General features: G+C 64.7%; 45 protein-coding genes and 1 rRNA gene (1 of these 46 cut by a window edge). 27 read left to right on the top strand and 19 right to left on the bottom strand.

Annotation, left to right across the window (positions count from 1 at the left end; all coding sequences use genetic code 11):
- The first annotated feature begins 154 nt into the window (after window positions 1-154).
- Window positions 155-269, top strand: a 5S ribosomal RNA gene (rrf, locus tag AB5Y72_RS17620).
- A gap of 79 nt (window positions 270-348) precedes the next feature.
- On the opposite strand, the gene AB5Y72_RS17615 is transcribed toward rrf, so the two are convergent.
- From AB5Y72_RS17615 to ilvY, 3 genes are all read right to left on the bottom strand, one after another.
- Window positions 349-2,928: a bifunctional acetate--CoA ligase family protein/GNAT family N-acetyltransferase gene (locus AB5Y72_RS17615; protein ID WP_325782713.1), complete on the bottom strand. Its 2,580-nt coding sequence runs from the start codon at window positions 2,926-2,928 to the stop codon at window positions 349-351.
- 90 nt (window positions 2,929-3,018) lie between these two features.
- Window positions 3,019-3,210 (bottom strand): hypothetical protein, encoded by a 192-nt coding sequence (locus AB5Y72_RS17610; RefSeq protein WP_209794471.1) that lies wholly within the window; start codon window positions 3,208-3,210, stop codon window positions 3,019-3,021.
- Between the two features lie 95 nt (window positions 3,211-3,305).
- Entirely contained in the window at window positions 3,306-4,199 is an 894-nt protein-coding gene (gene ilvY, locus AB5Y72_RS17605) for an HTH-type transcriptional activator IlvY (RefSeq protein WP_209794469.1), read from the bottom strand.
- Between the two features lie 213 nt (window positions 4,200-4,412).
- Between ilvY and ilvC the strand changes: the two genes are divergently transcribed.
- Window positions 4,413-5,894, top strand: coding sequence for a ketol-acid reductoisomerase (ilvC, locus tag AB5Y72_RS17600; RefSeq protein WP_216991406.1), 1,482 nt, complete (start codon window positions 4,413-4,415; stop codon window positions 5,892-5,894).
- Between the two features lie 257 nt (window positions 5,895-6,151).
- On the opposite strand, the gene pgi is transcribed toward ilvC, so the two are convergent.
- Window positions 6,152-7,801, bottom strand: a complete 1,650-nt coding sequence (gene pgi, locus AB5Y72_RS17595) for a glucose-6-phosphate isomerase (protein ID WP_042078232.1) — start codon at window positions 7,799-7,801, stop codon at window positions 6,152-6,154.
- 413 nt (window positions 7,802-8,214) lie between these two features.
- Between pgi and AB5Y72_RS17590 the strand changes: the two genes are divergently transcribed.
- Window positions 8,215-8,403 carry a holin gene (locus AB5Y72_RS17590; RefSeq protein ID WP_209794463.1) on the top strand — a complete coding sequence of 63 codons (189 nt, stop codon included), beginning with the start codon at window positions 8,215-8,217 and terminating at the stop codon, window positions 8,401-8,403.
- Window positions 8,404-8,526: 123 nt separating this feature from the next.
- Here AB5Y72_RS17590 and AB5Y72_RS17585 read toward each other — a convergent pair whose 3' ends face one another.
- The 4 genes from AB5Y72_RS17585 to coaBC all read right to left on the bottom strand — a co-directional run bounded on the left by AB5Y72_RS17585 (window position 8,527) and on the right by coaBC (window position 12,057).
- Window positions 8,527-9,360 carry a mechanosensitive ion channel domain-containing protein gene (locus AB5Y72_RS17585; RefSeq protein ID WP_209794460.1) on the bottom strand — a complete coding sequence of 278 codons (834 nt, stop codon included), beginning with the start codon at window positions 9,358-9,360 and terminating at the stop codon, window positions 8,527-8,529.
- 279 nt (window positions 9,361-9,639) lie between these two features.
- Entirely contained in the window at window positions 9,640-10,236 is a 597-nt protein-coding gene (slmA, locus tag AB5Y72_RS17580) for a nucleoid occlusion factor SlmA (RefSeq protein WP_042078227.1), read from the bottom strand.
- A 69-nt stretch (window positions 10,237-10,305) separates the two neighbouring features.
- The gene (gene dut / locus AB5Y72_RS17575) at window positions 10,306-10,764 is read right to left on the bottom strand and encodes a dUTP diphosphatase (protein WP_010676116.1); all 459 of its coding nucleotides are present in this window, start codon (window positions 10,762-10,764) and stop codon (window positions 10,306-10,308) included.
- Between the two features lie 90 nt (window positions 10,765-10,854).
- Window positions 10,855-12,057, bottom strand: coding sequence for a bifunctional phosphopantothenoylcysteine decarboxylase/phosphopantothenate--cysteine ligase CoaBC (gene coaBC / locus AB5Y72_RS17570; protein WP_368199335.1), 1,203 nt, complete (start codon window positions 12,055-12,057; stop codon window positions 10,855-10,857).
- A 147-nt stretch (window positions 12,058-12,204) separates the two neighbouring features.
- Here coaBC and radC point away from each other — a divergent pair, with 147 nt between their 5' ends.
- The 6 genes from radC (at window position 12,205) to AB5Y72_RS17540 (ending at window position 15,867) form a co-directional block, all read left to right on the top strand.
- Entirely contained in the window at window positions 12,205-12,879 is a 675-nt protein-coding gene (gene radC, locus AB5Y72_RS17565) for a DNA repair protein RadC (protein WP_042078226.1), read from the top strand.
- Window positions 12,880-13,015: 136 nt separating this feature from the next.
- Window positions 13,016-13,252, top strand: a complete 237-nt coding sequence (rpmB, locus tag AB5Y72_RS17560; RefSeq protein WP_005307492.1) for a 50S ribosomal protein L28 — start codon at window positions 13,016-13,018, stop codon at window positions 13,250-13,252.
- An 11-nt stretch (window positions 13,253-13,263) separates the two neighbouring features.
- The gene (gene rpmG / locus AB5Y72_RS17555) at window positions 13,264-13,431 is read left to right on the top strand and encodes a 50S ribosomal protein L33 (protein ID WP_005323752.1); all 168 of its coding nucleotides are present in this window, start codon (window positions 13,264-13,266) and stop codon (window positions 13,429-13,431) included.
- 90 nt (window positions 13,432-13,521) lie between these two features.
- The gene (locus AB5Y72_RS17550; RefSeq protein ID WP_042078225.1) at window positions 13,522-13,977 is read left to right on the top strand and encodes a hypothetical protein; all 456 of its coding nucleotides are present in this window, start codon (window positions 13,522-13,524) and stop codon (window positions 13,975-13,977) included.
- 27 nt (window positions 13,978-14,004) lie between these two features.
- Window positions 14,005-14,817: a bifunctional DNA-formamidopyrimidine glycosylase/DNA-(apurinic or apyrimidinic site) lyase gene (gene mutM / locus AB5Y72_RS17545; RefSeq protein ID WP_042078224.1), complete on the top strand. Its 813-nt coding sequence runs from the start codon at window positions 14,005-14,007 to the stop codon at window positions 14,815-14,817.
- 177 nt (window positions 14,818-14,994) lie between these two features.
- Window positions 14,995-15,867 carry a VirK/YbjX family protein gene (locus AB5Y72_RS17540; RefSeq protein ID WP_368199338.1) on the top strand — a complete coding sequence of 291 codons (873 nt, stop codon included), beginning with the start codon at window positions 14,995-14,997 and terminating at the stop codon, window positions 15,865-15,867.
- Window positions 15,868-15,960: 93 nt separating this feature from the next.
- Here AB5Y72_RS17540 and coaD read toward each other — a convergent pair whose 3' ends face one another.
- A complete protein-coding gene (gene coaD / locus AB5Y72_RS17535; protein ID WP_042078222.1) occupies window positions 15,961-16,443 on the bottom strand; it encodes a pantetheine-phosphate adenylyltransferase in 483 nt (160 codons plus the stop codon).
- A gap of 220 nt (window positions 16,444-16,663) precedes the next feature.
- Between coaD and AB5Y72_RS17530 the strand changes: the two genes are divergently transcribed.
- Complete coding sequence (locus tag AB5Y72_RS17530; RefSeq protein ID WP_216991412.1) at window positions 16,664-17,707, top strand: glycosyltransferase family 9 protein; 1,044 nt, start codon at window positions 16,664-16,666, stop codon at window positions 17,705-17,707.
- A gap of 88 nt (window positions 17,708-17,795) precedes the next feature.
- Here the strand turns inward: AB5Y72_RS17530 and AB5Y72_RS17525 are convergent, their stop codons facing one another.
- Window positions 17,796-18,584: a glycosyltransferase family 2 protein gene (locus AB5Y72_RS17525; RefSeq protein ID WP_042078240.1), complete on the bottom strand. Its 789-nt coding sequence runs from the start codon at window positions 18,582-18,584 to the stop codon at window positions 17,796-17,798.
- Window positions 18,585-18,901: 317 nt separating this feature from the next.
- Here AB5Y72_RS17525 and waaF point away from each other — a divergent pair, with 317 nt between their 5' ends.
- The 3 genes from waaF (at window position 18,902) to AB5Y72_RS17510 (ending at window position 22,259) form a co-directional block, all read left to right on the top strand.
- Entirely contained in the window at window positions 18,902-19,999 is a 1,098-nt protein-coding gene (gene waaF / locus AB5Y72_RS17520) for a lipopolysaccharide heptosyltransferase II (protein WP_042078220.1), read from the top strand.
- A 1-nt stretch (window position 20,000) separates the two neighbouring features.
- On the top strand, window positions 20,001-21,269 hold the full coding sequence (gene waaA / locus AB5Y72_RS17515; protein ID WP_042078219.1) for a lipid IV(A) 3-deoxy-D-manno-octulosonic acid transferase: 1,269 nt from the start codon (window positions 20,001-20,003) through the stop codon (window positions 21,267-21,269).
- 111 nt (window positions 21,270-21,380) lie between these two features.
- The gene (locus AB5Y72_RS17510; RefSeq protein WP_042078218.1) at window positions 21,381-22,259 is read left to right on the top strand and encodes a DMT family transporter; all 879 of its coding nucleotides are present in this window, start codon (window positions 21,381-21,383) and stop codon (window positions 22,257-22,259) included.
- A gap of 176 nt (window positions 22,260-22,435) precedes the next feature.
- Here the strand turns inward: AB5Y72_RS17510 and AB5Y72_RS17505 are convergent, their stop codons facing one another.
- Window positions 22,436-23,299 carry a YicC/YloC family endoribonuclease gene (locus AB5Y72_RS17505; RefSeq protein WP_042078217.1) on the bottom strand — a complete coding sequence of 288 codons (864 nt, stop codon included), beginning with the start codon at window positions 23,297-23,299 and terminating at the stop codon, window positions 22,436-22,438.
- A 146-nt stretch (window positions 23,300-23,445) separates the two neighbouring features.
- Between AB5Y72_RS17505 and rph the strand changes: the two genes are divergently transcribed.
- The 9 genes from rph (at window position 23,446) to AB5Y72_RS17460 (ending at window position 33,202) form a co-directional block, all read left to right on the top strand.
- Window positions 23,446-24,162: a ribonuclease PH gene (gene rph, locus AB5Y72_RS17500; RefSeq protein ID WP_216991417.1), complete on the top strand. Its 717-nt coding sequence runs from the start codon at window positions 23,446-23,448 to the stop codon at window positions 24,160-24,162.
- 341 nt (window positions 24,163-24,503) lie between these two features.
- Window positions 24,504-25,157 carry an orotate phosphoribosyltransferase gene (gene pyrE / locus AB5Y72_RS17495; RefSeq protein ID WP_042078213.1) on the top strand — a complete coding sequence of 218 codons (654 nt, stop codon included), beginning with the start codon at window positions 24,504-24,506 and terminating at the stop codon, window positions 25,155-25,157.
- Window positions 25,158-25,318: 161 nt separating this feature from the next.
- Window positions 25,319-27,742, top strand: coding sequence for a heavy metal translocating P-type ATPase (locus AB5Y72_RS17490; protein ID WP_325782733.1), 2,424 nt, complete (start codon window positions 25,319-25,321; stop codon window positions 27,740-27,742).
- A gap of 10 nt (window positions 27,743-27,752) precedes the next feature.
- Entirely contained in the window at window positions 27,753-28,142 is a 390-nt protein-coding gene (gene cueR / locus AB5Y72_RS17485; protein ID WP_042078211.1) for a Cu(I)-responsive transcriptional regulator, read from the top strand.
- 105 nt (window positions 28,143-28,247) lie between these two features.
- A complete protein-coding gene (locus AB5Y72_RS17480; protein ID WP_318162373.1) occupies window positions 28,248-29,402 on the top strand; it encodes a diguanylate cyclase in 1,155 nt (384 codons plus the stop codon).
- Window positions 29,403-29,433: 31 nt separating this feature from the next.
- On the top strand, window positions 29,434-29,697 hold the full coding sequence (locus AB5Y72_RS17475; protein WP_198505615.1) for a YihD family protein: 264 nt from the start codon (window positions 29,434-29,436) through the stop codon (window positions 29,695-29,697).
- A gap of 197 nt (window positions 29,698-29,894) precedes the next feature.
- Window positions 29,895-31,343: a cytochrome c oxidase accessory protein CcoG gene (ccoG, locus tag AB5Y72_RS17470; protein WP_368199329.1), complete on the top strand. Its 1,449-nt coding sequence runs from the start codon at window positions 29,895-29,897 to the stop codon at window positions 31,341-31,343.
- A 126-nt stretch (window positions 31,344-31,469) separates the two neighbouring features.
- Window positions 31,470-32,459, top strand: coding sequence for a serine/threonine protein kinase (locus AB5Y72_RS17465; protein WP_368199328.1), 990 nt, complete (start codon window positions 31,470-31,472; stop codon window positions 32,457-32,459).
- Window positions 32,460-32,593: 134 nt separating this feature from the next.
- Complete coding sequence (locus tag AB5Y72_RS17460) at window positions 32,594-33,202, top strand: thiol:disulfide interchange protein DsbA/DsbL (RefSeq protein ID WP_042078204.1); 609 nt, start codon at window positions 32,594-32,596, stop codon at window positions 33,200-33,202.
- A gap of 82 nt (window positions 33,203-33,284) precedes the next feature.
- Here AB5Y72_RS17460 and AB5Y72_RS17455 read toward each other — a convergent pair whose 3' ends face one another.
- The 5 genes from AB5Y72_RS17455 to AB5Y72_RS17435 form a co-directional block, all read right to left on the bottom strand.
- Window positions 33,285-34,832: an ABC transporter permease subunit gene (locus AB5Y72_RS17455; RefSeq protein ID WP_325782735.1), complete on the bottom strand. Its 1,548-nt coding sequence runs from the start codon at window positions 34,830-34,832 to the stop codon at window positions 33,285-33,287.
- Window positions 34,820-35,581: an ATP-binding cassette domain-containing protein gene (locus tag AB5Y72_RS17450; RefSeq protein WP_325782736.1), complete on the bottom strand. Its 762-nt coding sequence runs from the start codon at window positions 35,579-35,581 to the stop codon at window positions 34,820-34,822. Before AB5Y72_RS17450 ends, AB5Y72_RS17455 begins: the two co-directional genes overlap by 13 nt.
- Entirely contained in the window at window positions 35,578-36,423 is an 846-nt protein-coding gene (locus tag AB5Y72_RS17445; RefSeq protein ID WP_325782737.1) for a putative selenate ABC transporter substrate-binding protein, read from the bottom strand. Before AB5Y72_RS17445 ends, AB5Y72_RS17450 begins: the two co-directional genes overlap by 4 nt.
- A gap of 124 nt (window positions 36,424-36,547) precedes the next feature.
- Entirely contained in the window at window positions 36,548-37,726 is a 1,179-nt protein-coding gene (gene pncB / locus AB5Y72_RS17440; RefSeq protein WP_325782738.1) for a nicotinate phosphoribosyltransferase, read from the bottom strand.
- A 101-nt stretch (window positions 37,727-37,827) separates the two neighbouring features.
- Window positions 37,828-38,463 (bottom strand): nicotinamidase, encoded by a 636-nt coding sequence (locus AB5Y72_RS17435; protein ID WP_325782739.1) that lies wholly within the window; start codon window positions 38,461-38,463, stop codon window positions 37,828-37,830.
- Window positions 38,464-38,537: 74 nt separating this feature from the next.
- On the opposite strand from AB5Y72_RS17435, the gene AB5Y72_RS17430 reads away from it, so the two are divergent.
- Both AB5Y72_RS17430 and AB5Y72_RS17425 read left to right on the top strand, forming a co-directional pair.
- Window positions 38,538-39,188, top strand: a complete 651-nt coding sequence (locus AB5Y72_RS17430) for a DNA mismatch repair protein MutT (protein WP_042078198.1) — start codon at window positions 38,538-38,540, stop codon at window positions 39,186-39,188.
- Window positions 39,185-39,673, top strand: a complete 489-nt coding sequence (locus tag AB5Y72_RS17425; protein WP_209794421.1) for a DUF523 domain-containing protein — start codon at window positions 39,185-39,187, stop codon at window positions 39,671-39,673. The genes AB5Y72_RS17430 and AB5Y72_RS17425 overlap by 4 nt, the downstream gene beginning before the upstream one ends.
- Here the strand turns inward: AB5Y72_RS17425 and AB5Y72_RS17420 are convergent.
- From AB5Y72_RS17420 to AB5Y72_RS17410, 3 genes are all read right to left on the bottom strand, one after another.
- Window positions 39,616-40,563, bottom strand: a complete 948-nt coding sequence (locus AB5Y72_RS17420) for an acyltransferase (RefSeq protein ID WP_368199325.1) — start codon at window positions 40,561-40,563, stop codon at window positions 39,616-39,618. The genes AB5Y72_RS17425 and AB5Y72_RS17420 overlap by 58 nt on opposite strands.
- 7 nt (window positions 40,564-40,570) lie before the next feature.
- Window positions 40,571-41,470: an acyltransferase gene (locus AB5Y72_RS17415; RefSeq protein WP_325782741.1), complete on the bottom strand. Its 900-nt coding sequence runs from the start codon at window positions 41,468-41,470 to the stop codon at window positions 40,571-40,573.
- A gap of 132 nt (window positions 41,471-41,602) precedes the next feature.
- Window positions 41,603-43,120 carry a YifB family Mg chelatase-like AAA ATPase gene (locus tag AB5Y72_RS17410; RefSeq protein WP_325782742.1) on the bottom strand — a complete coding sequence of 506 codons (1,518 nt, stop codon included), beginning with the start codon at window positions 43,118-43,120 and terminating at the stop codon, window positions 41,603-41,605.
- A 384-nt stretch (window positions 43,121-43,504) separates the two neighbouring features.
- On the opposite strand from AB5Y72_RS17410, the gene ilvG reads away from it, so the two are divergent.
- The 3 genes in view from ilvG to AB5Y72_RS17395 are tightly spaced (at most 12 nt apart) and all read left to right on the top strand, a layout consistent with a single transcriptional unit that may run on beyond the window.
- Entirely contained in the window at window positions 43,505-45,151 is a 1,647-nt protein-coding gene (gene ilvG, locus AB5Y72_RS17405) for an acetolactate synthase 2 catalytic subunit (protein WP_325782743.1), read from the top strand.
- A complete protein-coding gene (gene ilvM / locus AB5Y72_RS17400; protein ID WP_042078191.1) occupies window positions 45,148-45,411 on the top strand; it encodes an acetolactate synthase 2 small subunit in 264 nt (87 codons plus the stop codon). The genes ilvG and ilvM overlap by 4 nt, the downstream gene beginning before the upstream one ends.
- A gap of 12 nt (window positions 45,412-45,423) precedes the next feature.
- Window positions 45,424-45,944, top strand: partial view of a branched-chain amino acid transaminase gene (locus tag AB5Y72_RS17395; RefSeq protein WP_325782744.1) — the 5' portion only. The gene runs 412 nt beyond the window's last position; only the first 521 of its 933 coding nucleotides appear in the window; the start codon lies at window positions 45,424-45,426; the stop codon falls past the right edge of the window.

Raw genomic sequence — 45,944 nt, 5'->3', positions numbered from 1 at the left:
GATAGGTGGGGTGTGTAAGCGCGGCGACGTGTTGAGCTAACCCATACTAATTACCCGTGAGGCTTAACCATACAACACCCAAGAAGTGTTCGAAGGCTTGTAGCAGATACCGAGAACGAATAATTAAATCAGCTTTTTCAGATTGAAGATTTTGCCTGGCGGCAATAGCGCAGTGGAACCACCTGACCCCATGCCGAACTCAGAAGTGAAACGCTGTAGCGCCGATGGTAGTGTGGCATTCGCCATGCGAGAGTAGGACACTGCCAGGCACCCAACACGAAAAACCCCGCTCATTTGAGCGGGGTTTTTTAATGCCTGAAATTCTTCATCCCTTCCATTTTCTGTACGTTACGCCCCTTCGACCCGCTCCGCACAGGGCAGCACCATATTGACGACGCCATCTTCCAGCTGGATATCGATCTTGAAGCCGAGTCGCCTGGCCAGGTTGATCATGCCACGGTTGCTGGGCATGGTCATGCCCGACAGCTGAACTATGCCGCGCTCTCTGGCATAGCGCACTATCTTCTCCATCATCAGCTTGCCAAGCCCCAGCCCTTTCAGGTCGGAGCGCACCAGGATGGCAAACTCGGCGTCGCTCAGATCCGGCGTCGAGATAGCGCGTACCACCCCTAAGATCTGCTCTTTCCGTTCCCCATCCTGTCCCACGGCGACAAAGGCCATCTCCCGGTCGTAATCGATCTGGGTCATACGGGCCAGCTCCTCATGGCCCAGCTCCCCTACATCGGCGAAGAAGCGCTTGTACCTGTCTTCGTCGGAGACTTGCAGCACGAACTGCTTGTGGGCCGGTTCGTCCTCCGGCCGGATCGGGCGAAGCAGCACATGGCTCTGATCCTTGAGCCAGGCGCCCTCCTCCAGCTCGGTGGGATAGGGACGAATGGCCAGCGGCAACATCGGTTGCCCCTTTTCCATCAACACCAGGCGGGCATCCAGGATCACCATCTCTTCGCCGCAGGCCTGCAGCGGGTGCAGATCCAGCTCCTGGATTTCGGGGAAGGCCAACAGCAGCTCGGATAGTTGGCACAACACCTGGCCGAGGGCGTCGATATCGAGCCGTACCGGGCTGGCCTGCTCGCGGATCTTGCCGTCCTTGAGGGCGCCGATGATCTGGTAGCGCGCCAGCGCCTGGTTGAGGGGCGGCAGGGCGGCGACCATCTCGCGGGGCTCGGCGCCGGACTCCCCTAGCAGGATGACGGGGCCGAACACGGGATCCTGCTGCAGGCGGATCCGCAGCTCCAGCCCGCCGCTGCGGCGGGCCATGCGCTGTACCAGCAGGCCCTCGATGCGGGCGCCGGGATCGTGCTGGCGTACCCTGTCCAGGATGGCGTCCGCCGCCTGGGCGACCTCCGCCGAGGTGCGCAGATTCAACATGACGCCGTGTACTTCGGACTTATGGGCGATGTCGGGGGAGCGCAACTTCACCGCCACCGGGTAGCCTATCTGCTCCGCCGTCAGGGCGGCCTCGATGGCATCGGAGACAATCCAGGTGGACAGGGTGGAGAGCCCGGCGGCCTGCAAGATGGGGTGAGCGAGGTGGGTATCCAGCACGCGCTGCTGGCGATCCAGCGCCTGCCGGAGCAGTTGCTGGCAGCGCTCGACATCGAGCCTGTCCCCGTGCAGAGAGGCCGGGGTTTCCATCAGCTGCTTCTGGTTGCGGCGGTATTCCACCATGTGCATGAAGGCGGTAACGGCACTCTCCGGAGTGCGATAGGTGGGGATCCCCGCCTCGTTGAACAGGCGACGCCCCTCCTGGGCGGAGTATTCCCCCGCCCAGTTGGTGAGGATGTTGAACCGCCTGGCCCTGGGATGCTGCCTGATAAAGGCGATCAGCTCGTGTGCCAGTGTCACACCGCGGGCGGTCAGCGATGGGGCGTGGATCAGCAGGATGGCGTCGGCGCCCTCCCCTTGCAACAGAGTTTCCAGCGCGCTCTTGTAGGCCTCGATATCGGCATCGCTGCCGATGTCGAGGGGCGGCATCGCCAGCTTGCCCCCCCGAGACAGCAGGACGTCTGCTGCCATGTTGGCGAGGCCGCGTCCATTGGAGAGGATGGCGAGCCGCTCCCCCTTGAGCGTCAGGGAGTGGCTCAGGGTCTCGACGGTGGCAAACAGCTCGTGGGTGTCCCGCACCCGCAACATGCCGGCGCGGCGGATGGCGGCGTCATAGACGTTGTCGAGGCCGTTGGCCGGGTCGTGCCGGCCGCTCTTGAGCACCAGGATGGGCTTGTTGCGGGAGGCGGCGCGGGCGGCGGAGAGAAAGTGCCTCGCATCGTGCAGCTTGTCCATGTAGATCAGGATGGCGCGGGTTGCCCCGTCGCGGGAGAGCTGATCCAGCAGTTGACCGAAGTCGATGTCGCAGTGATCCCCGAGGGAGATGAAGGCCGAGAAGCCGAGCTCGCGCTGCTTGGCCCAGTCGAGGATGGTGGTGCTGACTGCAGCGGACTGGGAGAGAAATGCCACCTGCCCCGGGGTGGCGGCGATGGGCGAGAAGCTGGCGTTGATCCCCTGGCCCGGCAGCAGCATGCCCATGCTGTTGGGGCCGAGCAGGCGGATGCCGTACTGCCGGCACAGCTCTCTGAGCCGTTGGCGCTCGTCACCGGAGAACTGGGCAGCCAGTATGATGGCGGCCCCGGTTCCCTTCTTGCCGAGCTCCTCGATAAGCGGCAACACCCGTTCGCGCCGGGTGCAGACGATGGCGAGATCCGGCGCTAGGGGCAGGCTGGCGATATCGGGATAGGCTAGTACCCCTGCGACGGCCTGGCTGTGAGGTGCAACCGGCAATACGGGGCCCTTGAACTGGCCTGCCAGCAGGTGCCTGATGACCACATGGCCGGCCTTCTGCGGATCGCCGGAGGCGCCGATGACGGCGATAGAGTGAGGTTTGAAGAGGCGATCCAGGCCGCTTGGTTTCATGGGCACTCCTCGTGGCGACCCCCGGGGCGAGGGTGACGGATGGTGCCAGTCTAATACGCTTTGCGTGCGCGATCTGTGACCGATTGCGGATCACGACCGGGCCAGGGCATTGGCGCGCAGATAAAAGCGCAGCTCGCCCTGAATGCATTGCACCGTGGCCAGGTGCCTGTCCTGCAAATAGATCTCCTGTTCCCGATCGAGTTCATGGCGCTGAACCCCGAGGCTTTGCAGATATTCTGCGAACAGGATGGCACTGCGGATTTCGACAAGATGCTGGCTCACGCTCTATCCCCTGATGGTGGCTGGATGTGGCGGCCAGTCTCTCCTCTTCTGCGCGACTTTCATACTGACACATTTGACACCGACCCGTTGCGGGCTCAGCGTGCACCGTTCTGGCCGCGCGCCGTATCCCAGAAGGCGCGGATCAGCGGCTCCTCCAGCCGTTTCTTCTGTACGGCGATGCCCACATCGAATGGCTTGAGGGCGGGTTTGGGCTCGACGATACGCACCTTGTCCCCCATGGGACTGTGATCGATCACGGCGGCGGGAACCACGCCAACGCCAAAGCCGAGCGCCACCATGGCGACTATGCCCTCGTTGCCCGCCACCTCGGCGTAGAGGTTGGGGGCTATCCCCTTGTTGCGCAGCCACTGATCGCAGCGTTTTCTGGCCAGCCCCTGCTCGGAGAGGATCAGGGGCAGCCTCTCCCAGTCCGGCTCGCCCTGCTGGAACCACTGGCTCGACTGCGGGGCGGCCCGGGGGGCGATAAAGACCAGCGGGACTTGCTGCAGGCTGGCAAATTCCAGCTTGGAGGAGAGCGCGTCCGGCCGCGCGGCGATGGCCAGATCGGCTTCGTCCGCCAGGATCTTGTCCACCGCCAGCGCCGGGTCCCCGGTTTCCAGCTTGATCTCCAGCTGGGGATAGCGGCGGCGGAAGCGTTCCAGCACTTCGGGTAGCAGGAAGTAGCTTGCAGTCACCGAGCAGAAGACCCGCAGCCGGCCCTGCAGCGGTTCGTCGCTGCGCTTGAGCTCCTGTCTGAGTCGGCGCCACTCCTGCAACAGGCTGCCGCCAAACTCCCGCAGCTTCTCGCCCGCAGGGGTGAGCCGCACCGAGCGATTGTCCCGCTCGAACAGCACGCAGCCGGTCTCCTGCTCCAGCCGCTGGATGGCGCGGCTCAGGGTGGAGGGGCTGACCGCCATGGCGTCGGCGCTCTTGCCGAAATGGAGGGAGTCGGCGAGGTGGAGAAACAGCTCGAGATTGCGAAGATCCATCTTTCAATTCCTGCTAAGGCGTGTAGTGGCGACGGCGTTCGTGGTTCCTTGCGCCCTGTGGCGGCGAAACGGGGCGAGATTGCGGCGTCTCACATTTCAATAAATGCAACGTACTGTTTCGAATATATCAGTTCAGGCAATAAGTGTCCCACGCTATAGTGGTTTGGACAACGCCGTTACCCGGCATGGAATCAATCGAACGGAGCAATCACCATGGCTAACTATTTCAACACCCTGAACCTGCGTCAGCAGTTGGCCCAGCTGGGCAAGTGTCGTTTCATGCAGCGCGAGGAGTTCGCGGACGGCTGCAACGTGCTCAAGGGCAAGAAGGTGGTGATTGTGGGCTGTGGTGCCCAGGGTCTGAACCAGGGCCTGAACATGCGCGACTCCGGGCTGGACATCTCCTACGCCCTGCGCAAGGCCGCCATCACCGAGAAGCGCGCCTCCTGGCAGAAGGCCACCGACAACGGCTTCGCGGTCGGCACCTATGAAGAGCTGATCCCGACCGCCGATCTGGTGCTGAACCTGACCCCGGACAAGCAGCACTCCGACGTGGTGAAAACCGTGATGCCGCTGATGAAACAGGGCGCCGCCCTGGGCTACTCCCACGGCTTCAACGTGGTGGAAGAGGGTCAGCAGATCCGCGCCGACCTCACCGTCGTGATGGTGGCGCCCAAGTGCCCGGGTACCGAAGTGCGTGAAGAGTACAAGCGTGGTTTCGGCGTGCCGACCCTGATCGCCGTGCACCCGGAGAACGACCCCAAGGGCGAGGGCATGGCCATCGCCAAGGCCTGGGCCTCCGCCACCGGCGGCGACCGTGCCGGCGTGCTGGAATCCTCCTTCGTGGCGGAAGTGAAATCCGACCTGATGGGCGAGCAGACCATCCTGTGCGGCATGCTGCAGGCCGGCTCCCTGCTCTGCTACGACAAGCTGGTTGCCGAAGGGACCGACCCGGCCTATGCCGGCAAGCTGATCCAGTTCGGCTGGGAGACCATCACCGAAGCCCTGAAGCAGGGTGGCATCAGCCTGATGATGGACAGGCTCTCCAATCCGGCCAAGCTGCGTGCCTTCGAGCTCTCCGAGCAGCTCAAGACCCTGATGCGCCCGCTGTTCGAGAAGCACATGGACGACATCATCGCCGGCGAGTTCTCCCGCGGCATGATGGCCGACTGGGCCGAGGATGACGTCAAGCTGTTCACCTGGCGCGAAGAGACCGGCAAGTCCGCCTTCGAGAATGCCCCGGCCTATGCCGGCAAGATCGCCGAGCAGGAGTACTTCGACAATGGCGTGGTGATGGTGGCCATGGTCAAGGCGGGTGTCGAGCTGGCGTTCGAGACCATGGTGGCCTCCGGCATCTATGAAGAGTCTGCCTACTACGAATCCCTGCACGAGCTGCCGCTGATCGCCAACACAGTTGCCCGCAAGCGTCTGTACGAGATGAACGTGGTCATCTCCGACACCGCGGAGTACGGCAACTATCTGTTCGCCAACGCCGCCGTGCCGCTCCTGCGCGAGCACTTCATGCCGACGTTGCAAGCGGGGGATCTGGGCAGTGCCCGTGCCGAGAGCAAGGCCGTGGACAACCTGGCGCTGCTGGCCGCCAACGAGGCGACCCGCAATCACCCCATCGAGAAGATCGGCCAGACCCTGCGCGGTTATATGAAAGACATGAAGCGCATCGCAGTCGGCGGCTAATCTGGCATGACCCGCAACGATGCCAGGTGCGAGAAGATCGGCCAGACCCTGCGCGGCTGCATGAAGGACATGAAGCGTATCGCCGTCGGCGGTTAAGCCTTCACCGCGCTGTATCAGAAGGGGCGGGGGTGACGATCCCCGTCTTCTGGCTGGCTTAGACACCTGGCCAGATCTCCAAAGGATGGCAACGCCGGTATCCGGCAATAAAAAGCCCCGCTCATCGAGCGGGGCTTTTGCGTTCAGGAAGGCGTGAGCGATCAGGCCTTCCAGGCTTTCCAGGTGTTGATCAGACCGTTGGTGGAGGCGTCGTGGCTGGTGACGGCCTCGTCGTTGCCCAGCTCCGGCAGGATCTTGTTGGCCAGCTGCTTGCCCAGCTCCACGCCCCACTGGTCGAAGCTGAAGATGTTCCAGATAGCGCCCTGCACGAAGATCTTGTGCTCGTACATGGCGATCAGGGAGCCGAGGGTTTTCGGGGTCAGCTGCTTGAACAGGATGCTGTTGGTCGGGCGGTTGCCCTCGAACACCTTGAACGGCACCAGATCCTTGACCTGCTCCAGCGTCTTGCCGGCGGCCAGGAACTCGGCTTCCACCGCTTCCTTGCTCTTGCCGAAGGCCAGTGCCTCGGTCTGGGCGAAGAAGTTCGCCAGCAGTTTCGGATGGTGATCGCCGATGGGGTTGTGGCTGATGGCCGGCGCCAGGAAGTCGCAGGGGATCAGCTTGGTGCCCTGGTGGATCAGCTGGTAGAAGGCGTGCTGGCCGTTGGTGCCCGGCTCACCCCAGATGATGGGGCCGGTCTGGTAGTCGACCGGGTTGCCGTCGCGATCCACGTACTTGCCGTTGGACTCCATGTTGCCCTGCTGGAAGTAGGCGGGGAAGCGGTGCATGTACTGATCGTAGGGCAGGATGGCCTCGGATTCGGCGCCATGGAAGTTGTTGTACCACAGGCCGATCAGGGCCAGCAGCACCGGCACGTTCTGCTCATAGGCGGCGGTTGCGAAGTGCATGTCCATCTCGAAGGCGCCTTGCAGCAGGGCTTCGAAGTGCTCGAAGCCGAGGGAGAGGGCGATGGGCATGCCGATGGCGGACCAGGAGGAGTAACGACCGCCGACCCAGTCCCAGAACTCGAACATGTTGTCGGTGTCGATGCCGAACTCGGCCACGGCCTTGCCGTTGGTGGAAAGGGCGGCGAAGTGCTTGGCGACGTGCGCCTTGTCACCGGCGTGGCCGAGGAACCAGTCGCGGGCGGTCAGGGCGTTGGTCATGGTCTCCTGGGTGGTGAAGGTCTTGGAGGCCACCAGGAACAGGGTGGTTTCCGCATCAATCTTTTTGAGCGTCTCGGCGATGTGGGTGCCGTCGACGTTGGAGACGAAGTGCATCTCCAGATGGTTTTTATAGGGACGCAGCGCCTCGGTGATCATCACAGGGCCGAGATCCGAGCCGCCGATGCCGATGTTGACCACGTGCTGGATCGGCTTGCCGGTATAACCCTTCCACTCGCCGCCGATGACCTTCTCGCAGAAGCCCTTCATCTTGGCCAGCACGGCGTTCACTTCCGGCATCACGTCCTTGCCATCCACCTCGATGGGGCGGTCGGAGCGGTTGCGCAGGGCGGTGTGCAGCACGGCACGCCCTTCGGTCATGTTGATCTTGTCGCCGTTAAACATGGCGTCGATGGCGCTGCGCAGGTCGGTCTCGTTGGCCAGGTTCACCAGCAGCTTGAGAGTCTCCTCGGTGATCAGGTTCTTGGAGTAGTCGACCAGGATGTCGCCACCGAAGGTGAGGGAAAATTTGTCGAAACGCTTCGGATCCTGTGCGAACAGATCCTTGAGCCGAGTCTCTTTGTTAGCTGCAAAGTGGGCTTCCAGCGCCTGCCAGGCCTGGGTCCGGGTTGGATTGATGTTTTTCATAGGATTATCAGTCTTCCAAGTTGTGTTTGAACCTTGCAGGCAAGGCCCCGCCAAACCTTATTATTCGAGCACTATGCCGGGCCCATTATACCGGGCTCATTGTGCGGTCCGTGTAACAGAGCTTTACCAATTGTCTGTCGTCGAAGGAGTTTACAACCAAAACGCGGTGATTATGAGTCACCCATGGCGGCCGGATCTTGCGTTTGCGCATGCTTGGCACGGCTTCTCCCGGGTGAAAGGGCTTTCAGTCCGGGGTCGGGGAGGCGCAGCCTCCATCCCGGTGAAAGGCCCCAGACAATACACCTTTTCGTCGATTTTATGCGCAAACGCAAACTTGCTCCGTCCGGAGCCGGTTATCATCCGGTCAGATGGACGATGCTCCCAGGGATGGCTGTTGGAACGAGGAGATCGACATGAAACGCGTACTGTCCCTGTTTGCCCTTAGCCTGATTGCCACCGGCCTCATCGGCCTGCTGACCCTGGCATTGACCACGGCCGCCCCGACCCTGGAGATGCGGGTGCTGGCGGTCATGGGGGCCGTGCTGGGTGGCTATGTGCTGGTGCAGCCGTTGCTCAACCGGTTGGCACACCGGCTGGTTTGAGTGCGGCCCGGCCGCGGGTTGCCCACGGGAGGCCCGTAGCCGATCCCGGTGGCCGGCTCGGCCGGGATCCACAAACAACAATGCCAGCCCGAAGGCTGGCATTGGATCACCACGCCGTGCGAATTACTGCGGCTTTTGCATGTGCATGACCATCTGCGGGAAGGGGATCTCGATGCCTTCGGCGTCGAAGGTCAGCTTCACCTTCTCGTGGAAGTCGAACCAGACACCCCAGTAGTCGCCGGTCTTGACCCAGGGGCGCACGACTATGTTGACCGAGGAGTCGGCCAGGGCGGCGACGGCGATGGTGGCCTCGGGATCCTTCAGGATGCGTGGCTCTTCGCTCACCAGACGCTCCAGGATCTGCTTGGCCTTGCGCAGGTCGGAGCCGTAACCGATGCCGAAGGTCATGTCGACGCGGCGGGTGTCCATGCGCGAATAGTTGACTATGGTGCCGTTGAGGATGGCGGAGTTCGGCACCACCACCATCTTGTTGTCACCCGAGGTGAGGGTGGTGGTGAACAGCTGCACAGATTGTACGACCCCCGCTGTCCCCGCGACCTCGATAAATTCCCCCGCCTTGATGGGGCGGAAGATGATCAGCAGGAAACCGGCGGCGAAGTTGGAGAGGGACCCCTGCAGCGCCAGACCGATGGCCAGGCCGGCGGCACCTATGATGGCCACGAAGGAGGCGGTCTGTACCCCGACCCTGCCCAGCGCGGCAATCACCACGAACACCAGTATGGTGTACTTGAGGATGCTGCCGACGAAGTGGGTGACTGTGGTATCCAGCTTGCGGCTTTGCATCACCTTGACCGCGCCACCGCTGAGGATGTTGGCGGCGATGTAACCGATCAGCAGGGTGAGCAGGGCGGCGGCGATGTTGACCGCATACTCGATGATCAGTCCCTGGTTGTTGACCAGCCAGGTCTGTGCTTCGGTAATGATCTCGGGTTCCATAAGGTATCCTGTTGCTCTAAAGGTGGATGGCGCGTGAATCTAACACCGACGCGCGACAGCCTGGGTCGCATCTGGTGCTCATCATTTCTTTTGTGCCACAAAAAACAAGGGAGGCCAAGGCCTCCCTCCGTGTTCCAGTCCACCTGCGTCGGGTGATCCGGCCCTTTGACTCAGCTTTGCAATAGCTGGCTGCGCATAAACTGCCACTGGTCTTCAAACCCGGCGGTGGGCTTGAGCTTGAACTCGGGGCGGACGCATCGGGTGATCCGGCCCTCTGACTCAGCTTTGCAATAGCTGGCTGCGCATAAACTGCCACTGGTCTTCAAACCCGGCGGTGGGCTTGAGCTTGAACTCGGAACGGACGAACTGGCTGATGCGGCCCTCCGCATAGGCGAGCAGCAGGTTGGCCAGCATGGTCTCGTCGAGCTGGAAGCCCTGGCCTTCCCGTAGCCGCTTCTCCCGCAGCGCCTGTTTGAGCTGGGTTTCCAGCTTGTCGAACAGGATGCTGATGCGATCCCGCAGCCGATCGTGCTCCCCCAGCAGGGCGTCGCCGTTGAGGATGCGGGTGATGCCCGGGTTGCGCTCGGCGAACACCAGCAACAGCTGCAGTATGTGGTGGCAGCGGGCCATGGTGTCCTTCTCTTCGGCCATGATCAGGTTGACCCGTGACAGCAGGGAATCCTCGATGAAGTCGATCAGCCCCTCGAACATCCTCGCCTTGCTGGGAAAATGCCGGTAGAGGGCCGCCTCGGACACGCCCACCTCGGCCGCCAGGCGTGCCGTGGTGATACGCTGGCCCGGGCTGGTTTCCAGCATGTGGGCGAGTGCCTGCAGGATCTGATCGCGCCGACTCTGTTTCTGGTTACTGCTTGCCATGGATTCCCCTAAAAAAACAATGGCTTGATTCTGTTATTTGGCACCGGCCCCGGGGCCGGTGTGGTCTTGTTATTGGCGACCAGAAGAACCAAACCCGCCTTCACCCCGTTCACTCTGATTGAATTCGTCGACCAGCTGGAAGCTGGCCTGGACCACCGGCAGGATCACCAGCTGGGCGATGCGCTCGCCGGGTTGCATGGTGAAGCTGTCGTTGCCGCGGTTCCATACCGAGACCATCAGCTGGCCCTGGTAATCGGAGTCGATGAGGCCCACCAGGTTGCCCAGCACGATGCCGTGCTTATGGCCGAGACCGGAGCGGGGCAAGATGGTGGCGCACAGACCTGGATCCTGGATGTGGATGGCAAGCCCGGTCGGCACCAGCGTGGTGTCGCCGGGGGCCAGGGTCAGCGGGGCATCCAGCAGGGCGCGCAGGTCCATGCCGGCGGAACCCGGGGTGGCGTAGGCGGGCAGCGGGAAGTCGGTGCCGATGCGGGCATCCAGGATTTTCAGTTCAATTTGTGTCGTCATGAATATCGTTCAATTGGATCGCCGGGCGATCGGGTGGTTCAGCGGGTGCCCGCGGGGCACCCGGCATGTTCAACGGGCCCGGGAGAGGGCTTAAGGTCGATAGTGGCGTGCGATCAGGGCGACCAGATGACGAGCCAGCGTCAGCTTATCGGCCAGGGGCAGTGCGGCTTGACCCCCCTGCCAGAAGACGGTCAGGGCGTTGTCATCGGCATTGAAGCCCTGGCCGGCACGGGACACATCGTTGGCGGCGATCATGTCCAGCCGCTTACGTCGAAGTTTGTCGAGGGCGTATTGTTCCACATCCACGGTTTCGGCGGCAAATCCGACGGTGAAGGGTTTGTCTGACAAGGCTCCCACATCGGCGATGATGTCGGGATTCTTGACCAGGGTCAGCGCCATCTGGTCGTTGTCGCCGCTCTTCTTGATCTTCTGGCTGGCCACCTGGGCGGGGCGATAGTCCGCCACGGCGGCGCAGCCGATGAAGAGGTCGCACTGGCCGACCCGGCTCATCACCGCCTCATGCATCTGCAAGGCGCTCTCCACGTCGACCCGCTCAACCCCCAGGGGCGTTGGCAGGGCGACCGGGCCGCTCACCAGGGTCACCTCGGCGCCCGCCTCACGGGCGGCGCGGGCGATGGCATAGCCCATCTTGCCGGAGCTGTGGTTGCTGATGTAGCGCACCGGGTCCAGCGCCTCGCGGGTCGGCCCCGCGGTCAGCAGCAGCCTGACCCCCGCCAGCAGCGGTTCGGCGGCGAGCTGCTGGCAGCAGCGCTCCACCAGGTCGAGGGGATCCAGCATGCGGCCCGGGCCCACGTCGCCGCAGGCCTGGCTGCCGGAATCCGGCCCCCACAGCAGGATGCCGCGGCCGGCCAGGGTCTTGAGATTGGCCTGGGTGGCGGCATTGCAATACATCTGCTGGTTCATGGCGGGCGCCAGGGCGACCGGTGCCGGGGTGGCCAGGCAGAGGGTGGTGAGCAGCTCGTCCGCCATGCCGGCGGCCATGCGCGCCATCAGGTTGGCGCTGGCGGGGGCGATCAGCACCAGATCGGCCCACTTGGCCAGCTCGATGTGACCCATGCCCGCCTCGGCGGCCGGGTCCAGCAGGCTGTCGGCCACCGGGTGACCAGAGACGGCTTGCAGGGTCAGCGGGGTGATGAACTCCTTGGCGGAGCGGGTCATCACCACTCGCACCTCGGCCCCCTGATCTTTCAGGCGACGTACCAGTTCGGCACTCTTGTAGGCGGCGATCCCGCCACTGACACCCAACAGGATGCGTTTATCGGCCAATCTCATCTGCTGCATCTCTTCCGGCTCACTCTGACTGGTCGGGTAAGATAGCACAGGCGATGGACGGCGACAGAGGCTGACATGGGGGAGTTGTGGTCGGGCTCCCGCGATTCTTTGCTATGTTTTCTCTCAACAGCAATGAGGGAGAGACAAATGAGCATCAAGGAGTGGCCAGAGGATGAGCGCCCGAGGGAGAAGCTGCTGCGGCGCGGGGCGACGGCGCTCTCCGATGCCGAGCTGCTGGCCATCTTCCTGCGCACCGGGGTCAGCGGCCTGAGCGCGGTGGATCTCTCCCGCCAGCTGCTCAGCCAGTTTGGCTCCCTGCGGGCGCTGCTCGGGGCCGAGCAGCAGGCCTTCTGCGGGGCTCATGGGCTGGGGCCGGCCAAGTATGCCCAGTTGCAGGCGGTGCTGGAGATGGGCCGGCGTCATCTGGCCGAGCAGCTGCAGCGGGGAGAGGCGCTCACCTCGCCCCAGCTGACCCGGGACTTTCTGCAGGCCCAGTTGCGGGATCGCGAGCGGGAGGTGTTCGCCCTGTTGCTGCTCGACAACCAGCACAGGGTGGTCCGGTTCGTCGAACTTTTTTACGGTACCCTGGACTCGGCGAGCGTCTGGCCCAGGGAAATCGTGCAGATCGCGCTCAAACATAATGCAGCCGCCGTGATTCTGGCGCATAATCACCCGTCCGGCGTGGCCGAGCCCAGTCGGGCGGACCGCCAGATCACGGATCGGATCTTGGCCGCCCTGGCCCTGGTCGATATCAGAGTGCTTGATCACCTGGTGATCGGTGATGGCATCACGGTTTCTTTCGCAGAGCGTGGTTGGTTGTGACTGGGCTCTGGCACTGTATTAGTTGATCTTTGATCACGGATGCTGTATAAAATGCCGCCTTCTGTTTGCCCCGCAATCGAAGGCCAGCGGGGCAGATATTTGCTCGAGCAATGAAGTAAGATTTGGAGAGACTGACATGTCTAGAGTATGCCAAGTAACCGGCAAGCGCCCGGCAGTTGGTAACAACCGTTCGCACGCTAACAACGCTACCAAGCGTCGTTTCCTGCCGAACCTGCACACTCACCGTTTCTGGGTTGAGAGTGAAAAACGCTTCGTGAGCCTGCGCGTATCCGCAAAAGGCATGCGTATCATCGACAAGCGCGGCGTTGAAGTGGTTCTGGCTGAACTGCGTGCCAGCGGCGTTAAGGTATAAGGAATTAGATCATGGCTAAAGGTATTCGCGATAAGATTCGCCTGAACTCCAGCGCCGGTACTGGTCACTTCTATACCACTACCAAGAACAAGCGCACCATGCCCGAAAAAATGGAGATCAAGAAATTTGATCCCGTGATTCGTCAGCATGTGATCTACAAAGAAGGCAAAATCAAGTAATCACTTGGTTTCGCTGCAAAAACCCGGCCTAGTGCCGGGTTTTTTTATGGCTGGAATTCAGTACACTGCCGGTTCGAAGGGAGGCTAGCCATGTTCAAATTGAGCCGCAAAGGCTGGAACAACGTGATCATCGTGGTCGTGTTGATCGTCATTACCCTGCTGCACCGGCTGGAGCAGGCCCAGCAGGAGAACAGCGCCCAGCGACCGCGTCCGCTGTTGCCGGAGAACGCCGTGGTGCTCACCTGGCAGGGGCCGAGCTGGCAGATAGAGCGCATCGGCCAGGGCTGGCGCAGCGGGCCGGATCTCGGGCTCGACAGCGCCCGGCTGGCCGCCCGTATCGAGGCCTGGCAGGGCTGGCTGCTGCCGCCCGGCGAGGCCGTGCGCGGCACGCCGGTGACCCTCAAGATCTGGATCGCCGGTCAGAGCGATCCCGTGGAGGTGGGGCTCTATCAGGACGACGGCAAGTTTGCCGCCCTGCTGCCTCCCTCGACCTGGCTCAGCCTGAGCCAGGCGCAGTACCGTGACCTGATGCGTCCCACCCCCTGAACCCTGCTCTGAGCGAGAGGCCCGTTTATGCCCGAATTACCGGAAGTCGAAGTCAGTCGCCAGGGGATCTCGCCCTGGCTCACCGGCATCAAGGTCACCCGAGTGGTGGTGCGGGACGGCCGGTTGCGCTGGCCGGTGCCCGGCGAAATCCAGGAACTGGTGGATCTCGTCATCCACCGGGTCCGCCGCCGTGCCAAATACCTGCTGCTGGAGACCGACTTCGGCACTGCCATCCTGCACCTCGGGATGTCCGGCAGCCTGAGGGTGCTGGACATAGGCACCCCGGCCGAGAAGCACGATCACGTGGATATCGAGCTGGCCAACGGCAAGCTGCTGCGACTCAACGATCCGCGCCGCTTCGGTGCCCTGCTGTGGACCCGCGAACCGGCCGAGGCCCACGCCCTGCTCGCCAAGCTGGGGCCGGAGCCGCTTACCGACGCCTTCAGCGCCGACTACCTGCGGGAGCGGGCCAGGGGGCGCAGCACCGCCATCAAGCAGTTCCTGATGGACAATCACGTGGTGGTCGGGGTGGGCAACATCTACGCTAACGAGGCGCTCTATGCCGCCGGCATCCACCCCAAACGGGCGGCAGGCAACATCAGCGCCGAGCGGCTGGGCACCCTGGTGAGCGAGATCAAGCGGGTGCTGACTGAAGCCATCCGCCAGGGGGGGACCACCCTCAAGGACTTCACCAGCGCCGACGGCAAGCCGGGCTATTTCGTCCAGCAGCTGCAGGTCTACGGCAGGGGCGGCCAACCCTGTTTCCACTGCCACACCCTGCTCACCGAGGTGAGGATGGGCCAGCGCACCACGGTGTTCTGCTCCTACTGCCAGCGCTGAAAGGCCGATTGTTGAGCCGGGATCGGCCAAGTTGTAAGAGAGTATTGCCAGTCTGTTGAAGCCGCGTCAGCCCATGACTACCATCTCGCCAGTTCAGGCTGCGAGGTAACAAAAATGACAGCTAAATCAATAGACTGGGATCATTTATCCCGGCAGGGGCACTATTGCGCCCAAAAAATGGCCCGCTTCCTCTATCCCGACGACAGTGCCCGCAAGACCTTCAATCGCGGCAAGTTCGTGCTGCGCAGCCTGCTCTACCGGCCGCAGCTGAACCGGGTGTTCGAACTGTTTCAGACCGAACCCCTCAGGGCCCTGCCTGCCCACCACCCCGAACTGCTCGACAAGCCGATACGGCCCTATCGGTTCGCCTGCTCGACGGTGAACCAGAGGGTCAGGATGGTGGAGGATCACTACCGCCTGCTGCTGGGCCTTTATCCCGATCTCATCGACCCGCTCTATCTGGGGGAGGGGATCGAACTTGGCCGCTATCCCGAGGGGGATTATCGCATCGTGCTGCGCCACGACGGCACCTTTCGCCGGGAGGCGGAGCTGGCTCTCTCCATCGTCAACGAGAAAGGCGAGCGGCTCTACAGCTGCGCCTTCTCCCTGGCGGGCAACGAGCGCGAGCTGGCGCTGGTGATAGGGTCGGTGCAGGGGCCCGAGCCCAGTGTGGCAGAGCCCCAGGGGAAGGTGCGGGCCCTGACCAGGGCGGGCCACGGCCTGAGGCCCAGGTCGCTGGTGGTGATGCTGGTGCTGGCATTGGCCGGAGCCATGGGGGCAAGCCGCGTCTCGGCCGTGCGGATGAGGGCGCACATCTTCCAGGCCAGGCGTTACAGCAAGAAGAAGAAAGCCTGCCTGCAGGCGGATTATGACGCCCTGTGGCAGGAGTTTGGCGCCATCGATCTGGACAGCAACTTCGTGCGGCTGCAGCCAGCCCAGCGCAAGCCGCTGGAGGAGATCGCCTCCAAGAAGAGGGCCATGTACCGGCGCCGCTACGAGTGGCTCGATCTGCTGGTGCAGGGGATGGCCGGGCAGTTTGCCCGCCAGTAACCGGCAAGCTGGCCGTGGTCAACACAACGAGACTAATACAACAAGGGCTACCCGCGGGTAGCCCTTGTGCATTGTTGCCGGTGGGGGAAGGGGTCACCCTTTCTGCTTGGCGGCGATGGCCTGCGCCACCAGGGGATCGACGAACTGGTGGATGTCACCGCCGTGTAGGGCGACTTCCTTCACCAGGGTGGAGGAGATGAAGGAGTTCTCTTCCGCCGGGGTGAGGAAGACGCTCTCCAGTTCCGGCATCAGGCGGCGGTTCATGTTGGCCAGCTGGAATTCGTATTCGAAGTCGGAGACGGCGCGCAGGCCCCGGATCAGCACGTTGGCCTGCTGCTCCCTGGCAAAATCCACCAGCAGGCCGGAGAAGCCGACCACCTTGACGTTGGGGAGGTGCGCCGTCACCTGGCGGGCCAGCTGGACGCGCTCCGCCAGATCGAACAGGGGCCGCTTGCTCGGGCTGTTGGCGACCCCGACCACCACTTCGTCAAACAGTCGGGCGGCCCGGCCGATGAGGTCGGTATGGCCATTGGTGATGGGGTCGAAGGTGCCGGGATAGATTACCTTGTTGGTCATGCTGGTGATTCCTGAAGCCGGAAAGTTGGTCGCATTATAGGGGCTGTTGCCGGTCCGGTGCGACTGCGATGGCGCGGATCCTGGCGTGAGCCCCCTGCTTCGTCCGCACAAATCGGGGCCCCGTGGCGTCTTCGCTTGAGAATAGCCCTGCATCAGGCAAGAATACCCGCATCGCGCATCAAGCCTCCTTCATTGGTGACAGGGAGCATAGGGATTTTTTATGAAACGTATTCTGGTAGTCCGCAATGACAAGATTGGTGACTTCATGCTGGCCTGGCCGAGCTTTGCCATGCTCAAGCGCTCCATGGAGTGTCATGTGACTGCCCTGGTTCCCGCCTACACGGCGCCGCTGGCCCGCCTCTGCCCCTGGATCGACGAGATCATCCTGGATCCGGGTGCCCGGGCCGACAAGGAGCAGCAACGGGCCTTGCTGGCGCGCATCAAGGCGGCCGCCTTCGATGCCTCCATCTGCCTCTTCTCCAACACCCGCAATGCCAAGCTGGTGTGGCAGGCGCACATTCCCTACCGGCTGGCCCCGGCCACCAAGCTGGCCCAGGTGCTCTACAACCAGCGCCTGGTGCAGCGCCGTTCCCGCTCCCAGAAGCCGGAGTACGAATACAACCTGGATCTGGTGCGCCGCTTCCTCGCCGACCAGCACCAGGCGGTGGTGGAGCCCCAGGGGCCCTACCTCGGCTTCGACCCCGAGAGCCTGCAACAGGTGCGCGAGCAGGTCGCCGCCCGTCTCAGGCTCGACGCCAGCCGCCCCTGGCTGATGGTGCACGCCGGCAGCGGCGGCTCGGCCAACAACCTCTCCATCGAGCAGTACTCGCGCCTCATCATCAAGCTCAACCAGGCCTGTCCCGAGTTGCAGTGCGTGCTGACGGCGGGGCCGGGGGAGGAGGGGAAGGCGGAGCAGCTGGCGGCCGAACTGCTGGCCCATGGGGGCAACGGCTGGATCTATCGCTCCGACGAGGGGCTGCCGAAGTTCTGCCAGGTGATGGCCAATGCCGCCCTGTTCGTGGCGGGCAGCACAGGGCCGCTGCACATCGCCGCGGCGCTGGACGTGCCGACCGTCGGCGTCTTCCCGGCGCACCGCTCCGCCACGCCGCTGCGCTGGCGACCCCTCAACAGCGAGGGGCGCCATCTGGCGTTCAGCCCGCCGGAGGACAGCGATCATCCGGATGACATGAGCCAGCTCGATCCCAAGGCCATGGCGGCGGCGATCGCCCGCTGGGCGCCGCCGTTCTGGCGCGCCGAGGGCTGAGAGCGAACACAGGAAATGCAGACAGGGCCCCGAGGGGCCCTGTCTCGTCACGGGAGCTGCCGACGGGCAGCCAGGGTTTGCTGGTGGCTTACTTGCCAGCCTGATCCGGTGCCTGGGGCTGCTGGCGGATCCAGAGGTCCGCGTACTTCACGAAGGTGGAGTGGGCGGAGAGGATGGCCAGCAGCAGTCCCTGCTTGCCGTCGAGGAAACCGGCCTTGAGCAGGTACATCTTGAGGAAGCAGCCGACGGCGTGCACCAGCCCCTGGCCCAGGGATCCCTTCTTGCCGCGGGCGGTGCGCTGATCGGCCCAGGCGCGGGCGTAGCCGGCGGATTTGACCAGATAGTGCTCCAGATCCCGGTAGGTGTAGTGGAGCAGGTCGCCGTGCAGGTTGACGATCTTCATGTTGGCGCGTACCTCCACCTTCTCGTGCACCAGCGCCTCATTGTAGCCGGTCAGCGCCTTGGGGTAGAGGCGCAGCACCCGATCCGGGTACCAGCCGCTGTGGCGGATGAAGCGACCGAACACCCAGGAGAGGCGCGGGATGGAGTAGATGGTGTCGCTGGCCGGGTTGGCCATGACGTCCTGGATGGCGCTCCTGAGCTCGGGGGTGAGCCGCTCGTCCGCGTCCAGCCACAGCACCCAGTCGGACTGGACATGGGACTGGGCGAGGCGGCGCTGGCGGCCGAAGCCGGGCCAGGCCGTGTTGACGAAGAAGCGGGCGCCGAACTCGGCGGCGATGGCGGGGGTGTCATCCTGACTGCCGGAGTCGAGGACGACGATCTCATCCACCAGGTCTTCGAGGGAGGCGAGGCAGGCACGCAGGTTGTCGGCTTCGTTCTTGACGATCAGGACGGCCGCCAGGGTCGGTTTTTTCACAGGCAAGGGACTCTCATTGGCACCCGGCGGGCGGGTCATGCTCGGATTGGCGCCCATTCTAGCCTAAAACCCCGGCCGGGGCATGGGCTGGGCTCATTTGACCGGCTTGCCTGCCACCGTGGCATCTGGTGGCGCCCGGCACGCCTCTATCGGGGCGGGAAAGGTGCTTGTGTGGTTGAGCGGGCGCAGCGGATCCCGACAAAGAGGCTGTCCGGCGGGGCTGACGGGTATCTTCTGTTATTTCTTCGGCCTTTCTTGGGGCATAATCTCGCCCAGTAACGATCAACAGCCGGGCTAGTCCCGAGAGAAGACGCGCGATGAAGATATTGGTGATCGGCCCCTCCTGGGTCGGCGACATGGTGATGTCCCAGAGCCTCTACAAGGCGCTCAAGAGCAACCACCCGGGCAGCGAGCTCCATGTGATGGCGCCGGCCTGGTGCGTTGCGCTGCTGGAGCGCATGCCCGAGGTGGACAAAGCCATCCCCATGCCGCTCGGCCACGGCGACTTCAAGCTGGGGGCCCGCCGCCGGCTCGGCAAGCAGCTGGCCGCCGAGCAGTACGATCAGGCCATCATCCAGCCCAACTCCATGAAGTCGGCGCTCATCCCCTGGTTTGCCAGGATCCCGGTGCGCACCGGCTGGAAGGGGGAGCACCGCTTCGGCCTGCTCAACGACATGCGCAGCAACAAGCAGGCCTTCCCGCTGATGGTGGAAGGCTATCTGGCGCTGGCCTACCCCAAGGGGCAGATGAAGAGCCGGGCCGACATCCCCGCCATTCCCCATCCCTCCCTGCACGTGGATCTCGTCAACCAGGGCAAGGCGCTGGAGCGGCTCGGCCTGAATCGCGCCCGCCCCGTGCTGGTGCTCTGTCCGGGGGCCGAGTTCGGCCCGGCCAAGCGCTGGCCGGAGGGGCACTACGCCGTGGTGGCCCAGAAGCACCTCGACGAGGGCTGGCAGGTGTGGATCTTCGGCTCGGGCAAGGACGTGGAGGTGGCCAACACCATCCGCGATCGGATCAACCCCTTGTCACGCCCCAACTGCCACGTGCTGGCGGGCAAGACCAGCCTGCACGAGGCGATCGATCTGATGGCCCTGGCCGGTCGGGTCATCGCCAACGACTCGGGCCTGATGCACGTGGCGGCCGCCCTCAACCGGCCGCTGATCGGCGTCTACGGCTCCACCTCGCCCCTCTACACGCCGCCCCTGGCGGACAGGGTCGAGATCGTCCACACCGATATCGAATGCCGCCCCTGCTTCAAGCGCACCTGCAAGTTCGGCCACCTCAAGTGCCTGATCGAGCTGATGCCGGAGCAGGTCATCGAGGCTGGCAAGCGACTGGAGCGGAGCGAGCCGGAGGATCGGGTGATCGCGCTGCAGCCGGTGGCTCAGGCCGCCGACGGGGGCGAAGGCCGATAACATGATCTACCGGCTGCTCTACAACCTGCTGATCCACCTGGGGTTGCCCCTGGCACTGCTGGCGCTCTACAAGCCCAAGAAAGGCAAGCCCGGCTTCGGCAAGCGCTGGGCAGAGCACCTGGGGCGGACACCCGCCACCGGACAGGAGGCCCCGCTCTGGATCCATGCGGTGAGCGTGGGGGAGACCCTGGCCATCACCCCCTTCATCCGTGCCCTCAAGGCCGAGCTGCCTGAGCTGCCCATACTGCTCACCACCACCACCCGCACCGGTGCCGAGCAGGCGGCCAAGCTCGGGGATCTGGTGGTGCACCGCTATGCGCCGCTCGACTACCCCTGGGCCGTCTCGGCGTTTCTGAGCACCGTCAAGCCCCGCGCTCTCTGGGTGATGGAGACCGAGCTGTGGCCGAACTGGCTGGCGGCCTGCGAGGCGCGCCACCTGCCGGTGACCATCCTCAATGCCCGCCTCTCGGAGCGCTCCTGCCGGCGCTATGGCCGCTTCCAGGGCGCCTTCGATGCCCTCAGCCGGCCCCTGACCCACCTGCTCTGCCAGCACCAGGACGATGCGGACCGCTTCCATCGTCTGGGAATCGCGCGCAATCGGCTGGCGGTGACCGGCTCCATCAAGTTCGACATCCAGTTCGGCGACGAGGTGCAGGCCAGGGGCCGTGCCCTGCGCCAGCAGTTGGGGGAGGCCCGACCTGTCTGGATCGCCGCCAGTACCCACCAGGGGGAAGACGAGCAGGTGCTGGCCGCCTTCGAGCGGGTGCTCAAGGCCCATCCCTCCGCCCTGCTGATCCTGGTGCCGCGCCATCCCGAGCGTTTCGATCGGGTGGCCGAGCTGTGCGCCCCCTACGGTTGCGTGCGGCGCACGGCGGGCAGTGCGGTCGGCGAGAGCGACAAGATCTACCTGGGTGACACCATGGGCGAGCTGCCGCTGATGCTGGCGGCGGCGGATCTCGCCTTTGTCGGTGGCAGCCTGGTGCCCGTGGGCGGTCACAACCTGCTGGAACCGGCGGCGCTGGGCAAACCCTGCCTGACCGGCCCCGTCTATTTCAACTTCAGCGACATCACCCGCCAGCTGGTGGCCCAGGGTGGCGCGGCCGTGGTGGCGGACGCCGAGGCGCTCGGCCACCGGGTGAGCACCCTGCTCGGCGATGCCCCTGCTCGCCGCGAGATGGGGGAGCAGGCCCGCGCCGTGGTGCTGCGCAATCAGGGGGCGCTGGCGCGCACCCTGTCCCATTGCCTCGCCAGCCTGGAAAGTGACGACTGAGGCGGGGCGGCCTCGTGGCCGCCTCACCAACACGTCTGCCAAACCCCGGGAGACAATCCGCGCCCCTTTCCTTTATGCTCTGCCCTTTGCCCCCGACCCTGTGATGCCCCGATGAACCGCGCTCCCCTGCTGTTGATGATACTGGTCACCCTGCTGGCCGCCGCCGGCTGGCTCTTCTCGAAAGAGGCTATTCGCGAACTGCCCACTGCCGCCTTTATCGGCAGCCGCTTCCTGCTGGCCGCCCTGCTGCTCTTGCCGCTCGCCTGGTTGCGGGAGCCGCCCCCCAGTGGCTCACAACTGCTGCGCGCCACCGGCTGCGGCACCCTGCTCGGGGCCAGCCTGCTGTTCTGGGTCACCGCCATCAGCCAGAGCGATGCGCTCGGCAGCGGCGCCTTCATCATGAGTGTGGCCACCCTGATGGCGCCGCTCGCCGCCTGGGCCGCCTTCAAGGCCAGACCCGGCCGTCACTACTGGCTCACCCTGCCCGTCGCCGTGGCCGGTCTGCTGCTGCTCTCCAGCAGCACCCACTGGGGCGTGTCGCTCTCCCTGTTCTGGTTTCTGGCGGCGGCCGCCACCCTGGGGGTGCAGCTCGCGGTGCACCGCCACTTTGCCCAGTCCATCCCCCCTACCTGGCTCACCTGCATCCAGCTGGCGGTGACCGGGCTGCTCGGCACCCTGCTCTCCCTGCTGACCGAGCAGTGGCCCGCCAGCATCGGCACTGGCATCTGGGGCTGGTTTGCCGCCAGCGTGCTGATCGCCACCACCTTGCGCTACTGGCTGCTCACCCATGCCCTGAGCCGGATGACCACGGCCCACGCCGCCCTGCTGATGCTGCTGGAACCGGTCTGGACCCTGATCTTAAGCACCCTCTTCTATGACGAGCCGCTGGGCCCCGCCAAGCTGGCCGGCGCCGGCCTGGTGCTGGGCGCCCTGGTGCTCTACCAGCTCCCCCTGCTGCTGCGCAGCCGCAAGTTGAAATCACCGGTCTAGCCTGCACGGGCGACGAGCGTAAATGGTTCGGAAAAGCGAGAGGGTCTGCATTGCAGGCCCTCTCTGCGTGATGGCGCATGTCGAGTTGGGCTGCCATCAGTCAGGCGGCTGATCGCCGCGGGAAACGGGCATAAAAAAGCCCCCGCGTGGCGGGGGCTGGTGCATCGAGGAGGGGATCACTCGATGTTCTGGATCTGCTCGCGCATCTGTTCGATGAGGACCTTCAATTCGACGGCGGACTGGGTCACCTCGGCGTTGATGGACTTGGAACCGAGGGTGTTCGACTCGCGGTTGAACTCCTGCATCATGAAGTCGAGACGGCGGCCGCAGGCGCCCCCCTTCTTCATGATCTTGATGGTCTCGCTGATGTGCATCTCCAGGCGATCCAGCTCTTCGGCCACGTCGATCTTCTGGGCCAGCAGCACTATCTCCTGCTCGATGCGGGCGGGATCCAGCTCCACCTTGGCTTCGGCCAGGCGGTCGGTGAGCTTCTGGCGCTGCCACTCGATGATCTGCGGCAGGTGCACGCGCACCTTCTTCACTTCCACCTGGATGCCGTCAAGGCGCTGCTCGATCAGCGCCTTGAGGTTGGCCCCTTCGCTGGCGCGGGAGGCGAGGAAGTCGTCCATGGTCAGGTCAAACCCAGCCATCAGCTCGGTGGCGACCACGTCCATGTCCTGCTCGGCGGCGGCCATGACCCCCGGCCAGCGCAGCACGTCCACCGGGTTGAGCTGGCCCTGACCCGCCTCTTTCATCACCCAGTTGGCGCTGTCGATGATGAGCCTGGCCAGCTCTTCATTGATGTGGAGCTGGCTGGCGGCGGCCTGGGCGGCCTCGAAGCGCAGGTTGCACTCCACCTTGCCGCGCTGCAGCTTGGCACGGAAACGCTCGCGCAGGACCGGCTCCAGGCTGCGCAGTTGTTCCGGCAGGCGAATGTAGGTCTCCAGATAGCGCTGGTTGACCGAACGAATTTCCCAAACGGCTGTGCCCCAGTCGCCCTTGAGTTCCTTGCGGGCGTAGGCGGTCATGCTGTGAATCATTGATTGTTCCGGGCTTGATGAAGTGTGCGGCCAGTATACTCAGCCAGGCCTGCCCCGTCAGCCGACGAGGTGGTTTTAGCGGCTGATATTTGAGTAGCAATCGCTTATACTCCTGCGCCAATTCAGCCAGCCCAGAGGTCAGTCCCATGTCCCGTCCCAGCGATCGCAGCGCCGCCCAGGTGCGTCCGGTTACCATCACCCGCAACTTCACCAAGCATGCGGAAGGGTCCGTGCTGGTGGAGTTTGGCCACACCCGGGTGCTCTGCACCGCCAGCGTCGATACCAGCGTGCCGCGCTTCCTGAAAGGCAAGGGTCAGGGCTGGGTCACCGCCGAGTACGGCATGCTGCCACGCTCCACCCATTCGCGCATGAACCGCGAGGCGGCCGCCGGCAAGCAGAGCGGCCGCACCCTGGAGATCTCCCGCCTGATCGCCCGTTCCCTGCGCGCCGCGGTGGACCTGACCGCGCTCGGCGAGCACTCCATCACGGTGGACTGTGACGTGCTGCAGGCCGACGGCGGCACCCGCACCGCCGCCATCACAGGGGCCTGCGTGGCCCTGGTGGACGCCCTGAACTGGATGGTGGAGAAGGGCATGCTCAAGCAGAGCCCGCTCAAGCAGATGATCGCCGCCGTCTCCGTCGGCATGTATGAGGGGGAGGCCATCTGCGATCTGGAGTACGTGGAAGACTCCGCCGCCGAGACCGATATGAACGTGGTGATGACCGAAGACGGCCGCATCATCGAGGTGCAGGGCACCGCCGAGGCCGAGCCCTTCACCCACGAGGAGCTGCTGGCGATGCTGGCGCTCGCCAAGGGCGGCATCATGGACATCATCGCGCTGCAGAAGCAGTCACTTTCCTGATACCAGGATCTGTTGATGTTTCGGCACAAGTCGCGTTGCAGTGTCAAAGGATGCCAGGCTAGGCGCAGGATGCCGCCAATGGTTATTCCCTTGGCAAGTCCTGCAACAACGCATGGCATCCTTTGCCACGCAACCCATAGGGACGGGTCTGTTTTTGTGCATAACGTCGTTATTCGATGCCTCGTTTGGATCACCAAACTTCGCATCTCATGCCTAGTTCTGCGCAAAAACCGACTCCGTCGCGGCTGTGACGAAGCGTCAACAGATCCTGCAAACGCGGCATTGACCGCGTTTTTTTATACCCCCACACCAGTCAACGACAAGCCAAGCAAGGAGCCAGAATGAAAGCCTACCAGCGTCAATTTATCGAGTTCGCCCTGGAGAAACAGGTTCTCAAATTCGGTGAATTCACCCTGAAATCCGGCCGCAAGAGCCCCTACTTCTTCAACGCCGGCCTGTTCAACAGCGGCCGCGATCTGGCCCGTCTCGGCCGTTTCTACGCCGCCGCCCTGATGGATGCCGGCATCGAATTCGACGTGCTGTTTGGCCCGGCCTACAAGGGGATCCCCATCGCCTCCGCCACCGCGGTGCAGCTGGTGGAGCAGCACGACGTGGACGTGCCCTGGTGCTTCAACCGCAAGGAGGCCAAGGATCACGGCGAGGGCGGCAACCTGGTGGGCAGCCCGCTCAAGGGGCGCATCATGCTGGTGGACGACGTCATCACCGCCGGTACTGCCATCCGCGAATCCATGGATCTGATCCAGGCCAACGGTGCCTCCCTGGCCGGGGTGCTGATCGCCCTGGACCGCCAGGAGAAGGGCAAGGGCGAGCTCTCCGCCATCCAGGAGGTGGAGCGTGACTACGGTGCCCACATCATCGCCATCATCCAGATGAGCGATCTGATCCAGTATCTGGAGGAGAAGCAGGCCGAGCAGCCCGAGCTGGCCTCCCAGCTGGCGGCCATGAAGGCGTATCGCGCCCAGTACGGCATCTGAGCCTCTCCGTATCCATGTGAATGGCGTCGCCCCTGCCGGGGCGGCGCCATTTTTCATGGGATAAAAAAGTGGTCATCGCGACTTGAGCTTACCCTTACAGTAAAGGTTAGGGTTTGATCATCGGCATTGGTTCTGGCCGACTGGTTCCTGGGAGGAACATCATGACCACAGATATTCAATCACCCATCCATCTGCAGTTGCCGCTCAGCGGCATGAGCTGCGCCAACTGCGCCAACCGCATCACGACCGCCCTCAACAAGCTTGACGGGGTGCAGGCCACCGTCAACTTCGCGCTGGAGCAGGCGGCCATCGACCTGGCCAGCCCCGACCGTCTGCCCGAGGTGCTGGAGAGCATCAAGGCCCAGGGCTATGACTATGGCCAGGAGACGCTCACGTTCCAGATAGGCGGCATGACCTGTGCCGGTTGCTCTGCCCGTTTGAACAAGATGCTGGCGGCGCTGCCCGGCGTCATCTCGGCCGACGTCAACTTCTCCCTCGAGCAGGCGCGCCTCGTGCTGGTGCCGGGGATGCAGACCCCCGCCGCCCTGCGCACCCGGATCGAGGCCCTCGGCTTTGACGCCCAGCTGGCACAGGGCTCCGCGAGCGGTCGCCGCCAGCAGTTGCTGGAGCGGGAGGCGCAGGAGTCTGCCGCCGCGCACCAGGCGCTGATCCAGGTCTGTATCTCGGCACTGCTGACCCTGCCGCTGCTGGTGGGCATGCTCTCCATGGCCGGGCTGCTGCACTGGCATCTGCCCGCCTGGCTGGAGCTGGTGCTCGCCACCCCGGTGCAGTTCTGGATCGGAGCCCGCTTCTATCGCGGCGCCTGGCTCGCATTGCGCAACAGGGCGGCCAACATGGACGTGCTGGTGGCGACCGGTACCAGTGCCGCCTACTTCTACAGCCTCTATCTGCTGCTGACCCTGGGGGCTGCCGCCAGCGGCAAGCTCTACTTCGAGGCGAGCGCCATCATCATCACCCTGATCTCCCTCGGGAAGCTGCTGGAGGCACGCGCCCGCCGCAGCACCCAGTCCGCCATCCGCGAGCTGATGGCCCTTCGCCCCGAGACGGCTACCGTCTGGCGCGGGGGGGAGTGGCGCAGCGTCGGCATCGACGAGGTGCTGCGCGGCGACAGGCTGCGGGTGCTGGTGGGCGAGCGGGTGCCGGTGGACGGCAAGATAACGAGCGGCGAGAGCGAACTGGACGAATCCATCCTCACCGGCGAGAGCCTGCCGGTGCCGCGCGCGCTGGGGGATGCCGTGCTGGGCGGCGCCATCAACCGCTCCGGCGTGCTGGAGATCGAGGCCACGACCGTGGGGGAGGACTCCAGCCTCAGCAAGATCATCGCCCTGGTGGAGAGCGCCCAGATGGGCAAGGCACCGCTGCAACAGCTGGTGGACAGGGTCTCCGCCGTGTTCGTGCCCGTGGTGATGGCCATCGCCCTCTTTACCCTGCTGGCCTGGTATGCCGCAAGCAACGACTTCGGCCAGGCGCTGCTGGCGGCGGTGGCCGTGCTGGTGATCGCCTGCCCCTGTGCCCTCGGGCTGGCGACTCCGGCCGCCATTGTCACCGGCACCGGGGTGGCGGCGCGCCACGGCATCCTGATCAAGGACGTCGACACCCTGCAGAAGGCCCACGCCATCAAGGCCCTCATCTTCGACAAGACAGGGACCCTGACCCAGGGCCGGCCGGTGCTGGCGAGCTGGAGCGGCAGCGACGAGCAGCTGCGCCTCGCCGCCGCCCTGCAACAGGCGAGCGAACACCCGCTGGCGCTGGCCATGCGCGAGGCGGCCGGCAAAGATGCAGCGCTGCCCCAGCCGGAGGCGGTGGAGGTGCGGGTCGGTGCCGGCATCCTCGGTCAGGTGGCGGGCCACGGGGTCGCCATCGGCAACAGTGTCTTGCTGGCCCAGCTCGGCATCGAGGCGTCTGCGCAGGAGGAACAACCTGCCGACGGGGCGACCCGGGTCTGGGTGGCCATCGACGGCGTGGTCGTCGGCCTCGCCGCCCTGGCCGATACCCTGAGGCCGGAGAGCCCCGAGGCCATCGCCACCCTGCGCCAGCGCGGCATTGCCAGCTGGCTGGTGAGCGGCGACGCGCCCGCGCCTGTGGCCCACATCGCCGCCAAACTGGGGCTGGACGGGGCCTTCGACTCCGTGCTGCCCGCCGGCAAGGTGGACAAGGTGGCGGCGTTGCGGGCGCAGACCTCCGGGCTGGTGGCCATGGTGGGGGACGGGGTGAACGATGCGCCGGCGCTGGCTGCGGCGGACGTGGGGATCGCCATGGGCTCCGGCTCCGATGTGGCCATGGAGACGGCCGCCATCACGCTCATGCGATCTGACCCTCGGCTGGTGGCCGATGCCATCGACATCTCGGCGGCGACCTGGCGCACCATACAGCAGAACCTGTTCTGGGCCTTCGTGTTCAACGTGGTCGGCATTCCGCTGGCGGCGCTGGGCTATCTCAGCCCGGAGCTGGCGGGGGCGGCCATGGCGCTCAGCAGCGTCACCGTACTGAGCAATTCCCTGTTACTGAAGCGCTGGCAGCCCAGGGCGGGCGCCCGCGTCGCAAGCACCCATTCGAGCCAATAAGGAGGCGAGCATGAACATCAGCAAGGTTGCCAAGGCCACCGGCCTGACCGCCAAGACCATCCGGTATTACGAGAGCATCGGGCTCATCACGGCGCCGGTGCGCAGCGACAACGGCTATCGCAGCTACGGCGACGGCGCCCTGCGGGAGCTGCGCTTCGTCAAGCGGGCGCGGGAGACCGGCTTCAACCTGGAGGAGTGCCAGGAGCTGCTGGCACTCTACCGGGACGAGCACAGAACCAGCGCCCAGGTGAAGAAGCTGGCCCAGGAGAAGATCGTCGATCTGCGCGCCCGCATTGCCGGCCTTCAGGCCATGCTCGTTGCGCTCGAGGAGGTGGTGAGCTGCTGCCACGGGGATGCAAGCCCCGAGTGCCCCATCCTCGACGAGCTGGAGAAAGGGTGAGCGGGCCGGAGGCAGCGCTGAGTGTCAGCTTAATAGCGGGCGATTGATTGTTGAGCAGGAAAGGGGAGTGGTAGACTGTGCGGCTCTTGTACAGGGAGTGCCCAGTTGACCCAGAGTGTGAAACATCAGGTGCGGCGTGCCATCATGGTCCAGCTCTATACCCACGCCTCCTTCAGCCTGCCCTGTCTGGCGCTGCTGGCGATCAGCTGGAGCCTGCTGTGCCACGACTACCTGCCGGTGGGGGAGGCCCTCGGCTGGCTGGGGCTGGTCTTCCTGCTGCTGCTGGGGCGCTGGTGGCACCTGCGCTGGCGTCAGACCAGACTGACGCAGCTCCCGCTGCCGGTGCTGGAGCGGGAGCTGTTCATCGGCGTCACCATCACCTCCATCATCTGGGCCCTGGGCGTGCTGCTCTACATGGACAGGCTGCCGGACACCTACCGCGCCGCCATGATGATGCTCGCCAGCCTGATCCTCACCGGCAGTGCCATCATGCTGTTCGGCAGCCGCCGCACCCTCTACGGGGCCGTGCTGCCGCTCGGGTCTGCCATGCTGTTCGAACTGGGTGGCGGCAACGAGCAGGAGCGCATCGTCTCCTGCATGCTGGCGGGCTATCTGTTCGTGTTTCTGCCCACCCTGCTGCGACGCCTGCGGCGGGATCAGGTGGCCTCCCTCTACCACAGCTTCTCCAACGCCGAGCTGGTGGCGGAGCTCAAGGCGGTCTCCGAGCACCTCAAGCTCACCTCCCGCCTGGACGGGCTGACCGGCATCGCGAACCGGGCCCACCTCGATGACAGCCTGGCGCGGGCCTGGCGCCGCTGCCACCGGGCCCAGGCCCCCCTCTCCCTGGTGCTGGTGGACGTGGACTACTTCAAGCAGTTCAACGATCACTATGGCCACCAGCTGGGGGACCAGTGTCTGCAGCAGGTGGCGAGCCTGCTGGCCGAGGTGCTGCGCCGGGAGGACGATCTGGCCGCCCGTTACGGGGGGGAGGAGTTCGCCCTGCTGCTGCCCTGCACCACCTTGCAGGGGGCCATGCAGATCGCCGAGCAGGTGCGCACGGCCCTGCGCACGCTCGGCATTCCCCACCACAAGTCCCGGGTCTCGGGGCGGGTCAGTTGCAGCTTCGGGGTGGCGACCCTGGTGCCGGACCAGCACCACTCCATCGCCGATCTCATCCAAAAAGCGGATGCGGCCCTCTACCAGGCCAAGCATAATGGCCGGGATCGTATCGAAGTAGCCTTGATGGGTAAGGTTGCCTGAGTTTCACAAGACAGAGTTGAAGAGGTCGTCTATGCAATGTCATCGTATCGAAGAGCTGCTGGAGCTGCTGCAGCCCGCCTGGATCAAGGAACAGGACCTCAGCCTGGTGCAGTTTGTCGCCAAGCTGGCCGAGGAGGCCGGATTTGAAGGCTCCCTGTCCGAGCTGACCGACGACATGCTGATCTACCACCTCAAGATGCGCGAGTCCGACAAGCAGGCGATGATCCCGGGGCTGGCCAAGGATCATGTGCCCGACTTCAAGGAAGCCCTGCTCAAGGCCCGCGGCATCAAGTAACCCGACCGCCGGGTTGCCGGAAGAGGAAGGTTTCAAGGGAATCTCGCAAAAGGCGCATAGTCAACTGGCTATGGGCCTTTTTTGTTGCCTGAAATTGCGACGGCACTCGAACTATAGATACATTTAACCCACACAATTAGCAGGTTGTTTAAGATATAATCGGCTTCATAACAATGTGAGTGGAGCTATGTGTTGCGATGGCCGACCAGGACAAGATCGATATCAAGGACGTGACCGGTGACGTCACCGGGACCTTCAATCCCAATACCTTCAAGGCGGGTGACGACAGGTTCAACCCCGGCAAGCGCATCTATGTCCGCTCCCAGACCGGCTACTGGCAGCAGGTGCGCAAGGCCATGGGCTGGTTCTTCGTCGCGCTCTTCGTCGCCCTGCCCTGGCTGCGTTACGACGGTCGCCAGGCGGTGCTGTTCGATCTGGAGCACCAGCAGTTCCACATCTTCGGCGCCACCATCTGGCCGCAGGACCTCACCCTGCTGGCCTGGGTCTTCATGATCGCCGCCTTCGCCCTCTTCTTCGTGACCACCTTCCTCGGCCGGGTCTGGTGCGGCTATCTCTGCCCCCAGACGGTGTGGACCTTCATGTTCATCTGGTTCGAAGAGAAGCTGGAAGGGGCCGCCAACAAGCGGCGCAAGCTGGATGAGGCTCCCTGGAGCGGCGAGAAGCTGGCGCGCAAGGGGGCCAAGCACCTGGCGTGGATCCTGCTGTCGCTGGGCACCGGGCTCACCTTCGTCGCCTACTTCCAGGACGTCTTCCATCTGGTGCCCGACTTCTTCACCCTGCAGGCGGGCGGCTGGGTCATCTTCTGGGTGCTGTTCTTCGCCGCCTGCACCTATGGCAACGCCGGCTGGATGCGCGCCATCATGTGCATCCACATGTGCCCCTATGCCCGCTTCCAGTCCGCCATGTTCGACAAGGACACCTACATCGTCGGCTACGACAGCCAGCGCGGCGAGACCCGGGGTGCCCGGGGTCGCAAGGCCGATCCCAAGGCCCTGGGGCTGGGGGACTGTATCGACTGCGATCTCTGCGTGCAGGTCTGCCCGACCGGCATCGACATCCGCGACGGCCTGCAGTACGAGTGCATCAACTGCGGCGCCTGCGTCGATGCCTGCGACCAGACCATGGATCGGATGGGTTACCCGCGCGGCCTCATCAGCTACACCACTGAGCACAAGCTGGCCCACAGCGAGACCCAGGTCGCGCGGCCCAAGCTGATCGGCTACGGCCTGGTGATGGTCATCATGCTGGGGGTCTTCGTCTACAACGCCATGTCCATCATGCCCATGGGGCTCGACATACTGCGGGATCGCAACCAGCTGTTCCGCGAGAACAGCGAGGGGCTCATCGAGAACACCTACACCCTGAAGATCCTCAACAAGACCCTGCAGTCCCAGACCTATCTGCTGGATGTGGAGGGGCTGCCGGAGCATCAGTGGTTCGGTCCGCGGGAGGTGACTCTCAAACCAGGGGAGATTTTCACCCTGCCGGTGAGCCTGGCGGTGGATCCCTTCAACCTGAAGCGGCCGACCCTGGATGTGCAGTTCGTGTTGAAGCGGGAAGGGGCGGCTGCGGACGACAGCAAGGGCACCCTGCGTCAGCCCAGTAAATTTATCAGCAGGTTGTGACCACGGGGCACTCTGCTTTGAAGCAAGCCAGCAGATTTATCAGCGGGTTGTGACGGTTTCCGGGAGGGCGGGTCGTCCATCCCGGGCTGGATCGGATAGAATGGGGCGCAACAGCGCCCCTTTCCTATGGTGGATGACATGCGTTTCAACTATTCCGACCTCAATCCCGATCTCATCATGGATGCCATCGATCTCAGCGGCCTGCGCATCGATTCCGGCCTGATCGAGCTCAACAGCTACGAGAACAGGGTCTACCAGTTTCAGGACGAGGATCGCCGCCGCTACGTGGTGAAGTTCTATCGTCCCGGTCGCTGGAGCCGGGCCCAGATCCTGGAGGAGCACGAGTTCGCCGCCCGCCTGATGGAGACGGAGATCCCGGTCGCCGCACCCCTCAGCTTCGCCGGCGAGACCCTGCTGGAGCATCAGGGCTACCCCTTCGCCATCTGGCAGAGCGTCGGTGGCCGCCAGTTCGAGGTGGACAACCTGGATCAGCTGGAGTGGGTGGGGCGCTACCTCGGCCGTATCCACAGGGTCGGTGCCAGCCACGGGTTTCATCACCGCGTCCCCCTGGACGTGGAGATCATGCTGCACGAGCCGCGCCAGTTGCTGGCGGCAGGCGAATGGGTGCCGAGCGGCCTGGCCAAGCCCTTCTTCGGGGTGCTCGACGAGCTGATCCGGCACGTGAGCGACGCCATGACCCTGGACGTGGCGCGCATCTCCCTGCACGGCGACTGCCACCCGGGCAACATACTGTGGCGTGACGGCCCGCTGTTCGTCGATCTCGACGACTGCCGCACCGGCCCTGCCATCCAGGATCTCTGGATGATGCTGAGTGGCGAGCGTCACGAGCAGCAGCTTCAGCTCGACACGTTGCTGGCGGGTTACGAGGAGTTCATGGAGTTCGACCAGCGGGAGCTGGCGCTCATCGAGCCCCTGCGGGCCATGCGCATCGTCCACTACATGGCCTGGTTGGCCCGGCGCTGGAAGGATCCCGCCTTCCCCCGCCACTTCCCCTGGTTCAACACCGAGCACTACTGGCGCCAGCAGATTGCCACCCTGCACGACCAGCTGGCGGCCCTGAAGGCGCCGCCGCTGAGCCTGATGCCGCAGTGGTGAGGGAGGCAGCCGGGGGAGGCATGCCAGCCTCCCCCGGCTGCCTTTGCCATTGACGGCACGAGGGTGACGCAATAGGCTTGGACTGCTTCGGTTCGCCGGGCGTGCCTCACAGTGATCCCTTAACAGGAAACGTCATGAAAAAAATCCTATTTTTCCTCGCCGCCATGCTGATGATCCCCATGGTTCACGCCGCCCCGCAATTCAAGGAAGGCGTCAACTATGACGTGGTCACCCAGACCGGCAGCGCCCAGCCGGAAGTACTGGAGTTCTTCTCCTACTACTGCCCGCACTGCGCCAAGTTCGAGCCGATCGCCGAAGATCTGAAGAAGAGCCTGCCCGAAGGCGTGCCCCTGAAGAAGAACCCGGTGGCCTTCCTGGGCCGCGAGATGGGTCCGGAGATGCAGCGTGCCTACGCCGTCGCCAACCTGCTGAACGTGGAGGCCAAGCTGACCCCGGCCATCTTCGACAAGATCCACACCCAGCGTCAGATCCCCCAGAGCCGTGCCGACGTGAAGCAGATCTTCGTGGACAACGGCGTGCCGGCCGAGGAGTTTGACGGCGCCGTCGACAGCTTCGCCGTCTCCGGCATGGTCTCCCAGTTCGATCGCAACACCGAGACTTACAACGTGCGCGGCGTGCCGGCCTTCCTGGTCAACGGCAAGTACATGGTGAAGATTGAATCCATCACCTCCCAGGAACAGTTCAACCAGCTGGTGCAGTTCCTGCTGGCGAAGAAAGACTGATCCAGACTGACCTCGTGAAAAAAGCCCGCCGGTGCAAACCGGCGGGCTTTTTGTTTATCGGGCCCATGACGACGGGAAGGGCTCAGATCTGGCAATCCCGCTGGGTGGGGGCCGGGCGTGGCAGACGGGTACGGCGGCTGAGGGCCTCCGCCAGCCAGACCAGCAGCAGTATGGCCAGCAGCAGGGTGGCCGCCTGATCGTAGCGGAACAGGCTTAAGGAGACATAGAGCTGCTGCCCCAGCCCGCCGGCCCCGACCACCCCGAGGATGGTGGCGGCGCGCAGGTTCATCTCGCCGCGATAGAGGCTGTAGGCCAGCCACTGGTGTGACACCAGGGGAAACAGCCCGTACCAGAAGCTGGCCACGGCGCCGGCGCCGCTCAGTTGCAGGGCGAGGCGGGGGGCGGGGTCCGCATTCTCGAGGGTCTCCACGAACAGCCTGGCCAGCACGCCGGTGGTGTGCAGGGTGAGCGCCAGTATGCCCGCCACCGGCCCCAGCCCGACCGCGATCACCAGCAGGCTGGCGAAGATGAGCTCGGGCACGGATCGCAGCAGGTTGAACAGCAGCCGCAGCGGCCAGCAGTGGCGCGCGAGGCAGGCCAGCGGCAGGGCCAGCAGGGCGCTGAAGAGGGTGCTCAGCAGCGCCATCTGCACCGTATCGAGCAGGCCTGTGCCCACAGCCTTGAGGAAGGGCCATGACCAGTCCGGTCGCAGAAACTCCCCCACGAAGGCGCCCAGGCCGTCCAGGGAGAAGCTCAACATGCGCCAGTCGAGCCGATAGAGGGCCAGGACCCCGGCCAGCCCCAGGCAGATCAGCAACAGCAGGCCGGGGGAGCGGCTGTGGCGCAGCCAGGCGCTGAGGCCGTCCGCCAGGGTCACCAGCAGGATGAAGGCCAGCAGCAGGGTCACCACCTCGCCGCCGGCAAACATGCGCAGGGAGAGCTCGAGCTGCTGGCCGAGCCCGCCCGCCCCGACGAAGCCCATGATGACGGAGGCGCGCAGGGCGCACTCCCAGCGATAGACGGTGTAGGAGAGCAGCTCCTGGCGCACCGCGGGCAGCACGCCATACCAGAGCGCCTGCAGCCGGCCGCTGCCGCCGAGCAGCAGGGCGCGGGCCGGTTGCAGGGCGCCGCTCTCCATGATCTCGTTGTAGACCTTGGCCAGCATGCCGCCGTAGCTGACGGCGATGGCCAGGATGGCGGCGAGCGGTCCGAGCCCCGACAGGCGCACGAACAGCAGCGCCCAGATGAGCTCGGGCAGGCTGCGCAGCAGGATGGCGACGAGGCGCGAGAGGGCCCGCAAGGCGCCGCGCAGGGGGCTGGGAACCGGCCCCAGCTCGGCGAGCGACAGGGCGCGGGAACCGAGCAGGGCGAACGGCACGCCGAGCAGCAGGGCGCCCGCCAGCCCCAGGGTCGCCACCGCCAGGCTCTCCAGGGTCGCGGTCAGGGTCAGGGCGAGAAAGTCCCGATCAAAACGGGGCGGCCAGCTGGTGGCGACAAAGTTGCCCATCTGCCGCCAGCTCTGGCCATCGAACAGGCCGAGCCAGCCGTCGGCCTGCTGCCACAGGCTGTAGCCGATGAGCAGCAGCAACCAGGGCAGGGGATGACGCCAGTGGAGGGTCAGACCAAACACGCTGCCGCCTCGTCGTCACCGGCGTAGAGCTCGGCCAGCATGGCCGGGGTGACGGCCGCCGCCGGGCAGTCGAACTGCACCCGCCCCTCCCGCAGGCCGATGATGCGGGGGAAGCGGTCGAGGGCCAGCTCGACCGCGTGCAGGTTGGCGACGAGGGTGCTGCCCCGGGCGCGGGCCTGGGCCAGCAGGGCATCCAGGCTGCTCTGGGCGAGCACGGGATCGAGGGCGGAGACAGGCTCGTCCGCCAGGATCAGGTCCGGCTGCTGGTAGAGCACCCGGGCGATGCCGACCCGTTGCAGCTGGCCGCCGGAGAGCTCGCCGCAGCACTGCTGCCACTTGTCGGCGAGGCCGAGGCGGGCCAGTTCGGTTCGCGCGCCTGCTGGGTCGCAGGGGCGCAGCAGGGAGAGTAAGGAACGGCCGAGGGACCACTGGCCGAGGCGGCCGGCCAGCACGGCGGTCACCACCGGCTGGGAGGCGGGCAGCGGAGGCTGCTGCCAGATCATGCCGATCCGGCTGCGCAGCCGCTGGCGGGCCCGGGTGGAGAGGGCCCAGGGATCCTGGCCCCAGAGGGTGAGCTCGCCCTCGCCGCGCAGCTCGGTGGCGATCAGCCGCAGCAGGCTGGTCTTGCCCGCGCCGCTCGGCCCGATGACGGCCACGCACTCCCCCGCGGCTATCTGCAGATGAAGCGGGTGCAGGATGCGGCTCTGCCCGAGCCGCAATCCTTTCCCGTCCAGCGCGACGGCGATCACTTCAGCAGGCCGGCCTGGGTCGCGGCGGCTTCGATGCCCTGGTAGTTCTCGGGCCTGGTCTCGATGAAGCGGCTGGCGCGTTGCAGCTTGAGGATCTCGGCCTGGGCGGGCACCGCCGGATCCAGGCTGAGGAAGGCCTGTTTGATCTTCTCCTGAAGGGCCGGATCCAGATCGCCGCGCACCGTCCAGTTGTAGTCAAAGTAGGTCGGCGTGGTCCAGATCACCTTGACCCTGGCGGTATCGACCTTGCCCTCTTCCACCAGCTTCTCCCACACCGAGGCGTTGAGCGCGCCGGCCGGCACCTTGCCGGAAGCGACCCAGGCGACGGTGGCGTCGTGGGCGCCGGAGAAGGCGACGTGGGCGAAGTCACGCTCCGGGTTGATGCCCTGCTCGGCCAGGAAGTGGCGCGGCATCAGGTGACCCGAGGTGGAGGAGGGGGAACCGAACGCGAAGTCCTTGCCCTTGGTGTCGGCCAGGGTCTTGATGCCGCTGTCGACGTTGGCGATGAACTTGGACGTGAACTGGGCGTCTTCCTGGCGCTGCACCAGGGGTACCACCTTGTCGGCACGGCGATGGGCCTGCACATAGGTGAAGCCCCCGAGCCAGGCCATGTCCAGCTTGCCGGCGGCCAGCGCCTCGACCACGGCGGCGTAGTCGTTGACCGGCACGAACACCACCTCGCGGCCCGTCTTCTCGGCCAGGTAGTCACCCAGGGGGGCAAACTTGCGCTGCAGTTCGGTGGGGGCCTCGTCCGGGATGGCGGAGACCCGCAGCGGCTCGGCGGCGACGGCTCCCAGGCTGGCGAACAGGGTGGTGATGGCAAATATCCATTTGGAGGTCATGGGCGGTTCCTTGTGGTCTGGCGTTCAAACAAGCGAAAGGTCCGACGGGGGCCGGACCTTTCAGGTGAGTCATGGTAGGGGGCCATCGGCGCAGTGCGCAAGATGGGGCACTCAAAAAGGCGTCTTATACCCCGACGTGGAACGCCTGCTTGAGGTTGCGGATGAAGTCTGCGTCCCGGCACAGGGTCTTGCCCGGGCTGTCGGAGATCTTGGCGACCGGGCCGCCGTTGCACTCCATCAGCTTGAACACGATGTTCATGGGGGTGACGCCCGGCAGATCGCAGGTGAGCTTGGTGCCGATGCCGAAGCTGGTGTTGATGCGGCCACGGAAGTGGCGGAACAGTTGGACCGCCTTGTCGAGATCCAGGCCATCCGAGAACACCAGCGTCTTGGTGGCGGGATCGATGCCGAGGCGCTGGTAGTGGCTGATGGCCTTCTCCCCCCACACCACGGGGTCGCCGGAGTCGTGGCGCAGCCCCTGGTAGCGGCTGGCCAGCTCGAAGTCGAAGTCGCGCAGGAAGGCATCCATGGTGATGCAGTCGGTGAGCGCGATGCCGAGGTGATTGGTGAATTCATCCAGCCAGCTGGTGAGGGCGGCGCGCTGGCTGAGCTCCAGCGGGAAGCCGAGCTGCTGATGGGCCTGGAACCACTCGTGGGCCTGGGTGCCCACTGCCGGCAGCCGGTACTTGCGTGCCAGCTGGTAGTTGCTGGTGCCGTGAAACGCCGGCAGCCGCTCCTGGAGGCGGCCCACCACGGCATCCTGCACCGCGTGGGAGAAGCGGCGGCGGGTGCCGAAGTCGATGAGGTTGAACTCCTGCATCTCCGCCGGGCTCAGCTCCCGCTCCAGCTTGTCGAGCTTCTGGTCGAGTCGCGCCAGCGCCTGGCTCACCCCGAACTGGGGGTAGCGGAAGCGGTTGCGCATCTCGCTGATGATGGCGAGCACCGGGATCTCCCACAGGATGACGTCCTGCCAGGGCCCCTCGACCCGCACGTTGATGCGTCCATCCCGCTCGAACACCTTGAGCAATGAGGCATCCAGCGGCTTGCGGCGCAGGTGATCCAGATAGTCGGCGGTGAAGAAGGGGCGTTCGGCCAGGAAATCGAGTTCGGAGCGGGTCAGGCGCAGGGATCCGGCGAGGCGCAACTGCTCCTCGATCTCGCCCATCATGGGCAGCAGATCCTCTTCGTTGCGGCTGTGGAATTCGGCCACCACCTCGGCATCCGGGTAGCGGTGGAACACCGCCTGCTGCATATGCAGCTTGTAAGCGTCGGTGTCGAGCAGGCTGTGGAGGATGGGAGGCATGTCAGGCTCCTCGCAGGCGGGAGCGAACAGTGTCGTTCCCCTGCTGCATGGGTAAGGTGCGGGCGTCGGTATCGAGCAGGCTGTAGAGGATGGGGGGCATATCAGGCGTCCAGCAGGCGTTGTACATCGGCCAGGGTCTGGGCCAGCTCGGCGCCGGCCTCGATCATCTGGGTGCGGGCCTGTGCGACCGTTTCGGGGGCGATGCCGCGGCAGGCATCGAGATGGACGATCACCCTAAAACCGGCGCGGCGCAGCTGCAGCACGCTGGTCTTGACGCAGTAGTCGGTGGCGAGGCCGCCCACCAGCACAGTCGCGACGTTGCGGGCCTGCAGGAACTCGATGAGCCCGGTGCTGCGCCGCTCGGCCAGATCGTGGTAGCAGGCGCCATAGGGATGCAGATCCGGCTCGACCCCCTTCCAGACGAAGAAGTCGTAATCGATGGGGGCGGGCAGGCCGTCCAGCAGCTCGAACCCCGGGGTGCCCGGCACGCAATGGGCCGGCCAGGTGAGATCGGCATTCGCCAGCGCAAGGGGTTGCAGCATGGCGGCCGGCTCGCTCACCACCCAGGCGGCGTTCACGGGGTGGGCATCCTTGCTGCCGATCCGCAGGCTGGCGAGGGTGGCCTGAGCGTTGAGGGCGGCCACTATCTCGTCCCCGCCCGCGACGGGCAGTTCATTCGGGCAGAGGGGACTGAACCCCTTCTGCGCATCAATATCCAGGCTGGCGACGATTCCCATGGACGGCTCCTTCACATAGTATTCTTGTGATATTATCTACCAAACATTATTAGAAGGCGAGCAGGTCGACCAGGATGCCGAGAATGAGTCTGGATATGGTGGTGCTGCGGTTGCGCGAGGAGCGGCTCGAACTGCTCCTCGAGACCCGGGATCGCCCCCCCTTTGCCCACTGCTGGCAACTGCCGGCCCTGCGCATCGACGAGACCCGGGACCGGGATCTGGATGCCGCCCGCCACCGATTGCTGGCGCAGTGGGGACTGGAGCAGTGCTACAGCGAGCAGGTCTGTACCCTGGGCAACCTGGAGCGGGATCCCCGGGGATGGTCTACCACGCTCGTTTATCTGTGCCTGGCGGAGCCAGAGGCAGGGGCCGTGCGCGGCTGCTGGCACCCGCTTGCCGACCTGCCCGGCCTGGATCTCGCCTTCGATCACGGCCAGCTGGTCGCCATGGGGCTGGAGCGGCTGCGCATCAAGAGCCGCTACAGCACCTTGCCGTTGCACCTGCTGGGGGCCGAGTTCACCCTCTCGGAGGTGCAGCGCGCCTTCGAGATCGTCCTGCAGACCCCCATGAACACGGCCGCCTTTCGCAAGCGGATCCACCGTGCCGAGATCCTGGTGGACACCGGTCGCAAGCGCACCGGCAAGCAGCGCCCCGCCATCCTCTACCGGCTGGAGAGCCCCTGCTGCGTGATGTTCGACCAGGTGATGAACGGAGCGGAAGCATGAAGGATGTCTGCGTGCACAAGGTGCTGGTGAGCGCGTGCTTGCTGGGTCAGCCGGTACGCTACGACGGCCGGAGCAAGGGGATTGTCAGCGACTGGCTGAAGGCCCTCGGTGCCGAGGGGCGGGTGCTGGCCTTCTGCCCCGAGGTGGCGGGCGGTCTGCCGACCCCGCGTCCACCCGCCGAGCGGCAGGGGGAGAGGGTCGTGACCGAGGGTGGGCTGGATGTGACGGCGGAGTTCGATCGGGGTGCCCTGCTGGCGCTCGAGCTCTGCCAGGCCCAGGGCATCCGCTTCGCCCTGCTGAAAGAAGGGAGCCCCTCCTGCGGCAGCGGCCGCATCTATAACGGCCGCTTCGAGGGGCAATCCGTGGCGGGCGAGGGCAAGACCACGGCCCTGTTGCGCCGCCACGGCATCGCCGTGTTCAGCGAGGATCAGCTGCCCGAGCTGGCGTCGGCGCTCTCCTTGGCGGTCAACGCCGCGGGCGCCTGAGCCTGCTGCCAGCTTTCCAGCACCTCGTCCTTCTCCTGCCAGCGCCGGTTCAGCCACTCCTGGAAGCCGCGCTTGAACTGCTTGTCGTTGAAGTAATCCCCCACCAGCTGCTCGTCCACCGGCAGCTCCTCGATCCGCACCCGGATGCGCTTCATCCGCCCCATCAGGAAGTCCTTGAAGGGGGTCTCGGGGTTGTCCGGGTAGCTGATGGTGACGTTGATCAGGCTGTCGAACTGATCGCCCATGGCCGCCAGGGTGAAGGCGAGCCCCGCCGCCTTGGGGGGCATCAGGTGGCGAAAGCGGGATCGGGAGGCGTCGCGCTTCGCCTCGGTGAAGCGGGTGCCCTCCACGAAGTTGATGACGGTGGTGGGGATATGGCGAAACTTCTCGCAGGCGTTGCGGGTGGTCTCGATATCCTTGCCCCGCAGGTGCGGGTTGCGCAGCAGAAACTCTCTCGAATAACGGCGCATAAAGGGCATGTCGAGCCCCCAGCAGGCGAGCCCCAGCAGCGGGATGTAGATGAGCTCGTGCTTCATGAAGAACTTGGGTACCGGCAGCCGGTCGCGGAACAGGTGACCGAGCACGACGATGTCGGTCCAGCTCAGGTGGTTGCTGATGATGAGATACCAGCCATCCTTGCGCAGCCGGGTGTCGTCCTCCACCTGCCAGTCGATGCGGGTGGTGAGGCGGATCACCAGGGCGTTGCAGCCGAGCCACAGGCGCATGAAACGGTTGTTGAGGCGACTGCAGGCACGGCCGAAGGCCGGCACGGGGAGCAGCAGCTTGGCCAGGGACACCAGCAGGATCAGGCTGGCGCACAGGGCGGTAAACAAAATGGTCAGGCCGGCGCTGATGAGCAGCACCAGGGGGCCGGGGAGCAGGTTTGGCATGGATGTCTTACTGCGTCTTGTCCGCCAGCAGTTGGCCCAGGGTCTGATCTTTCTCGTGCCAGATCCCGTTCAACCACTGTTGAAACTCTTGTTGGAACTCGGGGTCATTGAAGTAATCCCCCACCAGATTGCGTTCGATCGGCAGAAAGCGGACCCGAACCTTGATCTCCCTGACTCGACCGCACATGAAGTCCCAGTAACTGGGGATGCCACCCGGATAGGCGATGGTCACATCCACCAGCTTGTGCAGTTGATCCCCCATGGCCGCCAGGGTAAAGGCGATGCCACCCGCCCGGGGGGAAAGCAGATGACGATAGGGTGCCCCCTGTTTGTCGTGCTTGCCGGTGGTGAAGCGGGTGCCCTCCACGAAGTTCATCACGCTCACCGGAATGTGGCGGAATTTGGCACAGGCCTTTCGCGTGGTCTCTATGTCTTTTCCCTTCAGATGCGGGTGTTTTTCCAGAAATTTTCGGGAATAACGTCGCATGAAGGGGAAGTCGAGCGCCCACCAGGCCAGACCGAGAAAAGGTACCCAAATCAGTTCTTTCTTGAGGAAAAACTTCAGGAAGGGGATTTTCTGATTAAAAATCCGCTGCAATACCAGTATGTCGACCCAGGATTGATGGTTGGCAATCACCATATACCACTCATTCCGGCGCCCTTTGTCCACTCCGACCACCTCGAAAGGGGTCCTGATGATGGTTTTCTGGATCAGGTTATTGAAACCTATCCAGCAGCCGGCGCAGCCATCCAGCAGCGCGTTGCACAGAGTGCGCCACCCCTTGATGGGCAGCAGCAGCTTGATGACGCCAAGCAGCAGGACGGGGACAAACCAGAACAGGGTGTTGATGAAATAGAGCAGGGTCGAGAGGCTGCCGCGCAGTCGCTCTATCAGCTTGTTGGGCATGGTGGAATCCGTTTTCGTGTCGGTGGATGGCAACCAAGTGGTCAGATCTGTGGTCATGATATCAGCCGATCCGCGGCTAGACCATGGAGACGCCCTCCCCGGACGGGGATCCCCGTGTCGCTTGCTCCGCCTTCACTGGCCGCCGCGCAGGCGCGTCAGCAGCCGGTCCATGGCCCGGTAACCGAGCGCCTCGATGAGATGCTCCCTCTCGATGGCGGGCCGCCCTGCGAGATCGGCGATGGTGCGCGACACCCGCAGGATCCGGTGCCAGGCCCGGATGCTGAGCCCCAGCTTCTGGATGGCGTTCTCCAGAAATTCGGCATCCTGCGGTGATAAGCGGCAAATTGCTTCGATTTCACGGCTGTCCAGCAGGTTGTTGAGCTTGCCGTTGCGGGCCAGCATCTGCTCGCGCGCCCTCAACACCCGTTCGCGGATCTGACCGCTCGATTCCCCCCGCTGTGCCTTGCCGGTCAGGCTCCCCTTGGGCAGCAGCGGCACCTCCACCGTCAGGTCGAACCGGTCGAGGAAGGGGCCTGAGAGCTTGCCGAGGTAGCGCAGGATCTGGTCCGGGCTGGAGCGGGTCTGGCCGTCGCCATAGTGGCCGCAGGGGCTGGGGTTCATGGCCCCCACCAGCTGGAAGCGGGCGGGAAAGTCCACCTGGCGGGCGGCGCGGCTGATGGTGATGTGGCCCGTCTCCAGCGGTTCGCGCAGGGAGTCGAGCACCTTGCGCTCGAACTCGGGCAGTTCGTCCAGAAACAGCACGCCGTTGTGGGCCAGGGATATTTCGCCAGGACGAGGGTGACTGCCACCGCCCACCAGGGCTACCGCCGAGGCGCTGTGGTGCGGCGTACGATAGGGTCTGTGGTGCCAGTGACCGGCCTGCGGGGTGAGGCCGCCGATGGAGTGGATGGCGGCGGTCTGCTGCGCCTCCTGTTCGCTCAGCGGCGGCAGAATGCCGGGCAGCCGGCTCGCCAGCATGCTCTTGCCGGTACCGGGCGGGCCGATGAACAGCAGGTTGTGGCTGCCGGCGGCGGCGATCTCCAGCGCCCGCTTGGCCTGGGACTGGCCGATCACGTCCTGCAGATCCGGCACATCGGGCGGCGTCTCCGTGCTTTGGGGCTCCGGCAACGGAAGCTCGTACTGGCCTGCCAGCCAGGCGGTAACCGCCAGCAGCTGGTGGGCTGTGCGCACCTCGGCATCCTGAATAAGCGAAGCCTCGGGGCCGTTCTCCCGCGGTACCAGCAGGGTGCGGCCCGCATCCCGGCAGGCGAGCACCGAGGGGAGCACCCCGAGTACGGGGCGGATCTCTCCGGTCAGGGCCAGTTCCCCCAAAAATTCGTGATCGAGCAGGTATTTTGCCGGTATCTGCTTGGAAGCGGCGAGAATGCCGATGGCGATGGCCAGATCGAAACGGCCCCCCTCCTTGGGCAGGTCGGCGGGGGCCAGGTTGACCGTGATGTGCTTGGCCGGGAACTCGAAGTTGCCGTTGAGCAGGGCGCTGCGCACCCGATCCCGCGACTCTTTCACCGAGGTTTCCGGCAGCCCCACCATGTTGAAGGCGGGCAGACCGTTGGAGAGGTGCACCTCCACCGTGACTTGCGGCGCCGTGATCCCCAGGCTGGCACGGCTATAAACCACAGCTAATGACATAAATCCCGTCCTTGGTTTGATGTATGTGCTGGTTAACCGTTTTTTATTAGTTTTTTGTTCCAACTGGTGGGTTCTGACTCAGTCAAATTCAGAGTCTTGTCAGGCAAAAAACGCTTGCCCAATAAAAATCACCGTGCTAGTTCTAATAGCCATTCGCGGCAAGCTCCGCCCCTATTTCACAGGATTTCCGGTTGTAACTATGAACATGGTCTCCCGTTTCGTCAGCATTATCGTGGTCCTAGTGGTGATTATTATCTCACCGCTCGGGGCTCGTTTGGCTGCACGGAACAAGGGATAGACCCACCACCGGACAGAACGAAACAAGCGACCCCCGAGCCTCAAGGCCCGGGGGTTTTTTTTCGACCAAAGGACAGGATTTTCCACATGAACGGCGCGCAGTTTTTGGTACAGGCTCTCAAGAAACAGGGTGTGACCCAGGTGTTTGGTTACCCGGGCGGGGCCATCATGCCGGTCTACGATGCCCTGTATGACGGCGGTCTGGCCCATCAGCTCTGCCGCCATGAGCAGGGGGCCGCCATGGCGGCTGTAGGTTATGCCCGCGCCTCCGGTCAGGTGGGGGTCTGCATCGCCACCTCTGGCCCCGGCGCCACCAACCTGGTGACCGGCCTCGCGGAGGCGCTGCTGGATTCCGTGCCCCTGGTGGCCATCAGCGGCCAGGTGCCCTGCGCCGCCGTCGGGACAGATGCGTTTCAGGAGGTTGACGTGCTCGGCATGTCCCTCTCCTGCACCAAGCACTCCTTCATGGTGACGGACGTGGCGGATCTGCCTCAGGTGATTGCCGAGGCCTTCGCCATCGCCAGCGAGGGGCGCCCTGGCCCGGTGCTGATCGACCTGCCCAAGGATGTGCAACTGGCCGCCGTTCCCTCCCAGAGCCCGCTGTTTGCGGTGGCGGAGCCCGAACATCTCAATCCGGCCGACCTGAAGGCCGCCCGCATCCTGCTGGCCGGTGCCGAGCGCCCGGTGCTCTACGTCGGTGGCGGGGTGGGGATGGCGAATGCCGAGCAGCAGCTGCGCGAATTTGCCGCCGCGACCGGCATGCCGGCGGTCACTACCCTCAAGGGGATAGGGGCGCTCGACCCCGACAGTCCCGTCTATCTCGGCATGCTCGGCATGCACGGCACCAAGGCCGCCAACCTCGCGGTGCAGCAGTGCGACCTGCTGCTGGTGGTGGGCGCCCGTTTCGACGACCGGGTGACCGGCAAGCTGGAAGAGTTCGCCCCGCAGGCCAAGGTGATCCACCTGGACGTGGATGCCGCCGAGTTCGGCAAGCGCCGCGCCGCCGAGGTGGGTATCACCCAGGATCTCAAACAGGTGCTGCCGCGCCTCGCCATGTCCCTCTCCATCGACCCCTGGCGTGAATACTGCGCCGCCATGGCCCGGGAATATGCCTTCCGCTACGACCATCCCGGCCAGGCCATCTACGCCCCGGCCCTGCTCAAGCAGCTCTCCGCCAGGTTGCCGGAGACCAGCGTGGTGGCCTGCGACGTGGGTCAGCACCAGATGTGGGTGGCCCAGCACATGCGCTTCACCAGCCCGCGCAACCACCTCTCCAGCGCCGGCCTCGGCACCATGGGTTTCGGTCTGCCCGCCGCCATCGGCGCCAAGATGTCGCGCCCGGATGACGAAGTGGTGCTGGTGAGCGGGGACGGCTCCTTCATGATGAACGTGCAGGAGCTCGGCACCATCCGCCGTGCCCAGCTCAAGGTGAAGATGGTGCTGCTGGACAACCAGCGCCTCGGCATGGTGCGCCAGTGGCAGGAGCTGTTCTTCGACGGTCGCTACAGCGAGACCAATTTGTCCGACAACCCCGACTTCATCGCCCTGGCCGCCGCCTTCGGCATCCCCGGCGAGACCATCACATGCAAGGAGGAGATAGCCCCTGCCCTCGATCGCCTGCTGGCGAGCGAGACCGCCTATCTGCTGCATGTGGCCATTTCAGAGGAAGAAAACGTCTGGCCCCTGGTACCGCCAGGAGTCGCCAACCACAAGATGATGGAGCAACGCCCATGAGTCAGCACAGTCAGCACCAGCACACCTTGCATATCCATGCCCAGCCCAGACCCGAAGTGATGGAGCGGGTGCTGCGGGTGGTCCGCCACCGCGGCTTCGCTCTCAATGCCCTGCACATGGAGCAGGATTGCCAACAGCTGCGGATCACGGTTACTGTCGAGTCGGTGCGTCCCATCCAGCAGTTGTGGAGCCAGCTGAACAAGCTGGTGGACGTCTCCCGGGTCGATGCACTGGAACAGCCATCCCGGATCAGCGCTTAAGGAGCCAAGCCAATGTCACAGCCTTCCCACCCTCAATACATCTGGTTCAACGGCAAGCTGGTGCCCTGGCAGGATGCCCAGGTGCACGTCATGAGCCATGCCCTGCACTACGGATCCTCGGTGTTCGAGGGGGTGCGCGCCTATGACACCCCCAGGGGCACCTGCATCTTCCGCCTGCAGGAGCACACCCGCCGCCTGTTCGACTCCGCCAAGATCTACTGGATGGACGTCCCCTACAGCGAGGCCGAAGTGAATGAAGCCTGCCGCACCGTGGTGCGCGAGAACGGCCTGAAAAGCGGCTACCTGCGCCCGCTGGCCTTTGTCGGCAACGTGGGGCTGGGGCTGCATCCGCCGCTGGATGCCAAGGCAGACCTCATGGTCGCGGCCCTGCCCTGGGGCGCCTATCTCGGTGAAGAGGGGCTGAAAAACGGGGTGGATGTGTGCGTCACCTCCTGGAACCGGCTCGCCCCCAACACCATCCCCACCGGCGCCAAGGCGGGCGGCAACTACCTCTCTTCCCAGCTCATCAGCCG

The organism is Aeromonas sp. R7-4, assembly GCF_040908055.1.
GTDB lineage: Bacteria > Pseudomonadota > Gammaproteobacteria > Enterobacterales > Aeromonadaceae > Aeromonas > Aeromonas sanarellii.
The sequence above is the reverse complement of the archived record's forward strand: the minus strand, read 5'-3'. Positions and strand labels throughout refer to the sequence as shown.

What these genes read in the sequence shown, in the direction of transcription:
- AB5Y72_RS17615 (WP_325782713.1), bottom strand. Translation starts at nt 2,928, where the DNA reads ATGAAACCAAGCGGCCTGGATCGCCTCTTCAAACCTCACTCTATCGCC.
- ilvY (WP_209794469.1), bottom strand. Translation starts at nt 4,199, where the DNA reads ATGGATCTTCGCAATCTCGAGCTGTTTCTCCACCTCGCCGACTCCCTC.
- ilvC (WP_216991406.1), top strand. Translation starts at nt 4,413, where the DNA reads ATGGCTAACTATTTCAACACCCTGAACCTGCGTCAGCAGTTGGCCCAG.
- pgi (WP_042078232.1), bottom strand. Translation starts at nt 7,801, where the DNA reads ATGAAAAACATCAATCCAACCCGGACCCAGGCCTGGCAGGCGCTGGAA.
- AB5Y72_RS17590 (WP_209794463.1), top strand. Translation starts at nt 8,215, where the DNA reads ATGAAACGCGTACTGTCCCTGTTTGCCCTTAGCCTGATTGCCACCGGC.
- AB5Y72_RS17585 (WP_209794460.1), bottom strand. Translation starts at nt 9,360, where the DNA reads ATGGAACCCGAGATCATTACCGAAGCACAGACCTGGCTGGTCAACAAC.
- slmA (WP_042078227.1), bottom strand. Translation starts at nt 10,236, where the DNA reads ATGGCAAGCAGTAACCAGAAACAGAGTCGGCGCGATCAGATCCTGCAG.
- dut (WP_010676116.1), bottom strand. Translation starts at nt 10,764, where the DNA reads ATGACGACACAAATTGAACTGAAAATCCTGGATGCCCGCATCGGCACC.
- coaBC (WP_368199335.1), bottom strand. Translation starts at nt 12,057, where the DNA reads ATGAGATTGGCCGATAAACGCATCCTGTTGGGTGTCAGTGGCGGGATC.
- radC (WP_042078226.1), top strand. Translation starts at nt 12,205, where the DNA reads ATGAGCATCAAGGAGTGGCCAGAGGATGAGCGCCCGAGGGAGAAGCTG.
- rpmB (WP_005307492.1), top strand. Translation starts at nt 13,016, where the DNA reads ATGTCTAGAGTATGCCAAGTAACCGGCAAGCGCCCGGCAGTTGGTAAC.
- rpmG (WP_005323752.1), top strand. Translation starts at nt 13,264, where the DNA reads ATGGCTAAAGGTATTCGCGATAAGATTCGCCTGAACTCCAGCGCCGGT.
- AB5Y72_RS17550 (WP_042078225.1), top strand. Translation starts at nt 13,522, where the DNA reads ATGTTCAAATTGAGCCGCAAAGGCTGGAACAACGTGATCATCGTGGTC.
- mutM (WP_042078224.1), top strand. Translation starts at nt 14,005, where the DNA reads ATGCCCGAATTACCGGAAGTCGAAGTCAGTCGCCAGGGGATCTCGCCC.
- AB5Y72_RS17540 (WP_368199338.1), top strand. Translation starts at nt 14,995, where the DNA reads ATGGCCCGCTTCCTCTATCCCGACGACAGTGCCCGCAAGACCTTCAAT.
- coaD (WP_042078222.1), bottom strand. Translation starts at nt 16,443, where the DNA reads ATGACCAACAAGGTAATCTATCCCGGCACCTTCGACCCCATCACCAAT.
- AB5Y72_RS17530 (WP_216991412.1), top strand. Translation starts at nt 16,664, where the DNA reads ATGAAACGTATTCTGGTAGTCCGCAATGACAAGATTGGTGACTTCATG.
- waaF (WP_042078220.1), top strand. Translation starts at nt 18,902, where the DNA reads ATGAAGATATTGGTGATCGGCCCCTCCTGGGTCGGCGACATGGTGATG.
- waaA (WP_042078219.1), top strand. Translation starts at nt 20,001, where the DNA reads ATGATCTACCGGCTGCTCTACAACCTGCTGATCCACCTGGGGTTGCCC.
- AB5Y72_RS17510 (WP_042078218.1), top strand. Translation starts at nt 21,381, where the DNA reads ATGAACCGCGCTCCCCTGCTGTTGATGATACTGGTCACCCTGCTGGCC.
- AB5Y72_RS17505 (WP_042078217.1), bottom strand. Translation starts at nt 23,299, where the DNA reads ATGATTCACAGCATGACCGCCTACGCCCGCAAGGAACTCAAGGGCGAC.
- rph (WP_216991417.1), top strand. Translation starts at nt 23,446, where the DNA reads ATGTCCCGTCCCAGCGATCGCAGCGCCGCCCAGGTGCGTCCGGTTACC.
- pyrE (WP_042078213.1), top strand. Translation starts at nt 24,504, where the DNA reads ATGAAAGCCTACCAGCGTCAATTTATCGAGTTCGCCCTGGAGAAACAG.
- AB5Y72_RS17490 (WP_325782733.1), top strand. Translation starts at nt 25,319, where the DNA reads ATGACCACAGATATTCAATCACCCATCCATCTGCAGTTGCCGCTCAGC.
- cueR (WP_042078211.1), top strand. Translation starts at nt 27,753, where the DNA reads ATGAACATCAGCAAGGTTGCCAAGGCCACCGGCCTGACCGCCAAGACC.
- AB5Y72_RS17475 (WP_198505615.1), top strand. Translation starts at nt 29,434, where the DNA reads ATGCAATGTCATCGTATCGAAGAGCTGCTGGAGCTGCTGCAGCCCGCC.
- ccoG (WP_368199329.1), top strand. Translation starts at nt 29,895, where the DNA reads ATGGCCGACCAGGACAAGATCGATATCAAGGACGTGACCGGTGACGTC.
- AB5Y72_RS17465 (WP_368199328.1), top strand. Translation starts at nt 31,470, where the DNA reads ATGGTGGATGACATGCGTTTCAACTATTCCGACCTCAATCCCGATCTC.
- AB5Y72_RS17460 (WP_042078204.1), top strand. Translation starts at nt 32,594, where the DNA reads ATGAAAAAAATCCTATTTTTCCTCGCCGCCATGCTGATGATCCCCATG.
- AB5Y72_RS17445 (WP_325782737.1), bottom strand. Translation starts at nt 36,423, where the DNA reads ATGACCTCCAAATGGATATTTGCCATCACCACCCTGTTCGCCAGCCTG.
- pncB (WP_325782738.1), bottom strand. Translation starts at nt 37,726, where the DNA reads ATGCCTCCCATCCTCCACAGCCTGCTCGACACCGACGCTTACAAGCTG.
- AB5Y72_RS17435 (WP_325782739.1), bottom strand. Translation starts at nt 38,463, where the DNA reads ATGGGAATCGTCGCCAGCCTGGATATTGATGCGCAGAAGGGGTTCAGT.
- AB5Y72_RS17430 (WP_042078198.1), top strand. Translation starts at nt 38,538, where the DNA reads ATGCCGAGAATGAGTCTGGATATGGTGGTGCTGCGGTTGCGCGAGGAG.
- AB5Y72_RS17425 (WP_209794421.1), top strand. Translation starts at nt 39,185, where the DNA reads ATGAAGGATGTCTGCGTGCACAAGGTGCTGGTGAGCGCGTGCTTGCTG.
- AB5Y72_RS17420 (WP_368199325.1), bottom strand. Translation starts at nt 40,563, where the DNA reads ATGCCAAACCTGCTCCCCGGCCCCCTGGTGCTGCTCATCAGCGCCGGC.
- AB5Y72_RS17415 (WP_325782741.1), bottom strand. Translation starts at nt 41,470, where the DNA reads ATGCCCAACAAGCTGATAGAGCGACTGCGCGGCAGCCTCTCGACCCTG.
- AB5Y72_RS17410 (WP_325782742.1), bottom strand. Translation starts at nt 43,120, where the DNA reads ATGTCATTAGCTGTGGTTTATAGCCGTGCCAGCCTGGGGATCACGGCG.
- ilvG (WP_325782743.1), top strand. Translation starts at nt 43,505, where the DNA reads ATGAACGGCGCGCAGTTTTTGGTACAGGCTCTCAAGAAACAGGGTGTG.
- ilvM (WP_042078191.1), top strand. Translation starts at nt 45,148, where the DNA reads ATGAGTCAGCACAGTCAGCACCAGCACACCTTGCATATCCATGCCCAG.